The following is a 52,995-nucleotide window of genomic DNA, read 5'->3' as shown; positions in this document are numbered from 1 at the left end:
TCTTGCTATGGTCCATACCGGCCATGCTGCCGTGGTCCATGCCAGCCATCTTGCTGTGGTCCATACCGGCCATGCTGCCGTGATCCATGCCACCCATGCTGCCGTGGTCCATCCCCATATCACTCATGGAGATGAGAGGCCTTGGATCTACAGCCGGCACCGGTGCCTGCAGGCCCTCACGGACAGCCAAGGTACCCCTTGAATAGCCGGTGCGATCCATGGATTGAGCAAAGATGGTGTAAGCCTGCTCGTTTTCAGGCTCGACAATGACATCGTAGGTTTCAGCAACGGCAATCCGGAATTCATCGATCGACACTGGCTTAACGTACTGACCGTCGGCTGCGACAACCGTCATTTTCAAGCCGGGGATCCGCACGTCGAAATAGGTCATCGCCGAGCCATTGATAAAGCGAAGCCGGATTTTCTCCCCTGGCTTGAAGATTCCCGTCCAGTTCCCATTTGGCGCCTGGCCGTTCATGAGGTAGGTGTAGGTGTGCCCGCTCACGTCAGCGAGATCGGTTGGGCTCATCTTCATCTCGGCCCACATCTTTCGATCGGCCACAGCAGCAGACCAACCTTTCTCGCTCACGTCGTCGACGAAGTCGCCAACGGTGCGCTTGTGGAAGTTGTAATAGTCCGACTGTTTTTTGAGCTTGGACATAACCCGCGCCGGGTCTTCGTCGGTCCAATCACTCAGCATGACGACATAGTCACGATCGTAGGTGAAAGGCTCTGGATCCTTGGCATCAATCACCAGCGCACCGTAAACACCGACCTGCTCCTGGAAGCCCGAATGGCTGTGGTACCAGTAGGTGCCGTTCTGGTGGACCTTGAACTTGTACTCGTACATGCCGTCGGGAGCGATGCCATGGAAGCTTAGACCCGGCACGCCGTCCATATTCGCCGGCAGGATGATGCCGTGCCAGTGGATGGACGTGTCCTGCTTCAAGCGGTTGCGAACCCGTAGCGTGACCGTGTCGCCTTCGCGCCAACGGAGTATTGGTCCTGGCAGCGAACCGTTGATGGCCATCGCCGTTCGAGCTGCCCCGGTAATGTTCACCGGGAGCTCCCCGATGTACAGGTCAAAATCGGTGCCGGTCAGTACGTTAGGCTGGCCAGGGCTGGTTACGGCCCAGACCGGCGCGCGCCACATGCCCAGCCCACCCAGTAGTCCGGTAGCAGCCAGGCCTTTGACGAATGAACGTCTCGTGGTTTTGCTTTGCATGCCGTTGCGTCCAATCAGGTAGATCGCTGATATCCAGACTGCGGGATCCGCAGCCATCTGGTTTCAATTGAGCTCCCCCAAGCCTCGTAGACTTTCGCCAAAGCACAAGGATTGCGGGAGGCAATACCCCGAAAGCTGACATAGTTCAGATTCCGGGGTGATTACATTTCTGTAAGCTAAGCTCAGCAGCTCTCGTGGCCGGGGTGCTTTTGGCTTTGGGCGGTAACAGGAGCCTCTGCTTTTTTCTCCTGAGCAACCTGGTAAGCCTGCATGGAAGATGCACGTGCAGCTTCCATCCTGGCGAAGGTGCGATCCGCGCCGCCTTCAGCCAGGGCGAGGCTCGCCATGCCGAAGGTGACTACCATCACAATCGCTTTGATCATGTTCATTTGCGTTTCCTCTAAGGGTCAGTTTCGCCTGATTGGCGCCGTTCACAGTGCTCAAGCTAGCTACCCGGCACTGTCAGCAAGCTGAGCCCGACATTACTTTTCCGTCAGCTTCTGGTTGGGTGCCTTTTTTGCTGCACACTGAAGGGCATCCAAGGGGGCGCAGCAGATGAAATTACTCGTAGCCGAAGATGAGCCAAAAATCGGGGCCTACCTGCAGCAAGGGCTGACGGAGGCAGGCTTTACCGTCGATCGTGTGGTCACAGGGACCGACGCGCTGCAATACGCTTTGAGCGAGGCGTATGACCTGCTGATTCTTGATGTAATGATGCCGGGGCTAGACGGCTGGGAGGTGCTGCGGATGGTACGTGCGGCAGGGAAAGAGGTCCCAGTCTTGTTTTTGACGGCCCGTGATGGCGTGGACGATCGCGTGAAAGGGTTAGAACTCGGGGCTGACGATTACCTGGTCAAACCCTTTGCATTCTCGGAACTGCTAGCGCGTGTGCGCACTTTGCTGCGAAGAGGCAGCAGTGGCTATGCTCAGACCACTATGAAGATGGCTGACCTGGAGGTAGACCTGCTTAAGCGCCGGGCCACCCGAAATGGCAAGCGGATCGACCTCACAGCCAAGGAGTTCTCCTTACTGGAACTACTCATGCGCCGACGCGGCGAGGTACTGCCGAAGTCCCTGATCGCATCGCAGGTGTGGGATATGAACTTCGACAGCGACACTAACGTGATCGAGGTTGCTGTTCGTAGGTTGCGGGCCAAGATTGATGACGATTTCGCCCCCAAGCTCATACATACAGTTCGTGGCATGGGCTATCTGATGGATGTTCCCGAGTAATGCGCGCCCAATCGTCGCTCGTTAAACGCCTTACCCTCATGTTCATGTTCGCGGTCATCGCCGTATTGGTCGTTGCCGGCGTGAGCTTCTACATGCTCAGTCAGCACCATTTCCAGATGCTGGATGAGCAAGCCCTGGCCGAGAAACTCGAATCCACCCGGCACATCCTTTCACTTTCAGCAGCACGTGATGAACTTGAGGATCAGGAGCCTCAACTGCGTGCTTTGTTGGGGGCTCATCAGGACCTTTCTGCGGAGATTCTTGATGCTGACGGTACTGTCCTGTTCTCGGACTCCAAGGCATCCCGCATCCCTGAGCGCTTTAAGCAGGCCTCTTCTGGCGCCGTTTGGGACTGGCAAATCGACTCGCGGAACTTCCGGGGGATTACCTCTCAACTGGCTATAGCGCAGGCGCAGGCGCCGGTAACAGTCATGTTGATGCTGGATGTCACCAGCCATGCCCACTTTTTCAAGACGCTGCAATGGTGGTTCGGCATTGGCTTGGTCATCAGCGCTCTGGTTAGTGCAGGATTGGGGTGGATCGTGGCCAAGAGCGGTCTTCGGCCGGTTGGGCAGATCACCAAGGTGGCGACATCCATGTCTGCCCGGTCCCTTCGCGAGCGAATTCCATTGGAGCCCGTGCCGCTTGAATTGCAGGAGCTGATCCTCTCCTTCAACGGAATGCTTGCACGCCTGGAAGACGCGTTCGTCCGGCTATCAAACTTCTCAGCCGACATCGCACATGAGCTGCGGACTCCGGTAAGTAATCTTCTGACGCATACCGAAGTCGTTCTGACCAAAAAACGCGACCTCGATGCCTACGAAGACAACCTCTACTCCAATCTTGAAGACCTCAAGCGCATGTCGCGCATGATCGATGACATGCTGTTCCTGGCAAAAGCTGATAACGGCTTGATCATCCCCGAGCAGGTTGATATCGATCTGGTCGGGCTAGTGTCCAGACTGATTGAGTACTACCAGCTTGCAGCCGAAGACCGAAGCATTCGGCTTGCCCTTCAAGGCGAAGGTACGATCCGTGGTGACCGGCTAATGATTGACCGGGCGGTTTCCAACATTCTATCCAACGCTTTGCGCTATACCCCCGAAGGCCACGATATCGCCGTCCGGATTGTCGAGGCGGCTGATCAAGTGAACCTGTCCGTCCAGAACAATGGGGCCACGATTGATCCGGAACATATCAACAAAATCTTCGACCGGTTCTATCGCGCTGACCCTGCAAGGCGGGAAGGAAGCCCAAGCAACGCCGGCTTGGGTCTGGCCATAACGCGTTCGATCATCGAGGCTCATGGTGGGCGAATTTGGTGTACCTCCGCTGACGGCGTGACGAGTTTTCACATCGCTCTGCCGCACGCCAAACAATCCACTTCCAAGCCTCAAACGGCTTAATGCTCATTTCATGCGTGTAACCTATACTCGGCCATCATGAACCGGCTCCTACGACTGTTCACCATCCTGCTTCTAATCGCATCGCTTCCTCTCAACGGCATGGCGGGAGTCGACTCAGCCATTGAACCATGCCCCATGCAAACCATGGGGATGGAGATGATGGCGGGGATGGATCACGATTGTTGCCAGGATACTGATCCAGGATCAGCTGCCGACCACTCCAAAGCCTGCAAAGTGGGCCAGGAGTGTAGAACCGCGAGCACAGTTCAGGTCGAAATAATTAACCCCACGCTCACCTATTCTGCGCCTAGGCCAGTAGATACCTATGCGGTGAGCCTCGTAAACAGGGCGCCTCCTGACCCTTGGCGGCCACCCCGCGCCTGATTACCTCTTAAATTCACCCCATCGTCCTGTTTTGCAGCCGGATGATGGCATGCGCTTGCGCGCTGATTTTTTGAGGAATCATTTCCATGACTCCCCCACGTTACCGATTAGGGATGGCATGTCTGGCCGCTCTGATCAGCCTGTTGTCGACGTTACCGGCTCAGGCTACACCGTTGTCTCTGGAGGAAGCGCTTCAACTTGCCGAACGCAATGCCCCCATCCTCCAGGCCAGGCAAGAGCAAATGACGGCCGCTCGACACGCTGTGATCCCAGCAGGCGAGCTGCCTGATCCACGTCTCAACCTAGGAGTGCAGAACCTTCCTGTTGACGGCAGTGATCGTTGGAGCATGAACCGCGATTTCATGACGATGCAGGTTGTCGGCCTCTCCCAGGAAGTACCAAACCGGGACAAGCGGGAGGCACGAGTTGAGACGGCACGAGCGAGCGTTGAGCGAGCCGATGCAGAGGCGGTGTTCGAGCGCTTAAAAGTGCGTGCTGCCACAGCCCAAGCTTGGGTCGCGGCGTACACCGTTCAACGGAAACTGCAGCAGTTTGAGGACTTCTACAAAGAAAACCGTCTGTTGGCCGCAGCAATCCGCGCACGCCTGGCCGGCGGTACCGGCGCGACGGCCGACGCACTTGCTCCTGACCAGGAAGCTGCGCAACTCGATGAGCAAAAAGATGTTCTGCTCACACAGGCCGCTCAGGCACGGGCTGCACTCAAGCGATGGATTGGAGAGGATGCTGATCCGCAAGCTCAAGCATTTCCGCGCTGGCCAGTGAGCGCGCCGGACTATCTACACGCTATACATGCACATCCAGAATTGGCGACCTACAACGCCCTTACGCGGGAAGCACAAGCTCAAGTGCACCAAGCCTTGGCAGAAAAGAAGTCGGACTGGGGGTGGCAGGTGGATTACCAGCGGCGCGGGCCTGAATTCAGCAATATGGTGAGCCTGCAGGTAAGTTTCCAACTGCCCTTGTTCGCTGGCTCACGGCAGGACCCGATGATCGCGGCACGTCGCGCACAAGTCCGGCAACTGGAGGACGAACAGGAAGCGGCATTGCGTGAGCATAAAGCGCAGCTGGAGACAGATCTTGCGGATTACCAGCGATTGCAGCGAGCAGTGCAGCGCAGCCGTGAAACATTGTTACCGCTAGCGGAGGATCGAGTCCGCCTCGCCCTTGCTGACTATCGAGCCGGTAAATCACCCTTAAGTGAGGTTCTCACCGCTCGACGTCAGCGGGTTGAAACACGACTGCAAGACATCGATCTGCAAGGACAGTTGGCCGCGACAGCTGCACGGCTGCACTTCGCGTATGGAGAGGTGCGCGCATGAGAAATTCAACTATCAGCCTTGTGGTATTGGCCGCGTTGGCTATCGGCGGTGGCGTTGGCTATCAGCTAGCAAAGCGTGGGCAGGTGTCCACTGCCTCCCCTGAAACGCTACAGAAGGTGCTGTATTGGTATGACCCGATGTACCCCCAGCAGCACTTTCCAGCACCGGGCAAGTCGCCCTTCATGGACATGCCACTGGTGCCGAAGTACCAGGAAAGCACCGCTGCTGAGGTGAGCCCCGCAGTTCAAGTTTCACAGGGGCTCCAACAAAACCTGGGGGTCCGTCTGGCTACCGTAGCGAAAGGGCAGCTTGCTCGAACCCTCCAGGTGAGCGGCGTGCTTACCTTCGATGAGCGGGATTTTAGCGTTCTGCAGGCTCGTACCGGTGGCTACGTCGAACGCACCTATGGCCGCGCTACAGGCGACGTGGTTGCCAAGGGCGCCCCATTGGCAGATGTGTTGACGCCTGAATGGGCGGGCTTGCAGGAAGAGTACCTGGCGCTTCAGCGATCTGGGGACAATGAATTGCGCGCTGCAGCTCGGCAACGACTACTGCTGGCGGGTATGCCTGCCGATCTTATCAACCGGATTGACCGTACGGGAAGGGTCCAGAATTCGGTAACGCTCTTGGCCCCAACAGCAGGCGTCCTTCAGGCTCTGGAATTGCGGCCAGGCATGACAATGACACCGGGTGCAACGTTGGCGAAGATCAATGGTATCGCGAACGTCTGGCTTGAGGCCGCAGTACCTGAAGCGCAAGCCCAAGGCCTACAGGAAGGACAGGCAGTGCAGGCGAATCTGGCAGCGTTCCCAGGCGAACCTGTTCCCGGCAAGCTGACCGCATTGCTGGCTGATGCGGATCTGCAAAGCCGCACCTTGCGGCTTCGTATAGAACTGCCCAACCCCGGCGGCCGGTTGCGCCCAGGCATGACCGCGCAGGTTTCCCTCCATCCGTCCGGGCAACAGGATGACAGCCTACTGGTGCCAGCCGAGGCGATCATTCGGACGGGGAAACGCGATCTCGTAATGGTGTCAGAAGACGGAGGTCGATTCCGGCCGGTGGAAGTAGTGCTCGGCCAGGAAAGTGCTGGCCAGGTGGTCGTGCTGCGAGGCCTTCAGGCGGGCCAGCGCGTTGTGGCGTCCGGGCAGTTTCTGCTGGACTCCGAAGCGAGCTTGAAAGGTATCGAGGCCGTTACTGCTGGCGATGCTCCACTTGCGCAACCTGTACAGCCGGCTCTACATCAGGCCAATGGGCGCATCGTTCAAATAGAAGGTAATCAGCTGACCATCGCTCATGGACCGTTCGTGACGCTGGGCATGCCTGGTATGACGATGACTTTCCCTGTGGCAGATCCCCGCTTGATTGCCGGACTCAAGGTTGGCGAACGCATCCGGTTTGGAGTGCGCGAGCGCGATGAAGGCATGGTCATCGAGCAAATAACCCAGCAGGAGAACCAGCCATGATCGCGAACCTGATTCGTTGGTCGGTTGGCAACCGCGTCCTGGTCCTGCTGGCAACACTGTTTGCCGTAGCTTGGGGCGTTTTCTCTCTGCGCAGTTTGCCGATCGACGCGTTGCCTGACCTGTCAGATGTGCAGGTGATTATCCGCACCTCCTACCCAGGGCAGGCACCGCAGATCGTGGAAAATCAGGTGACATATCCCCTGACCACCACAATGCTTTCCGTACCCGGAGCCAAGACAGTGCGGGGCTTTTCAGCATTTGGAGACAGCTTCGTATATGTGTTGTTTGAGGACGGCACAGATCTCTATTGGGCGCGGTCCAGGGTGCTCGAATACCTAAGCCAGGTTCAGTCTCGATTACCGGCGTCCGCTAAGCCAGTGCTCGGACCCGATGCCACTGGTGTAGGCTGGATCTACCAGTATGCGCTGGTGGACCGCAGTGGTACCCATGACCTGGCACAGCTGCGCAGCCTTCAGGACTGGTTCCTGCGCTTCGAGTTGAAAACTCTTCCGGACGTTGCCGAAGTGGCGACGATAGGCGGGATGGTCAAGCAGTACCAGGTAGTGCTCGATCCGCTGCGCATGGCCAGCTTGGGAATCACTCAAGTTGAGGTTTCGGACGCCATCGCCAAGGCCAATCAGGAAACCGGTGGCGGCGTGCTCGAACAAGGCGAAGCTGAGTTCATGGTAAGGGCTTCCGGCTATCTGAAGTCACTCGATGATTTCCGAGCCATTCCCCTGCGCCTGGCTGCGAAGGGTATACCCGTAACACTGGGCGATGTAGCCACTGTACAGCTGGGCCCTGAGGCACGTCGCGGCATCGGCGAGCTTGATGGACAGGGCGAAGCGGTGGGCGGCGTAGTAATTCTGCGCAGTGGCAAGAATGCGAAAGATGCCATCGCTCACGTCAAATCCAAGCTTGAATCGCTGGAAAAAAGCCTGCCTGCCGGGGTCGAGCTGGTCACTACCTACGACCGTAGCCAGTTGATCGATCGTGCTGTGGAAAATCTGAGCCAGAAGCTGATTGAAGAGTTCATCGTGGTCGCACTGGTGTGCGCTGCATTTCTTTGGCATCTGCGCTCATCGTTGGTCGCCATCGTCTCGCTTCCGGTTGGTGTCCTCATTGCCCTGATCGTCATGCGCCACCAGGGCATCAACGCCAACATCATGTCGCTTGGGGGCATAGCCATTGCAATCGGTGCGATGGTGGACGCCGCTGTGGTGATGATTGAGAACGCGCACAAACGGGTTGAGGCTTGGCATACGTGGCACCCTGGAAAGTCGTTGCGTGGCGAAGATCATTGGAAAGTGATGACTGAGGCAGCAGTCGAGGTCGGGCCTGCGCTGTTCTTCAGCCTCATGATCATTACGCTGTCCTTCATACCGGTATTCACCTTGCAGGCTCAGGAGGGAAGGCTGTTTGCGCCCCTCGCATTCACCAAGACTTATGCAATGGCAGCAGCAGCGGGCCTTTCGGTTACCCTGGTACCCGTGCTGATGGGGTACTGGATTCGGGGTCGTTTACCGGCAGAAGAGCGCAACCCACTCAATCGAACCCTGATACGGCTCTATCGCCCAGCATTGGAGATCGTTCTACGCCGGCCAAAGCTCACGTTGGCGGGTGCACTGTTGATTTTGCTCAGCAGTGTCTGGCCCCTGAGCCAGCTCGGCGGCGAATTCTTGCCGCCACTGGATGAAGGCGATTTGCTGTACATGCCGACTGCCCTGCCAGGTCTTTCGGCGCAGAAAGCCTCTGAGCTTTTGCAACGTACGGACCGGCTGATCCGAACGGTACCGGAGGTCGCCAGTGTCTTCGGTAAAGCGGGCCGGGCTGAATCAGCGACCGACCCGGCCCCGCTGGAGATGTTCGAGACGACTGTCCGACTTAAACCGAAGGATCAGTGGCGAGCAGGGATGACCACTGAGAAGCTGATCGAAGAGCTGGACCGTACCGTGCAGGTACCTGGGCTAACCAATATCTGGATCCCACCGATTCGAAACCGTATCGACATGCTCGCAACCGGTATCAAAAGCCCGATCGGCGTAAAGGTTGCCGGCAGCAATTTGAATGAGATCGACCGGGTGACTCTGGCTATCGAGAAGGTGGCCAAAACGGTTCCAGGGGTGACTTCCGCCCTCGCCGAGCGATTAACCGGTGGACGCTACATCGATCTGGATATCGACCGCCAATTCGCAGCGCGTTACGGCCTGAACATTGCTGATGTCCAAGCGATTGTTGCCGGCGCCGTTGGGGGCGAAAACATCGGCGAAACCGTAGAAGGCCTGGCGCGATATCCCATCAGTGTTCGGTACCCACGGGAGTGGCGTGACTCTGTTGATGCCCTGCGGCAGCTACCGATTTACACCAGCCAAGGGGGGCGAATCACACTGGGAACCGTGGCACGGGTGCGTATTGCGGACGGTCCACCCATGCTCAAGAGTGAAAACGCGCGCCCCTCGGGCTGGGTGTATATCGACGTGCGGAGACGGGACCTGTCCTCCGTCGTTGCCGACCTGCGCCGGCTAGTCGATCAGCAGGTGAAGCTCGATCCTGGCATAAGCTTGAGCTATTCCGGGCAGTTCGAATACCTGGAGCGCGCCAATGCGCGCTTAGCATGGGTAGTACCGGCGACGCTGGCCATTATTTTCGTCCTTCTCTACCTCACGTTTGGCCGCCTCGGTGAAGCGCTGCTGATCATGGCTACCTTGCCATTTGCGCTAACCGGCGGCGTATGGCTGCTGTACATGATGGGCTACAACCTGTCGGTGGCCACGGGTGTCGGTTTTATCGCCTTGGCTGGGGTCGCAGCAGAGTTTGGAGTCATCATGCTGATCTACCTCAACAATGCCTGGACTGAACGAAACGGCAACGGTACGCAGGGGCAACCTGCGCTTCTGGATGCTATCCGCGAAGGGGCCGTGCAGCGCATCCGCCCCAAAGCCATGACCGTAGCAGTGATCGTCGCAGGCTTGATGCCAATCCTCTGGAGTAGCGGTACCGGCAGCGAAGTCATGAGCCGGATCGCTGTACCCATGGTCGGCGGCATGCTCACCGCGCCTTTGCTCTCACTATTTGTAATCCCTGCGGCTTACTGGCTCGTCAGGCGCCGCGGACTCGCTGTACACGATAACCCCCAAACAGGAGTAACCCGATGAAGAAGCTACTGATCAGCGCTGGCCTGGTGTTCGCCGTTGCGGCGGCGGTGCAGGCCCAAGACATGTATGGCACGGATATGAAGAATATGCCCATGGAAGGCAACGAGACCCAAGGCAGCCAGGCGGCTCCGACTGCATCGGCTGAGGGAACCATCAAAGCTTTGGAACCAGGTAAAGTTACCTTGGCGCATGGACCAGTATCAGCCCTGAAATGGCCGGCAATGACCATGGGCTTCAGCGCTACCGAGCAGCAACTCAAGGGACTCAAGGTAGGCGACAAGGTCAGCTTCGATTTCCGAATGAATGGGGGCACAGCGACGATCGTAGGCATTCGCAAGCAGTGACGGATTGACTTCTAACCCTGCCTATTAGAGCTGATAGGCAGGGTCATTTAGCCAAACTTTGGAAAAAGTGCTGCCGCAATTCCTGACCGCGCCGCCTTCAGCTCTGTGCCTCGGGACGCTAGTTGGTCTTTGCGCTCTGTAGCCGGGATGCATTCAGATCAGAGTAGTAGCTGACGTTTGAGCAGAGATCTTCGTGCATCACGATCTATATGGGTCGAAAGCGGACAGGGCATCGCAAAGTCATCCAACTGCCTGAGTTATCCGAACGCCAACAAGGATTCCACCGAGCTTGTCGACAAGAAAACCCGCGACAACTCAGAGTGTTATCCGAGCAAACAGACTTTGGATACCCTATTCCCGCTAGAAACACTGCCGCTGAAACCCTCCTGGCATGTAGCTCCTTCGTCCTACGCTTCAGCCTCTATGACCCCCACCCAACCTTTCGCGCAGGTGCGGAACGAACCTAGGCGTAACGCGGGTATAAGCTTCGTAGGCAGCGCCAAACTGCTTGTGCATTTCCCGCTCTTCGGAAACCGCCAAACGCCCGTACATCACCAGCAACACCGGGAACATTGCCAGCGTCAGCAGCGTCGGCCACTGAAGGAGAAAGCCCAGAAGAATCAGCACAAATGCCACGTACTGCGGATGTCTGATCCAGCCATAGGGCCCGACCGTTGCAAGTGAACGGCGGCGTTGCGCGTGATATAGCACGTTCCAGGCGGCAGAAAGCAAATAGAAGCCGAAACCCAGGAATAGGTAACTGGCAATGTGCAAAACACTGAAGTGTGGGTTGCCCTGGTCACCGAGCAACGTCGACCACAGATGGCCGGATTCGTGGGAAAGCAGATCGAGGTTGGGGAACCTGGCCTGCAACCAGCCTGACAACAGATAGATCGTCAGGGGGAAGCCATACATTTCCACAAACAGGGCAACGATGAAGGCCGAGAATGCACCGAAGCTCCTCCAGTCTCTCGCCGTTGCCGGCTTGAAGAAACTGAAGGCAAACATGATGAAGATCGCGGAGTTGATGAAAACCAGCGACCAGAGGCCATACGCGCTTTCACCATGATTCATGATGGATCTCCCGGCTTATGGATATCAGCCTTATCGGAGGGGGCCGGTTTGCTCTGGCCCTGGTGATGGTGTCCCCCATGTCCTCGATGCATGAAGACATGCATCAGCGGACAGGCGAGCAACAACAGATAAGGCAGGGCTCCAACGACATGGGCAAGGTGCTCGGTGAGCAGGAAGTAGACGGCGATCCCACCGATTACCACCAGGCCGATTGCATAGCGTGAACGCCAGAAACTGTGTGGTGAGCCGTTTTCATCGAAGTGAGGGTTCATAGCGACTCCTGGGAAAGGAGATGGGTTACTTCGATGCAGCAGATGGCATGCGGTCCATCATCATCTGCATCATCGACTCCATCATGTCCATGCGCTTTTCCATCATCTGGTGGCGGGCGGCCATATCCCCGCCCATGCCGCCATGCATGCCCCCCATTTCAGGCATGCCACCCTCCATGGACTTCATCATGGCCATGCCATTTTTCATCAGCGCCATATGCTCGGCCATCAACGCCTGACGGGCTTCCGGCGTTTTGGCTGCAGCCATCTTTTCGTGCATGGCTTGCATGGCCTTCATTTGCTGGTCCATCGCCGCCATTTGCCCTTTGTCCATTGGCTGAGAAGGCGTCTTCTCGGTAGCCGCCGCGCTTGGCGCATCGGCCGGGTGATGTGTCGAGTGTTCATCGGTGTTTTGCGCCATGGCGCCCACGGACGCTGCGGCCAAACAAAGTCCGATCAGTAAATTTCGAACGTTGTTCATCATCATCTCCTTAGCACTGTTTTAAAGCCGGATGCCTTGGTCTGGGCGCTAGGCCTCACCTGGCACGACAAGCAAATTACTGCGCCGGCGTGAATGCTCATTTTTCGCGTCGTGCTCGGGTTGTACACCGACGGGCTATTATTGGGCACTCGGCGGCTCGAAGCTGATCCCGTTTGGCCCGGCGCCAACCTTATGGGTAGCAACGACCTTTCGGCTGCTCGTATCGATGACAGATACGGTGCCCGCTTCAATATTGCTGACAAACACATAAGCGCCGTCGCTGCTGATGGCCACACCATGGGCACCCTTGCCGGTGGTCACGGTGCCCAGGCTGCTACGCGTCTGGAGATCTACGATGGAGACTCGGTCGTCCGGATTCTGGCCACTGCCCTGATTCGCGACATAGACCTGGCGACCGTCAACGGTGGCCATCATCTGGATTGGCGTGCGGCCGACATCAACCTTGCTGATCACCTTGCGTCTGGCCGTGTCGATGATGCCAAGCTGATTTGTCGCACTGAGCGAGACGAATGCCAGGCGACCGTCAGGGGCAAAGCCGACCTGGACAGGGCCTTTGCCCACGGGAATCTGCGCGGTTTCTTTGAGTGTGACGACATCGATAAGCGATACGCTGTCGCTCTTCATGTTCGCGATATAGAGTGTCCGGCCATCAGGGCTCAAGCGCAGCCCATGGGGATAACGCCCAGTTGGAATACCGGGCAACTCGATTCGCTGCTCAAGGTCAAATACTCGCACCTGGTTGGCAGCGGAATCGGTCACAAAAGCTCGCAGCCCGGTGACGTCGGTGACCACATGAGCCGGGTGATCGCCTGCCGGGAAGCTGAACGGTGGCCTGTCCAGCGCGCTGGTACTGAACACCAGCAACTGCCCACCGGGCTTTTCACCGCTCGAATGCCCCGCATGTCCAGCCACTCCAACAACCAGAAGCAAGCTGCCGTCGGGCGAAACCTGTAGGTTGTGGGGTGCGATCGGCAAGGCGACCGTGCTCACATCACCTGTCGCAAGATTTACCTGGCTAATGGAAGCGGACCGTTCATTGGCCGTGTAGACGTTACCCGTAGGGTTTGCCATGACCAGCCCCAGAGGGATGAGCAGGGATATCCCCAAGGCCATAGAACTAAACCGCTTGGCAGTCATCATTGTGAATGAGCTCCAACGAGGGGCCGGGGTATGTGAGCCAGGCTGGCCTATACATTTACTCAAGATAAACACCAATCGCGAAGCATTTTCTTGATCAGCGTCAACGTCCACAGCTTGACTCGGCACTGGGTGATCGAAGGCCGTCCATTTCTTGGGGAGTATTGCTGGCTATCCCGACCCGGAGTCAGTCGACATCAGGCTGTATATGAAGAAACCGCGCCATGAAACATGGCACGGCGGCTTGCCATCTGAGCGGTAACGAGACTTAGCGACTGACTTTGGTTGGGTAACCAAGCGCCTGGACCAGTGCACCGACGCGTTCCGCCTCGATGTTGCTTTGGACACTCACTGTACCGGCAGCACGATCAACGATCACCTTCGCGTCGCCATCGGCAGCCTGGATGGCCTTGGTGATCTTGTTGACACAACTGCCACATCCCATACCGGAAACTTCCAAAACGAACATAGCGGGCCTCTCATGCTGGTACGGCTTTTCTCGCCGCATTTACAGCTTCAACCTTGACACGATGACAAGGTCAAGGCCCGGTCAAAGGATTTATCTTCGCCCTGAAATCTTGTCCAACTCCTCTGGCGGCGGCCCCTGCTGCATCACAATTGTCCCTTACGATCTTGGCAGAAGATGGCGGACGTCGCAGTTGCCCGATGTCCTCCATCAGGACCAGATTGGCGCCGAACTCGCGGACATACCCGCTAAGGCCAAAGCCCTAGACAGTCAGTCATATGGATCAGGCGTTGAAACGCTGATGGCGGAACTTCCTCTCATAGGTTGCGGTGTGCCCATTTCAGTCTGTGACTACGCGCTTCAGCCGCAGTGCGTTGAATACCACGGAAGCCGAACTTACGCTCATGGCCAATGCCGCAATCATCGGTGACAATAGATGGCCGGTAAGCGGGTAGAACAAACCTGCCGCCAGCGGTATGCCCATAGCGTTGTAGAAGAATGCGAAGCCCAAGTTTTGACGCATGTTCTTCACCGTGGCCACGGATAGTGTTCTGGCCCGCAGGATGCCCATCAGGTCGCCCTTGACCAGCGTCAACTGGGAGCTGTTCATGGCAACATCGGTGCCAGTTCCCATGGCGATCCCGACATCAGCCCGGGCCAGCGCAGGGGCATCGTTGATCCCATCTCCTGCCATGGCAACCCGGCGCTTATCGCCCTGCAGGAGCGCCACCAGTTGCTCCTTGTCCTCGGGTTTCACTTCTCCGTGGACTTCCTCGATGCCGAGTTGTTTCGCGACCGCACGTGCCGTAGTCAGGCCGTCGCCGGTGGCCATGATGACCTTCACATCTTCTGCCTGTAGCCGGGTTACCGCCTCCTTGGAGGTGGGTTTGACCGGATCGGACACCGCTAGCAGGCCAGCGAGCACGCCATCGACGGCCAAGTACATGATACTCATGCCTTCCAGACGCAGCTGCTCGGCGCGGTCTCGCAACGGACTGGTGTCGAGGCCAGCCTCTTCCATCAAGGTCGTGTTGCCAAGCTGCAGCCGTTTGCCGTTCACCTGGCCACGTACACCGATCCCAGAGCCCGACTCAAACGCCTCTGGCTTGGACAAGCTGTGTCCATGCGCTCGCGCATGATCGACAATCGCATGTGCCAGCGGATGCTCGCTGCCTTGGTCCAGGCTGGCGGCAAGGCGCAAGACTTCGGGTGGCATGAACTGCCCGGTACCGACCACGCTATGAAACACTGGCCGGCCCTCGGTGAGGGTCCCGGTCTTGTCGACGATCAGCGTGTCGATCTTGCAGAGGTTCTCGATAGCACTGGCGTCTCGGAAGAGCACGCCACTGCTGGCAGCCTTCCCGGTAGCGACCATGATCGACATGGGAGTGGCTAGGCCGAGCGCGCAGGGGCAGGCAATGATCAGGACCGCGACCGCATTGATCAGGCCGAAGACCCAGCCAGGCTCCGGTCCGAAAAGCCCCCAGCCGAAGAGCGTGACCAGCGCGACCAGAATCACCCCCATGACGAAATAGCCGGCCACGGTGTCCGCCATCCGCTGCATCGGGGCTTTCGAGCGCTGAGCCCGCGCGACCATCTGCACGATTTGCGAGAGCACTGTCTCGGCGCCGACCTTCTGCGCCGCCATCACAAGGCTGCCGTGGGTATTCAGCGTGGCACCGATGAGTGCATCCCCAGCTTTCTTCATCACTGGCACGGGCTCGCCTGTCAGCATGGATTCATCGATAGCACTTTCGCCTTCCAGGACCACCCCGTCGACCGGCACCTTCTCGCCAGGGCGAACGCGCAGGTGGTCGCCCGTATGCACGTGGGTGAGCGGAATATCTTCCTCCTGACCATCGGCCCCGATGCGACGGGCCGTCTTGGGGGCAAGACCCAGGAGCGACTTGATGGCGGCGGAGGTTTGTGAGCGCGCCTTGAGCTCGAGCATTTGGCCGAGCAACGTTAATGAGATGATGACTGCAGCCGCTTCGAAGTAGACACCGATGCGGCCATCCTGCATGAAAGTCGTCGGGAAAACCTGCGGGAACACTGTGGCCGCAACGCTGTATAGGTACGCCGCAGCCGTTCCCAAACCTATCAGGGTCCACATATTCGGGCTGCGATTACGAATCGATGCGACCCCACGCACGAAAAACGGCCAGCCAGCCCATAGTGTCACGGGAGTGGCCAGAATCAACTCCACCCAATTCTGTGTGGCACCATGCAGCAATTGGAGTTGGTGGGCAGTCATGGCCAACACGGTCACGATGACCGTCAGGGGCAAGGTCCACCAGAAGCGGCGGGAGAAGTCCTTGAGTTCCGGGTTCTCGTCTTCCTCAAGCTCCGGTATTACCGGCTCTAGGGCCATGCCACAGATTGGGCAACTGCCCGGCCCACGCTGGCGGATTTGGGGATGCATCGGGCAAGTGTATTCGGCGTCCGCCGCGTTGCTTGGCTGCGGGGCAGCCGAGTGGAGATGGCCCGCGTGTTCTTGGTCCTGGGGAGGGCTAAGATAATGCACAGGCGCTGCGCGGAATTTCGTCAGGCACTTTTCACTGCAGAAGCGGTATGTCCTTCCCTCGTATAGCTCGAAGTAGCGACTATCCGGTGGCACCGTCATACCGCATACCAAATCGCGCTGACTACCATCCGGTTGCTCATGCGGGTGCGAGTGGTCATGGTCATGGTCATGGTCATGCTGGCACGATTCGGTGTGCATGAAGTAGTTCCCTTTGTTGTCCGGTTTGGACGAGTTTTCACCCTTCTGGTGAGAATACCCGCCATGGTTGTGCCCGAAGAGTTGCGTCAGCGGACAGAGCAACAAAATTAAATAACTGTAGTGCCTGTGACAGGTGGCCATAGTGCACGAGCCACATAAAACAGGCCAAATATGGCCAGCATGATCAGTGCAATACCGCCTTTAGTCCGCCAAAAAGGTATTGCCAGATCTGTACCACGGCGATGGGCTCCGTCATGATCAACTCCCAAGCTGGGTGGGAAATATCGGCCGCTGCCGTATTGTCCAGCCTAGACAACATCTCCTTGAACAGCTGTGACGCCAATCAATGCTCCTGTAAGCGTGTCGATTATTGTTGTGGTGTAGCGTCATGGCATAGATCATTTCTGGAGGTTGCTGATCCTGCTGCTGCACCAGTGGTTGCCCTTCGACAATGCGCTGGCTGCCTTGTACCCCGGCGAGGGAGTGCCCAAGCCGCTGGAGGAGTACGACGCCGGCTCCCGGTGGGGAACGCCGTCCATGCTTTCCTGCCTGGACGGCCTATACTTGCTCGACCCCTTCTACCAGGCCTGTCAGGAAGGCCTGCCCAGTGGGCTGTAACGCCTGGAGGAGATCGCTTCTGACCAGTTCCGTCAAAGCGAGTACTTCCTCAGTTACTTCCACGCCAACGCATTGGAAGACGAGGTGCAGTTCGTTCTCCAGTTGCCGGCCAAGGTAGCCTTATGCGATCTAACAGCTCAAGCCCCAGACCTGATACATGCGGTGCGGTACAGCGCTGATCGGGTCACTCTTCGCTGTTCCCCTTCCAGCTTTGCCTTTGCCCACAGCAGACGTCGGAGATGAAACTGCTCGGCGGACTCACAAACCTGCTCCAGTGCTCTCGCACAAGGCTTTGATCTGGCCATCTTTGCTTGAATGGCTGACCCGTGGCAGGGCGTTGGCCGTGTTTTCTTCGTGCGTGTTGAGCCCAAGGCGAGCGCGATCCACCATCCACAGGCCGCTACTGCCGCGCGCCAATTCTATGCCGGCACTACTCGTCAAAAAATAGGTGAGTGCTTACCCGGCAGGCAATGGGCTACTATCGAGCCCTATATCTATCCGAAAGGGTTAGCTCCGTTGCCAGGGAATTGCATGCAGGCCATCGATATTGAAAACGCGATCGTTCTTCCTTGGGGGCTTGGCTCAAGATCGCCCCATGACCTGTTTTCTGTGTGCGCAGAAATCATTAACTGCCCTGGTGACATCGTTTTAGACGCTAGCAACCTCTCGTATATCGATCCGTTAGGGATGGCCACGCTGCGAGCGTTGTTTGAAAACCAGTTGGTCCAGAAGCGAGTTTCGATGCAGTTTTTGAGCAGAGACCTGACCTCCTACCTGGCCAGGATGGATTTTTTCAAGGACATTGATGTAGAGGGTGTAGATCTATCGGGGGTAGGACGTCGAAACGACCGAAGCACCTCGTTGGTGGAAATCACCAAAATCAGCGAACACCATCAAGCAGAGGCTGCAGCCTCTCGCCTCGCTAGAGCTATTACGGGAAGGTTGACTCAATCGGACCCGGATGCCCCAGTCGACGAGCACACGGGACGGAATGAGTTTGACTCCTACCGGGGCCCTCTGGAGTATTCGCTCAAGGAGCTATTGGAAAACTCGCTTACTCACGCCCGCAGAGAGGGACGTGGTGACGCCGCCGTTTGGCTGACCTGTCAGTTTTATCCAAAATTGAACCTTGTACGCATGGCCATCGTCGATAATGGGTGTGGGTTTCTCGCGACACTGAGGAATCACCCTGAGCTTCATGACCGCACGCATTTGCACGCGATCGAGGCGGCACTCAAACCGCGAGTGAGCTGCAACCGGGGTGCGATGGCCCAGATCCTGGGTAGCGAGAACCAAGGTATCGGGTTAACAACTACCGCAAAAATTGCAGACGCGGCGGGCGGTGGTTTGATCATCGTGAGCGGCAATGGCATACATGACACAAAGCGTCGGCAGTCTCAGGAGCTGCATGATGCGCTGTGGAATGGTGTATCGATCGCGTTTAGCTGTACCCGTGAGCTGCTGCCCACCATTTCGATCAGTGACTTGCTGCCGAAGGACGATGCAGGACAGGTTGACGACGATCTCGACCTAGATCTGAATTTCCGCTAGCTCTGGCTTTTTGATAGCTCGAGGGCTAGAGTCGATCATGCAAGGAGCGGTAAATGGGAGATTCAGCGTCAACTGAAACTCTCGGGCTGCAAAAAAGGATTATGCAATACAAGGGGTTACGACATGCAAACTCAAATTCGATTAAGTAGGGATAGTTCTATCCGAACGTACGGAATGCGAGCTTCAGCGATCCCCTACCGTACCGAAATCGAACGCTCGCTCAGCAGTGGTGAGAGCGTTGTCATAGATTTCGCTGGGAACGATGTCACTCAGTCCTTCGTCGACGAGTTGATCGGGGCGCTGATTCTGAAGGAGGGTCGCCAGGTGGTATCGCGCCTTGCCTTTGAAAACTGCACCAACGATGTCAAAGGAATCATTAAATTTGTGGTCCATGATCGAGTTCGACAGCTGCAAAAAATGCCCGCGTGACGGATCCGCATTGAATTTAAGGCCCTCAATATTGAGGGCCTTTTCATTGGTGCCAGGCAAAAGATAGCCGTCTTGAGTGGCCCCCATAGCTCGCCCTGAAAAGCGAATGTCAGGGGACACACCGCAGAAAAGCGTTCTGTAGCGGAGGAATACGTGGAAAACGGAGCTTAGGTTTCCTCATTGAGATGTGTAGAAATCCATCGCGACTCACCTATGCAAAGGCTGCGAAAAGCCTGAATCTACTGGGGTATCGTGGCGTGAGATATGTGCAAAAAAATGTGCACAGCATCTGCGGATTGGAGAGCTGGCTTGGCTCCTTAAGTAAAACCATCAAGCTGCAACGGACCTGCAACTCCTGCGGCTTGAAGCAAAGCGGGTAATACCACCCCTGCAGGCCCAACGAGCATTATCTCTTCCGCCCCGTCCATCCCCACGTCGTCAAGGTTCACATGGATCACGGTTGCCCCGGCCGCCAGAGCCATATCTGGAATACCGGCTGCCGGCATGACTACGCCAGATGTACCCACCGAAATCAGCAAGTCACAGGCTTCCACAAGCCTTACTGCTGAACGCCACGCATCCTCTGGAAGATTCTCTCTGAACCAGACCACCCCAGGGCGCAACCTCCCGTTGCATCGAGTGCACCGCGGAGGCTCGATCATCTGTCCCGCCGGGGGAACCGCCAGTTGATCTGGTGATAACTCTGCTGGCCGGTGGCATCCGAAGCATTTCACGTCCATCAAGCGGCCATGAAGGTGTATCACCGAACTGGAGCCGGCTCGTTCATGCAGATCATCAATATTCTGGGTAACGACAGATACGTTCCAGCCAGCATCAGCTATCCGTGGAATAGATAGATGAGCCAAGTTAGGTTTGGCCTGGCCAACCTGCTGCCGGCGCCAAAGATACCAGCTCTAGACGAGAGCTGGATTTTTGCGAAAGGCGTCCGCTGTTTCGAGACGCTGAGGGTCATGCTTCGCCCAGAGGCCTGTCAGCTTGTCGCGGAAGGTCGGAATTCCGCTGTCAGCAGAGATGCCAGCACCCGTGAAAAAAACGACCCTCTTGGACCTGCGCAAAGCCTCAGCAGCTCTTTGCAAATTGCTCATTGGACACACCTCAGCCCCGCAGCGGGGACTCCCTTGCAGTAAACACGGTAACGGCCGCACATCCCAGCTAAAGCACTCGCGTTTGATCGGAAAACCAAGCGTAGAGCGCAGGGTGCCGCATACTGCTGCTACCGCTCTAGTAAACCTCCAATGGATTTCAGCTACCCGACCTACAGCTATCTCTAGCCCCATCGCGGGAGGTGCATATGACCACTCCCTTTGCTCACATCCAGACCCGACATGAGCCTTCAACCGCCCTGAATAAAAGCAAGGTCGCTTTGGTTGCTACCCTGTCGATTGAAGCCAATTCAGACCGGACGATCGATGCTTACCTTGGTGGCCTGCAGATGTACAACGATCTATTCGAGTGGCGGCTGGATGAATACCCCCAGGAAGCGCTAGATCTCATCATCGACTGCTTTCTCCCCGCAGAGTCGGTGCCTCAATCCATCCTGAAGAGTGGCGTTTCAGCCGGGCTCATCCGCTCCAGGGTCTTCCAAAGCGGAGACTGGATATCAGGCAAGCAATGGCTTCAGCTCGCATCTACCTCCACCCCAGGGGGTGGAGTTGACCCCGACCAGCTACTGGCTGATGGTCAGATCTTCTCGCTTCGACCTGGGAAGGTCGACTTCTTCCCCGCTTATGCTTTGGACGGTAGCAACGGCTATCAACCGATCAGCAGCCTTTGCGACGTATTGTCCGTTCTCTCGACTCGCATGGACGAGTGGTCTATGGCGGCTTGGTTCCAATCAGAAAATTCGTCTCTGGGCGGTATCGCCCCCAAAGCCTTGCTGTCATCCGCCCCAGAATGGGTGCTAGCTGCGGCAAAGAAAAAGCCAAGAGGAAGACGTGTGATTAGATGAACGGCTTCAGATTGCATACCGTGACGCGCCCGATGGATAGTGTCTCAGGGGATCAAAGATGAGCAGTCAACCAGCTCCCCGCAACGATCGTAACTGGCGACCCGTCTTCCATGATTGCTATTCGACGGTGATCAAGGCGGTTGATGCTCGATATGACGTTCGCGGTTATTTGTTATCAGAGTTGGTGAAGCTGTGCCTGAAAAATCGGGCCACAGTTCCGCTAGCCCGGCGAGCCTACTACGAGGGATGCGTTCAGAAGGAAGCCATAGCTTTTCTGGAGCGTTATACCTCCCACTTGCTATTCGGCCCAGGCGGCCGACTCTCGCCGCAGGAATACCGATACGGCGCATATTGATGCTCTCCAAGGCCCAACTCTGGCGTAATCATTTGTCCCAACGTTGGCAGAGGCTTCATGATGAAAATCACTGGTCGTGTAGAAACAGAAGCGGTGGTCGACGTGAGCTGCGACGTATGCGGCTCCTCCACACGTTTGGAAAACGGCAGCCTGCAGTATGGGGTGCTCCAGGCGCACTGGGGCTTTGGTGCACTGCATGACGGAGAGCGCTATGAGGTACACCTATGTGAACCTTGCTTCTTCCAAACCATCGCTTACCTCAAGCAAGAGCGGCGCACAGCCAACATGTTTGAAGGTGATCCGCAGCAGCCCGAGGATGACTTCGGCCTCGCTTCCAGGGATGACTTCTTCCGTGATGGTCATTGATTTGAAAGCCAAACCAGCCATGCTACTTCGGCTTTTTAGGTGAGGACGGGGACTGTGAGTCCACGTATCGATGGAAGGCTAGTGCTAGGTCTTCGTCGGTCGCCTTTGGAAGCGGTTTACGACGAGGCGCTTTGACCGGAGCGTTCTCATCCGGTTGGGTGATCTGCCTCAGTAGGGTGCGCTCAGTCTCGGTAGCCGACGAATCGAAGACCCTTGTCTGTACACGCTGATCACGGTCTGTCCTGTTAAAACTCACCACGTTCGACTTGTATTCAACAGGTAAGTCAAATGGACAGCGCAGGTCCAAATGCCCGCCTTGATTGCCTTTGCTAATGGCCAACAACTGCAGTTCTTCGACCTCTTTCGAGCTGGTGGTATACGCGCTCGATCGGTAAGCCTTGTGGAGGTCGTCGATTTCAATCCGGTTTCTGCCAGCGACTCGGCATTCGATGTAGGCAAGCATGGAGTTTGTAGTGTCACAGCCTCGCGGAGGTGAGCTTGAGCACATTCACAAGGAAGTCATCAAATTCGATTCGGCTTGGTTCGAATCTCTTATCCGGATGCCGGTTGATCATCCTTATCGCAGAATGGATAGAGTGAAGATGGCCCGGGAGGAACTGGGCGATCTGCTGGAGCTGACTCAGGCCTGAGGAGGCCTGCTGTAAACCACTTTTTTTCACTGTAAACCACAGTGGTTTACAGTGAAAAAAGTGGTTTACAACGTAGCTATGACACGCGCCCTGGCCACTCCCCAGGCCAGCGCGCTCCTCATTGGTTCGTTCAGCCGGACGTCGAACACCTGTGCTGCTCGGGGCCTTGCCACGCCGCGGTGTCCTATAATTCATCTTCAGCTGAATGGAGCAAAATGTTGTGAAGCGCACATTCATTGGAATGGTCGAGGCTGGTGAGCCACTGATGAGGCAAGCGCTTGAAGCTATCCGACAGGCCCACGAAGCGGAGGCTGCTGGATTGCCAGACCTTGAGGTACAGCGTCTTCACCTATTGGCAGATTCGCTCTATCAGGCGGTCATTGATTTTCAGCTCCTCAAAGCAGGTAAACCACCGTCGACTATCCAGTGAGGACCTGCCGCTACATGACGAAAAAGATACCAGCTCTTCTCCCCGACCACCCCATGTATACCGACGCAGTGGATGCGATGAAGCAATACCACGAGGCGCAGGCTTCTGGCTCATCTGCCGAAGAGGTTGAGCGCCTGCGTCAAATCGCAGAATCACAATTTCGGGCTGTCAGCGAGTATCAGCTCAACGCTCTGGGATATCAGTCTCGTCGTCCGCACTGAAGGGATAACCGATCCGGAGGTAGCTTCAGAATCCATCAAGCCAAGCGGAAGACTCACGACGCGGTCCGATTGATCAGCGAGACGGTCGGGAGGGTTTGCACACAGCCCCAAAAAAAAAGCAGCTCCCGAGAGCTGCTTTTTTCTTACTCCCCCTTTTTGTGCTTGTGGGGTTTCAGGTCCGGATGGTCCTTCTGCTTTTCAGGGGTGACTCGCTGCCTTTTGTCCGGAGTGCCATCTTCATTGGTGCGCTTTGGGCCTGGCTTGATGCTCATGCAAAACTTCCTTTTCCGCTTGGGTTGTTGAATGCAGCTATGTAATTAGTCCAGCTTCTCTCAGCTGTCAAAGCAGGCTGGTGCAGAACCGCCTGGCCGATGATCCGGTCCACATCGAACATTCAGAGGCCAGAATAAGAGCCTCCGACAAAGGGCTTACAAGGGGCAGTGAAATCCAGCGCTGAGCGATACGAAGACGTCTGGACGTTCATCATGCCGAGCACGGTGTGGAACAGGTTGTCGTGGCTCAGCGGTGACGTGGTTTGAGCTTTCAAACAACCCACGTTGACCTTTTCGCTCTTCGCGAGCGAGTCAGACATCCAAAGTACCAACGGCACCTTTGTTTGCTCGTCAGGAGCCATCGCGTAAGGCAGCCCGTGTAGATAGAGCCCACCCTCCCCCAGCGATTCGCCGTGGTCCGAAACGTACATCAGCGCAGTGTCGAACTTGGTGTTGGCCGCCAGGATATCGATGAGATTTGCAGTCACATAATCGGTGTAGAGGATTGAGTTGTCGTAGGCATTGACCACCTCCTCCTGCTTACATTTGTCGAGCTCGTTGGTCTCGCACACCGGTGCGAATTTCTTGAATTGCGAGGGGTAGCGCTTGTAGTAGGCCGGGCCGTGACTGCCTTTGTAGTGGAGCACCAGGACAGCATCGCCTTCCTGGCGCTTGATGAAGTCTTGCATCTCCGTGAGCAGCACCCCGTCCTTACACTCCTCGCTGGTGCACAGTTGGGAATCCGCGTGAGAGGCAGCCTTGTGGTTGGGAACCCTGTCGCAGACCCCTTTGCACCCCGAGTTGTTGTCAGTCCACATGACACTGATGCCAGCGCGTTGAAGCACGTCGAGCAGCCCTTCTCGGCTCTTGGCCAAGCCATCTTTGTACTGGGCCTTACCCACGTCCAGGAACATGCATGGCAGCGAGACCGCGGTAGCGGTACCGCAGGAGCTCACGTTCGTGAAGCTAATGACATTTCGCTTTTCTAGTTCCGGATTCGTTTCACGGGAGTAGCCGTTGAGGGAGAAGTTGGCGGAGCGAGCGGTCTCTCCTACTGCCAGTACCAGCAGCCTGGGTTTACGAGCCGCACCCTGTCGATTAACTACCGCATCAGTACCAATGGCCGTCAGCGTTTTAGGTGAGGCCAGCTGACGCTTCAGGTACCCATGGCCAGCCGCAAACAAGTTGGTAGGTACCAGAATCAGCCGGATCTCCCGATTGTTGCGCAGCAAGGAGGCATACGACTGGTACTGACTCAACGCGATGCCAGATAAGGTCAACAGAGCGAGCGACAGAGCAATGAACCTGCTGACCAAAGCTTTGGCCCAAGGCTTGCGCCGGAGGGGAACCCGGGCAATCAGGTAGACGGGCAACACCCCAACCATTGCGACCCAAAGACCGAGCTTCCAATTCAGCAGCTCGGTTGCCTCAGCGACGTCGGTCTCCACAACGTTGGTGAACATTGTGTAATCGATCACGATGCCGTAGGCATTCATGAAGTAACTCGCAAAAGACGCGCTGATCAGTACCAGGCACAGTATGGGTTTGGCCAGCCGCCCCCATGACAGCAAGCTCAGAACGGTAAACACCCATGCGAATACTATGACTGGGAGGCTAGCCGCTAGCTGCCAGTTCACTTCATCGGTTTTGAATACCAGCTTCCAGAGCACGTTCCAGAGCTCAGCGTTCGCGAATAGCAGTAACCAAAAAGTCACCAGGCCGATTAGCAAATTAGTACTGATGCCTTTCTGCCGCGCATTGCGAATAGCAAAGATCCATTTGCTTAACAGGGTGTGAACAATGGATTTGGAAGGTGTCATTATCAAACTCTGGAAGCTGCTTATCCATGGCGGTAGCTATGGAGTTAGCGGGAGCTACAAGGCAAACCGTCGACAGATGCTGAGCGATTGCGCAATGTGCGGAGCGTCAGAGGCCTTAGGCCCCTAGGCGTTGGGGACGCTTAGTATGTGTGAGGCATAGGGATAAAAAGAGAAATGAATCTCGCTGAGCGCATTATTTCCGGGACCTGATAACGACACGATGACCTCGGGATTACAATGCTGACAGAAATCCAATTACTGCTGTTTTGATTGTCATTGATCACGCTATGATCAAAATTAGGGGGATACTACCCACCAAAAGCAATGCTCCGCTCAGCTAGATAAATTTAATTTCACAAACAAAACGGTTTCGTTTTGTCGTAGGCTAATTTTGAACTTTCAATTCAACTTACAAGTCTTTCTCGCGAGCAGAATATTATTTTCAACTTTTGCTCGTTAATATGTCACCCATCAATGAGGGGCGAATACCATGAGCTTTTTCAAAAACATCCTGGGCGGGCACCATGGCCGTGGAAACCACGGTGGAGGCAAGCACCACAGCGGGGGACATGGGGCCGAGCAATATGATCGCCATGGCCGGCAGCAGGGCTGCGACGGCGGTAATCAGGTGTATGACGGCGGGCGCCCTCCCACTCCTGCCCCCATCAAAGATCTGCAGGGCTGCAGGCAGTGCCGGACGGCCAACGATCCGTCAGCACGCTTTTGTCTAAACTGCGGAACACCGCTATCGAGTGGTTGCACCGCCTGCGGCTCGCTGCTGAGTGCAGGAGCAAGATTTTGCAGTCACTGTGGCCAAGCGACGCTCTAAGGCTAGGTAGACAGGAAGGCCAACGAGACCACAACCCTGCGCAAGGAGAAATACGTGGGTTCAAATCATGACCATGGCAGCGCTGCAGTACGCGAGGGGCATCAGAAGAAGCTAATCATGGCGCTCGGCTTGACTGGCAGCTTCATGATTGCAGAAGTGATCGGTGCGTGGATTACCGGCAGCCTGGCGCTGCTGTCGGACGCATCTCACATGTTCACAGATACTGCCGCCTTGGCGATCTCACTGATTGCACTTCAGATAGCCAAGCGGCCGGCGGATCAGAAAAGAACCTTCGGCTATGCGCGCCTGGAAATTCTGGCTTCGACGTTCAACGCCGTGCTGCTCTTCCTGGTGGCGATGTACATCTTGTATGAGGCCTACCAGCGCTTCTTCATGCCGGCGGAGATCGCTACCGGAGCGATGATGTGGATCGCAATCGCCGGCCTGATCATCAACCTAATTTCGATGCGCCTTCTGGCATCTGCGAGCAACGAAAGCCTCAACGTCAAAGGAGCCTACCTCGAAGTTTGGAGCGACATGCTCGGCTCGCTTGGCGTAATCATCGCGGCACTTATCATCCGCTTCACCGGCTGGACCTGGGTCGACACGATTGTCGCTGTGGCGATCGGCCTTTGGGTTCTGCCGCGGACGTGGCAGTTGCTTCGCGAAAGCCTGGGGATCCTCATGGAGGGTGTCCCGAGGGGGCTCGACGTTACGGCAATCGAGGCCACCATCCTCGGAGTAGATGGCGTGACGGACGTTCATGACTTGCACGTGTGGGCTGTCAGCAGTGGCAGTAACGTGATGACGTCGCACGTAGTGGTTCGGGATTCTGCAGATGGGGATGCTGTGTTGGCGGCCGTCGTGGATGCTGTCAGCGATGCATTCGAAATCCATCACTGCACCATCCAGATCGAGCGGGCAGCTTTCCACGAGAGCGTTCCCTCACCCTCGCACTGACCGATCGGTAAACACCATGCAAACACATCACCCTCCTGGCTGAGGGTGATGTTGCAAAAAAAATGCGGTGAGGGATGCCGTAAACGGCAGGAGCGCTTCAAGGGGGTTGGTGAATGGCTTCGCCTGCCCTCGTCAACAACCTCCAGAAGGCTCAGCGATGGCCTGGATCATCACGAAGTACCTACTCACTGCCGGTATAGTGATTCTCGTGTCAGAGCTGGCGAAACGCAGCGACAAGCTGGGCGGCTTGGTCGCCGCCCTACCCTTGGTCACGGTCGTGACGTTGGTCTGGCTCTATTTAGAGAACCAGAGCATGGAGAAGATCTCCAACCATGCTTGGTACACGTTCTGGTACGTGCTTCCGACCCTACCGATGTTTATTGCTTTTCCATTGCTGCTACCTAAGCTCGGCTTTTGGCCGACACTGATCAGCAGCATCCTCATCACAATGGCCAGCTTCGGAGGCTTCGCCATACTGCTGCGCCGGTTCGGCATTGAGCTTCTATGATCCGGTGGCCGCAGGGATCATCTTGATGAGTCTTAACGGCTATTAACACACTCGCCCTTCACCAGGTAGCGAACCATGTGCAGTTCGCCTTTCGAGTCTTCGTAGGTCATCATGCTTCTTACATTACCGCAGTACCGCACACTGGGTGATACATACACCAACTTACCAACGTCCAGGTCCATGCCATAGGCGTAGTCTTCTAGTTGAGGCATGGGCTTTTTTACGCGTTGAGCATAATCCGCTGTAGCCTCTCTAGCAGTACGCTCGATGCGTTTATTGATCTCCATACCGCTTTGGGCATTGGCTGTTAGTGATGTAAAGAGCAAAAACACGGCGATCGCTGATACAGTAGTGTTCATAAGAAGTCCCTTAATAAAAAAGCGCCCGTAGGGGGGCGCTAAAATTCACCTACCAAAGGAGCGTATGGTTTACAGGTGAATGCACTGGCGCGAACAACTGCTCGGTGCTCTTGCCAAGCTGCTTTGAAATGAGACAATTTCCAAAGCAGCGATGCCTCTTCCGCTGCCCTTAAACTAGCAAAGGAGGCTAACACCAAGATGATCGGGCAATTACAATTTGGACATGTAATAGATTGTAAGATAATTATTCGAGAGAATATCGAGCCGCCACGTGAACTAATTTGCAGAAAGGCGCTGCGGTTTGCGGCCGTGCATGGGGTCTGCCTGCGTGGCGCCCTCGATCCAAGGCCAGTACCAGTCCTTGCAAGCTAACGACCGAAATGCTGCCTGTCCTGGCCGATTCCACCTGCCAGGCGAATCTGTCATACACCGCCGCAGGCCCCAGAATCCGCTATGCTTAGGGGTGGAGCCTGCATTACTGTCAGAAATCTTGCGGCTACATTACAAATTTGTAGGATTTCGCCGCGGCCAGCTTCTTCGCGTTAAGATTCAAGCGTCCTCAGGTGACCCGGCGTATGGACAGAGGTAGCGACTACCACATGCCATACCCTCAGCCAAACTTTCGAACAGCCTGCAACCATAATCTTGGCGGATTAGGCCAACTCCTTCCTCACACCTTGAGATAAGTTATGCGCGTTCTAGTTGTGGAAGACGAAATTAAAACTGCCGAATATCTTCAGCAGGGCCTATCCGAAAGCGGGTATGTCGTAGATATCGTGCACAACGGTGTAGATGCTCTGCACTTGTTCAACACTAATGTCTATTCGTTGGTCCTCCTGGACGTGAACCTCCCGGGTATCGACGGCTGGGACCTGCTGGAAACCATCCGTAAGACCAGCCGGGTCCGCATCATCATGCTGACCGCCCGCGGACGCATCAATGACAAGCTCAAGGGCTTGGACGGCGGCGCGGATGACTACCTTGTGAAGCCATTCGAATTCCCTGAGCTGCTTGCTCGCATCCGTTCGCTGCAACGCCGTGGTGATGAGTTAGTCGAGAAGAGCTCGCTGAAAATTGCCGATCTGGAACTCGACTCCGTCCGCCATCGCGTCTTCCGCGGTGGCACACGCATCGATCTCACCACCAAGGAATTTGCGCTTCTGCACCTGCTCATGAGCCGAACGGGCGAAGCGCTGACTCGCTCTCAGATCATCTCGTTGGTCTGGGATATGAATTTCGATTGCGACACCAATGTCATCGATGTAGCCATCCGGCGCTTGCGCTCGAAGATCGATGAGCCGTTTGAAACCAAGCTCATTCACACGCTTCGTGGCGTTGGGTACGTTTTTGAGGAACGCGCATGAGGCCATTCAGCCTGGCTGCAAAGCTGGGGTTAAAAGTTGGGTTGATGAGCGCAGCGTTGCTGCTTCTGTTCGCCACCTTTGGCTATCTGATGGTAGGCAAGGCTCTGGAAAGAAATGCCAGAGCAGACCTGGAAGTAAAGATGGCGGGGATGGCTCACAACCTGTCCACCATCCCGGACATCTCCGGCGTCAACGCGGATGCGCATCAGCTTGTCGATTTGGTCATGGGCCACAACAACCTGTATGTGAGCATATTCGATACCTCACAGAATCAGACTCCCCTGCTCTCGATTGGCTCGAAACAGGTCAATCTGGAGGTGCACAAGTTTCAGCCGGCGGCCCAGCCCAAAGAGCACGAATGGCGTGATACGCAGGACCGTCCTCTGCTGAGTGCTTCTCGAATCATGCGTTTGGGCGATGGAACAGAGGTCAGCGTCTATATGACCATGGACCAGTCATCCAGTGAGGCGCTGCTCGATGCGTTGCTGACCTGGGCCTTGATGATGTCCCCCGTCATCCTCGCACTGATCTTGGCCATTGGCTGGTGGACTGTGCGCAGAGGCCTGCTACCACTGACCAAGTTCCTCAAGATCGCCTCGAAAATCTCAACCGAGAGCCTCGACCATCGCCTTCCAACTGATGGGATGCCGGCAGAACTCAAAATGCTCGCCGACGGCATCAACATCATGCTGGCTCGCCTGGATGATGGGGTTCAGCAGCTCTCGCAGTTTTCTGACGACCTTGCTCACGAACTTCGAGCACCGCTTTCCAACCTGATGGGCAAGGCCCAGGTTGCCTTGACCAGAGAACGATCGCTTTCCGAGTACCGGGAGGTTCTGGAGTCGTGCACAGAAGAGCTGGACCGCATGAGCCGCATGGTTTCCGACATGCTGTTCTTGGCCCAGGTCAGTCATCCAGCATCAATGGTGGAGTTCGAATCCGTCTCCTTGGTCGACGAGGTTCAGCGAGTGTGCGAGCTCTTCAGCATTTCAGCAGAAGAAGGCGAGATTCAGCTGCAGATCTCCGGCAGTGATGACGTGGTGCGCGGGAATCGCCTGATGGTTCAACGTGCCGTCTCGAATCTGGTCTCGAACGCGATCCGTTACTGCCCTCGCGGCCGCACGGTCTACGTTAAGGTGCAGCATAGTGCGAGCGGTACGACGTTGAGTGTCGGCAACCCCGGCCGTGGTATTGCCAAGGAACACCACGCGCACTTGTTTGAGCGGTTCTACCGTGTGGACAAGAGCCGAGCACGGAGCGAAGGCGGTACCGGTCTTGGCTTGGCCATTGTGCAGTCGATCATGAGTCTGCACCAGGGATCGGCGAGCGTGGAGGTGACCGAAGAAAACTTCACCTGGTTCCACCTTCACTTTCCGGAAGCCCAGCAAATGCAGCCGGCAATGACCGCCGCTTAAATTGCGCAGACACGATTAGGCCCGTCAATCGACGGGCCTTTTGTTTGCCTCAATGCATCAGTGCCGAAGGACCACAGGGTCCATGGGCGACCGCAGAATCACCGACTTAATAATCTTCTGTTCGTCAGGATTGGCGTTTTTCCACAGGTGTGAGAAGTACTGAGCATTCACTTTCTCTTGAGCACTTACGCTGCCGGCGGCATCGATCAGGCGCATGGTCGAGTAGACACAGATCAGCGCCAGAATGAAGAACGCCGTGGCGACCACCATCACATAACGCTTGGCCAGCACCGGTGCCCGCTTGAGCTCCTGGATAGAGGCGTCCGCCGCCTTTGTCGCTGCTGTAAGCTCCGAGATCAGTGGCTGGATGGCGGTGTCGACTCCGCGGCATGCAGCTGAATACGCTGATGCAGCGGCGCGCAAGGCAACCTCCTCCGCGTTCGACCAAGCCTTCTCCGCCTTTCGCACCTCCTCCTGAATCTGCCGGCCGACAGCGTCCACCTGCTCCACCAGTTCGTTCGACCTCTCCAGAACAGCGCTGGAGGTGCGCGTCTGCGAGGTCAGCTCATCGAGCTGGACAGTGAGTTTTTCAGTGCAGCGGCGAAAGTCACCGATAGCAACTGCCCAGGGCTCTATGTCATTCATGGCTATCTCCTAGGGCGGCCAACAACGCCGCGCTGAATTAACGCGCTAGATATCAAAATTGTAATTTAAGAGAAAATTCGAAGTCGCCCTCGACAGTGCCGAGATAGACATGATCCTTCCAGATTTGAAGATTTAACGCATCCTATCTGCAGCCAAAATTACGGAATTGTAATTATTGACTCACCTTGTCGTTAGCTTCGCGTTCCTAAACTACAAACCAACAAAGGCCGCTAATCAGGTTGGCCTAGTATGAACCGAGGTTCACAATGAAATTTGTCAAATCTATCGCTATTGGCAGCCTGCTGCTGGGTCTCATGGGTACCGCTTACGCTGAAGGCGGCTTCGAGCGAACGAAACAGTTCAACGAGAACTTCCGAACCGAACAGGCTCGCCTATGGAGCGATGACTCTTCGGACCAGAACAAACAACAAGTCGCTCAAGAGCAAAAGAAAGAAAGCAAGGATGGTAAGGAACAAGCCGACAATTAATCGGCGGTTAAATAGGACTTCAAATGACGAAAGAAATCGACAAAAAAGCCAGGGTAAAACCTGGCTTTTTTGTGCTTGGAATTTAGCCTTCGTTCTTGCGAGGCGTTTCCGCATTGCTTTCTCCGGCCAGACCCTCGGCACCTTGTGCGGGGCGTTTCCAATGGCACAGCAGGAGCTGGCTGGCGTTCGCTTCGGTGATCGATGTGCAAGCTAGATCAGCGGGCAGACCATCCTTGCTGTCTCGCAAGCGCCTGGACAGATAGAACGAGCCATCCCGCGGCCACTTGGCAGGATCCTTGATGTTCTCGGACTTCCCGCTGCTGTAAAACTCCGACGAGTATGAGCGGCGGCCAGGATAGATCAGGGGAGCGGAATGAGCAGACTGCACATTGAGCCAGGCTTGAACCACATCCCGCTGATTCTGAGGGCGCTCCTCTAGTACCCCGGCGTAGATGATGCCCGCACCGATGATTGGCAACACCAATGCGCTCGCAGCGGCAGCCCAGGTGGTCTTCGGGCCAACTTCGCTGACCCGTGCAGACAGCAGCAATGCCCACGCTGGCAGCGCGGGTAGCAGGTAGGTCCACAGAATGTTGCCTGCAAATGTGAAGAAGACCGGTGTCGCCAAGGCCCACAGCCAGAGGTAGGCTTTGAAGCGCTGCATCGATCCACGCTTGCGGATCAACAGTGGTAGAAACAAGGCCCATGGCAGTAGCGACAATCCGAGCTGGATCCAGATGCTGCCGTACGGCTTGGCATGAGCACTACCATAGAGGTCCCCTGCCCAGTTACTGACGACGTAGCGGCTCCAGTGCTCACCAACGAAGAAGTACTCCATGAAGCCGGGCGTTTTCATCTCGGCCGCGACATACCATGGCACGGATATACCGAACATGAGTACAAGGCCGCTAATCCAGGGAAGCCTCAGTACCCGTCCCCATTCCTTGTAGATAACGAACCAGGCGAATGCCGGCGCCCCCATAAGCACCAGGGTCAGCGGCCCTTTGGCAAGCAAGCCCAGCCCGAGACCTGCGAACATCAGGTAGGCATCCGCCTTGCTGGCGCACTTCATCCAACGCCAGAAACCGTAGCTGGCCAGCAGAATCGAGAACGACAAAACAGGGTCAGTCAGCACAACACCGCTGGAGACCAGGCCAAGTGTGGTGCTGGAAAAAATAATGGCAGCCCAGATGCCGGCGTTACGAGAAATCTGCTGCGTGCCGAGTTTGATGATGATGAAACAGCTTGCCAGGTGGAGTAGCCACGCTGGGAAGCGCGCAGCGAACTCGTTAACGCCGAAGACCGTCATGCTCGCGGCCTGGGTCCAGAAGGACAACGGAGGCTTGCCCCAGAACGGTACCCCGTAGTCGAACATGGGCGTGATCCAGTCATTCAACTCGACCATCTTGCGAGCCATTTCAGCGTAACGGGCCTCAGATGTGTCCATCAGCGGGTAGATGCCCAGCCCCACCAAACGCAATAGCAAAATCGAACCCAGGACCCACCACAGCGTCCTCTCGTTCTTCAGGTTCAGCATTTCTTACCCTCGATCGAAGCCATCGAAGGGTGGAGTGACACGGGATCTGCCTTGTTGCTGTGCTTCAGGAAATAGAGAGGCCGGCGCTTCACTTCCGCGAGTGTCACGCCCAGGTACTCCCCCACCATGGCGACACCGACGCACATGAATGAAGCCATTCCGACGATCAGGTGATGGATGTCGAAACTGCCTGCCACAAGCGACGCAAGCATGTAGCAGATGCTGGAGACGAAAAGACCGAAACTGATGAGGCTGAAAATGCGCAGTGGTTTGCGAGAGAAGCTGACGATGCTCTCGATGGCCAGATTGAACAGGCCAGCTGCATTCCATTTGGTGCTCCCGGCATGGCGAACAGTGCGATTGTAGGGCAGTTCGATGGTACGAAAGCCTACCCAGCCGATCATGCCTTTGAGAATCCTGGAGCGTTCATCCAGGGCCCGCAGGGCTGCCAGCGGCGCAGGCCCAATCAATCGGAAATCGCTGACATCGGCCGGCATGTCCACCTTCTCCACCAGGCGCTGCATGACCCAGTAGTAAGCCCGGGCACTCATGCGCTTGAACCACGAATCACCGATTCTCAGGTTGCGCTGCATGTTCACCACGTCGTAGCCGCGTTGCCAGTAGTCCACCATGGCCGCGATGAGCTCTGGTGGATCCTGCAGGTCGACATCAATGAAGATCAGCGCACTGCCACGGGCATGGTCTATCCCGGCGCTCAGTGCAGCCTCTTTGCCGAAGTTGCGACTCAGGGACAGGCAACGTACAGATGACCCATCCTGATAGTGGCGAAGAATGTCGGCCGTCCGGTCATTACTGCCGTCGTCGACATAGAGGATTTCGCAGGAGACGGGTAAGCGCTTCACCACGCGGGTGATTCGCTGGTGGAACTCGGGGATGGTTTCCTCTTCCTGGAAGCAAGGGACCACGATGGTTAACAAGGGATCAGGGCGCTCGGGAAAGCGATGTAATGTCTGCATGATTGAATGTCCAAAAACGATGTGCAATGAATCCAAGTGCAGTGAGGCTTAAGGTCACTACGACTTGGGAGATGAGCGGTGACAGATTCGACTTGATGAGGAACCACATACCCACGCCATTGCCGAAGTTTGTGGTTAACGCGACCAGTGCAAACCTGACAGGCTGAAACTTACGAGAGCCATCTGCCACAAAACAGAGCGCCCTATTTCCAATGAAGCTCGCGATTGCGCCAACCATGCCGCCACAGATACTGGCCAGTAACGGAGTAACGAATTCTGTCGTAACCAGCAATAGGAACACCGCATAATGGACTCCCGTTGCTATGAAGCCGATCCCCAGATAACGAATCAGTAAGGTAGTAAGAGGTGGGGTTTGATTTTCCATGCCCAAAGCCTATGGAGGCAAAGGTGAAAAAATAGTGAACTAAATGTAAATGCGTAATTAGCCGAATCTATATATGGTAAGTAACAAGTCGGCGCACTAGGCTAGCACGCTACAATATCAGAGGGATTGCCTGAAAATTACGCTTTCGAAATAAAAGCCTTCCGATAACGCATGCATGACCCGTGGATTACAATGTTGACAAGATAAGGAAACACCGGGTGGCATTGAGATAGATTCCCCGAATTAAGGGGGACCTAATGGTTACACAAAATGAAACATATACAAGCAGCGTTGTTCCTTACAGCCCTGACATATTGGATGATTTGCCAATTGATGATCAGCTGGCCGTAGAGTTTTTCGCAACAGCACGTTGTGCCAGTTTCAAACAGGCTGCCCGAGGGCTCAATGTGCCAGTGGTAGGCCTGCGGAAACGCTTGGAGAAACTGGAAGAGCACATTGGTGCTCCCGTGTTTGTCTACAAACACAACAAGCTTGCCCTGACCCGCACAGGCGAGAGGGTCAGCCATTACCTGTGCCAGCTCTTCGGCCCAGACGGCCTTGGCAAGTCCGGTGAAAAGGAAGTCCCCAGGCTTACCATCGCGATCACAGAGCCAGTGCTGAACGACATCGTAAACCGCGATCTAGTCGCCTACGTGCGTGATCATGCCGAAATGCAGCTGGAAATCCATTCAGAATGCACAACGCAGATGCTTTCTGAGTGTGAAGTCGATGTGGGTATCGCTTTGGTGAGCCCAGATGATAAAGGCGCGCTTGATCGCCATCCTACGTATAGGTTTGAAAGGCTTGGCCGGATTGGGCACGCCCTGTTCATTTCCAGCCGCTATTCAAGAAGCGTCACCCTTCCAGTGGAGAGCTTGGATTTGCACAACTTCATGCTCGTTGTCCCTTGGGATGAAGAGATCTTGGCGGGCTCACGAAAGTGGGCATCGATAATGGCTGAGCATCAGGGCGGTACCACTCGGGTCAAGAGCTACAACCTATCACGAGGCCTTGTCGTTGGCGGTGCGTGTATTGGAGTGCTGCCCGACTACAGCCGAAAACTGGAGAGAAATATCCTACCCGTGCCGGGTTTCCTGGACGACCTGGAGGAGAAAGATGTCTATCTTGTTATCAAAACGAAGCTTGTCCGCAATCCGCAGGTTTTGGAAATTCGAAGATTGATCAAGAAGAGCTTCTTTGATAAGAAGGACTGGCTTGTTCGGTAACAGTTTTGTTAGGTTTCAAACTCCTCCGTTAACACTACAGAAACACAACTGTCATATTCGCTTGCAACCTAGTCAGAGTGCTTAGAACAAAGGCATCTTGTTACAGCGGGTGACAACCGTGGCCTGCTCCCATCTGCAAGATAAATTTAGGCCGGCGCAGGGCGAAATATAACGTCGGTAGCTAAGCACTTAACATACGAGAGGCAAGCAATGATCCGTTCTTCGAACATGCGGGAAAAGCTGTTGGCTGCCGCAATAATAGGCACATTTTCCTCGCAAGCATTCTCCGGAACAGTAACCACTGACGGAGCTGACATCGTTCTGAAGACCAAGGGCGGTCTTGAAGTATCGACTTCTGACAAGGAATTCAGTTTCAAACTGGGCGGCCGAGTTCAGGCCGACTACGGCCGTTTCGATGGTGTCTTCACCAAGAATGGCGATACCGCTGACGCAGGCTACTTCCGTCGCGCCTACCTTGAGCTCGGTGGCGTGCTGTACCGCGACTGGAAGTATCAGCTCAACTACGACCTTTCCCGCAACACGGGCAACGACTCCGACGGCTACTTCGACGAAGCCAGCCTGACCTACACGGGTTTCAAGCCGGTGCAACTGCGCTTTGGCCGTTTCTACACCGACTTCGGTCTTGAGAAAGCCACCAGTTCGAAGTGGACCACCGCCATGGAGCGGAACCTCTCGTACGACCTGGCGGACTGGATCAACGACAACGCCGGCATGGGTGTTCAAGCCACCAGCACCATCGCTGACATGGCTTATGTTTCCGGTAGCGTTTTCAGCGAAACCAATAACAACTCGGATGGCGACAGCACCAAGCGCTACAACGTACGTGGCGTGTTCGCACCGCTGCACAGTGATGGCAACGTCCTGCACGTCGGTGCTCAGTACGCTTACCGCGACCTCAAAAACAGTGCGGTCGATACCCGGATTCGTTCGCGTCTGGGCGTCCGCGGTGTAGATACCAATGGCGGCGGCGATGCCGGCACCAACGGCAACCGCATGCTGTTTGGCGGTGCTGCTGCACAAGATGGCCTGTGGAAGGACGACTCGGTCTGGGGTCTCGAAGGTGCCTGGGCCACCGGCCCGTTCTCGGTTCAAGCGGAATACCTTCGCCGCAAGCTGAAAGCTGACCAGGCCAACAACGACATGAAGGCCTCCGGTTACTACGCCCAGATGGCTTACACCCTGACCGGCGAGCCGCGTATCTACAAGCTCGATGGTGCCAAGTTCGACACTATCAAACCAGAGAACAAGGAACTGGGGGCCTGGGAAGTCTTCTACCGCTTTGACGATATCAAGGTCGAAGACGGCAACCTGGTCACCGCGGCGGACCAATCGAACGAGCGCAAGGCCAAGAGCCACACGGTGGGTGTGAACTGGTACGTCAACGAGGCGGTGAAAGTCAGTGCCAACTACATCAACGTGCGCACCGACAACAACGAGAACACCGTGGGCGACGACAGCGGCAATGCCATCGTGACCCGCCTGCAATACGTCTTCTGATCCCTCTCATCAGTCTGACGTGAGAAAGCCGGAAGCGCTCAACGTGCTTCCGGCTTTCCTGTTTCTGGAGGTGATCAAGCATGGAGCGCCCTCCTCCTACCTGCTTTCGCTTACCGATGACCGCTCTTGCCAAAGCTCGGCGAATCTGATGTGATTGCCGCGTCGGGCTTTGCATGGTGGCCGTGCAAGCAAATCAAACCTGACTCCTATTCATGATTGAACCTGATTCGACGTCCAGCTTCGCGTCTAACGGCCCTACAAGCGCAGCTACCCCAACGTCGCTCATTAGGGGATAGTCATGTCTGCAAAAAAGCTGCTTCAACCTCTCGCTGCTCAGCTGCACGCCTCGTTCTCGGCTTCTGGCCGCCCGTACTCTCATCTGCACCTCCACCAGCTGTTCCACGCGGCCATCGGCTCCGTTGCACCGCAAGTTGCCATCCAAGACAAGCTGCCAATTCAGGTCTGTCGTGACAACGAGACACGGCAGTACAACCTCTACGCGGCGGTCGAGCGGGCGAAAACGTGCTTAGGATTGACCGATCTTCAAGCAGTCGGTGTGGCTGAAGAAGTCATTGAGGTGCTACGAACTGCGGGAATCGGCGTGAACCAGGTTCGCCTGCTCCTTGACCCCTCCTTCAGCTCGAAGACTCGCAAAAAGGCCTTCAAGGCTCTCTGCAAGAACCTGGATCTGAACGAGCTAGGCGATCGCTTCGTCCCCAAGACTGCCACGTTGGCCATCGCTGCTGGTATTGCGCCGCCTCCCAAAATGTCGTGGAAGGATCGCTTCGCCCTGGCTGCAAATTCCCCCATGCGGGGGCCAAGCGAGCTCATCAGCATGGTCAACCGGGATGAGTGTTATCTGTGGGTATTCCCACCGACTGACCATCATGCGACGGCTCCAGCGACGCATGACCGTTTCTTTGGTGAAAAGACCCACCCGAGCGCAGAAATGGGCATGGGGTTCAGCATCATCGATTCCGGCTGGACCCGCCCCAAGTACCCGCTATCCAGGCAGTCACAAGAGACCTTCATCCAGTATTCGCTTTCTGCGCCGATGTGGTCCTGGCGCGCACAAAGTGACACCTGGCGCCTGGGAAACATCCTGCGTTCAAGAATCCTTGACGGGGCTCCTTGGCATAACGAGCCTCTGAGTGACGTGCTTCCGAGCGGCCTTAAATCCCTGCCCCGGATCTATGGGTGCGAAACCTGCCGAACGCTGTTCATTGAGAATCACAGCGACTACCCGGATGTACCCACTCAGTGCCAATGCGGTGAGGCGAGCAGCACGGGTGACCAAAACGAGTCATCTGCTCTCAATAGCTGATTTTCCTTACGGTGGCGGGCTGAGCCCCCCGTTAGGGATTGGCTATGGGAGCGGGATTCGCTCACCCCAAACCTGAAGGCGCCGCCACCTAACCGAGCGATATGAGCTGAATGCTCGCGGAGTAGATATGCAAAAGAGTAAAAACAAACAGGACACCCTGGCGGCGATCAATGCGCTTGTCGAGATTGCGTATGATCAGGGATTTGCGGACGGACACGGAGTCGGCAATCAAGTCGGTTTCGTAGCCGGTGTCATGAGCCTCAAAGCTGCATTGGCCTGCGGCTTACGGCATGGCTCACCTGAGTGCGGAAAGGCCCTTGAAAGCCTCAAGCGCATCGGGATCGACGAGTGAGAGAAAAGTACGGGTCGTGCGCTGATCGCGCACGACCCGTACTTCTACTTCAGGTCATTTCCCTGCTTAGCTTCATGATTGAAGCTCAGGGATCAGGTGCTTCTGCGGTAGGCCAACAGGCGCAAGGCGTTGAAGACGACCAACAGTGTGGAGCCCTCATGGATCGCAACAGCGGCACCAATGCTCAAGCCCATGATGGTGGACGGAACCAGGATGGCCACAATCCCCAAGCTGACGAACAGATTCTGGTGGATGATCGATCGCGTGTGACGGCTCAGCCCCACCGCAAATGGGAGTTGCCTGATGTCGTCAGCCATAAGCGCGATATCAGCCGTTTCCAGGGCAACATCAGATCCAGCAGCCCCCATTGCGATACCAACGCTCGAACTGGCCATGGCAGGGGCATCATTGACGCCGTCACCCACCATGGCCACCTTGGCGCTAAGGCGCAGGTTTTTGATGGCCTTGACCTTGTCTTCCGGCATCAGGTCTCCCCACGCTTCATCTAAGCCAACTTGTTTGGCTACAGCCTCTGCAACGCGGTTGTGGTCTCCAGAAATCATGACCATGCGTTCGATGCCCATCTCTCTAAGCTTCTGGAGTGCCTCTTTGGCCCCCTCCCGGGGTGTGTCCAATAGCCCGATAGCGCCCAGATCCTTGTCAGCACGCCGTACCACCATGGTGGTACGGCCTGACTGACGTAGACGCTCCGCAGCCTCCAGGGCTGCCTTGCTGAGTGCGGGAATACCATTGGTACCGAACATCTCGACCTTGCCAATCCAGACGAACTGCCCATCAAGCTCAGCACGCACGCCGCGGCCAATCATGTTGCTCATGTTCTTGGCTTGGAATCGGCGCCGTGTGCCAATCATCTCTTCACCGTCACGCACAATTGCCGCAGCCAGCGGATGGTCGCTCATCGACTCCACAGCGATGGCGACGTTTAGCAGATCCTCGATCTGCGTGCCGCCTATGGGTATTACATCGGTGATACGTGGGCGCCCTTCGGTCAGGGTACCGGTCTTGTCGAATGCCATGGCATTCAATGATCCAAGCTCTTCAAGTGGCGCACCGCCCTTGATCAGCACGCCACCTCGGGCTGCCCTGGCGATGCCAGAGAGAATGGCGCTTGGTGTAGCGATCGCGAGCGCGCAGGGGCTGGCTGCAACCAGTACGGCCATCGCCCGGTAGAACGAGTCACGGAACGGCTCGTCAAGGAAAATGCCGGCAAATAGCAGCCCGACTACCAGCAGTAAAACCAACGGGACGAATATGCGTTGGAAGCGGTCCGTGAATCGCTGGGTCGGTGACTTCCTGACTTCGGCTTCACTGACCATCTTGATGACCCGCGCCAAGGTACTCTCCGTAGAGCGCCGTGTTACCTCAACCTCGATGAGCGTTTCGCCATTGATGGTACCGGCGAAGACTTTCGAGGCTGCATCCACTGCATCTGGCTTGCTGCGTGCGAGTTCGGCATCAGGAACAGGTTGCTTGTCCACGGGGACGCTCTCACCGGTTACTGGCGCCTGGTTGATACTTGAGGAGCCTACGACTACAAAACCATCGGCCGGCAGGCGGTCATTGGGGCGCACGATGACAACGTCACCGGGAACCAGCAGCTCCACGGGCATCTCCACCGTGCCATTTGCTCTGCGTACGATCGCGGTGGCTGGTGCGAGCTTGGACAGTGCCTCAATCGCTTTCTTGGCCCGCCCCATCGCGTAGCTTTCAAGGGAATGCCCCAGACTGAACAGGAACAGCAGCAGAGCCCCCTCCGCCCAGGCGCCGATGCTCGCGGCACCGACTGCGGCGAGAAGCATCAGCGAGTCGATCTCGAAGCGTTTCTGACGGATGTTGGTAACCGCTTCCTTAGTGGTGAACCATCCACCGAACACGTAGGCCGACACGTACAGAATCAGAGGCAGACGATCAATCAGGCCAAGTTTTCCTGCGAGAGCTCCGGCACCCAGGAGAGCACCACAGATCAGCGCGAAAATCAGCTCTGTGTTCATTCCAAAAATGCCGCCATGCTCATGGCTATGACCTTCATGCCCGGCTTGGTCATCAGGGCGTTCAAGCAAACTCTTCATAACTCGTCCCTTCTGGGGTCAAGGCTTCCAATTGCCCTCTGCAGTTGGGGAGCCGTCTCTGTTGGTTGGCTAAGATCTATTGCACGGTTTGCCCGAGCCCAGGCGTTAACATTTCGAAGCTATGGGGTATCGGGCGTAATAAAAAATGCCAGGCACTGCCTGGCATTTATGAATTCTCTAATTGTTCTGTTCAAATCGTTTACTACTTGTTGTTGATGCATTGCGAATACATCGAGTAACGAACAGTCTTGAGCGTGCCCTGGGAGTCCTCGAAGGTCATCAACCGTGGATAGACCTGGCAGGTACGGGGGTCCTGCGACTGACGTACGAATTTCGCAACGTCTATCTTCATGCCATATTTGTAATCCTGAATCTCTGGCATTGGCTTGCCATTTTTCTCCGCGTACTTGGCCACTGCGGTCTGGTGTTCCTTGGTGTATTGAAGCTGCTTGCTCTCGGAGAAAGTGTTGGCCTGCGAAGCCACCGAGAAAACAACAAGTGCAGCAGCGATAATTAGCTTTTTCATAAAACCCTCTCAATTTCAAAACTTCTCGGGCGTAACCTTAGCAATGCATAGGCATCACCGGCATGACGAGAAACTTACAATTTTGAAAGGTAAGTGCATCTACTTCACTTTAAACAAAAAAGCCCACAACACGTGTTGTGGGCTTCTCTTTAGCGGAGGCTGTTAGCTAACCACTTCGGCCTCGTCGCCGTCTTCATCCTTGCGGTGTGCCCAGTGATACAGGGCAGGCAGTACCAGCAAGGTCAGTGCGGTGGAGGACAGGATCCCGCCAATCACCACCGTCGCCAATGGCCGCTGAACTTCGGCACCGGTGCCGGTGGCCAAAGCCATCGGGATGAAGCCCAGGGACGCTACCAAGGCTGTCATCAGAACAGGTCGCAGACGGGTCAATGCACCTTCATCGACTGCCTGTCTGAGCGTTCGTCCCTCCTCCCTTAGCCCGCGGATGAAGGCAATCATCACCAGGCCGTTCAGTACTGCAACGCCGGACAGTGCAATGAAGCCGACACCTGCCGAGATCGACAGTGGGATGTCCCGCAGCCACAACGCCACAACACCACCGGTGAGTGCGAATGGAATACCGGTGAAGACCAGCATGCCGTCCTTCAGGTTGTTGAACATCAGGAACAACAAGGTCATGACCAGCAGCAAGGCGACTGGAACAACGATCTGCAGGCGTTTGGCAGCCGACTGCAGCTGCTCGAACTGGCCCCCCCAAGTCGTCCAGTAGCCCGCAGGGATTTGCACCTTCTTGTCCAGCGATGCGGTCGCCTCCTCAACGAAGGACCCCAGATCGCGGCCTCGAACGTTGGCGCTGACGATAACCAGACGTTTGCCGTTCTCGCGGCTGATTTGGTTCGGGCCCAGTTGCAGGTCCAGATTGGCGACCTGGGACAGCGGGATGAAGCCGATCTGATTGGCACCCTGTGCCGCATTGGCAGGTACCGGGATCAGCAAGCTGGACATACCCGCTACGTCGGTGCGAACGGTCTCTGGTAGGCGTACTACCATGTCGAACCGACGGTCGCCCTCATACAGCGTGCCGGCCTGACGGCCACCCACGGCGATAGCGATCGAGTTCTGAACATCCGCGATGTTCAGGCCGTAGCGTGCTGCTTTTTCGCGGTCAATGTTGATGGTCAGCACCGGCAGGCCGGATGTCTGCTCAACTTTCACTTCCGATGAGCCCGGGACCGCTTTGAGCGCTGCCGCGATCTTGTTGGCGGTGTTGTTGAGCACGTCCATGTCATCGCCGAAGACTTTCACAGCGACGTCACTACGCACGCCCGAAATCAGCTCGTTGAAACGCAGTTGGATTGGCTGCGACAACTCGTAGTTGCTTCCTGGAACACCCGCTGCGGCCTTCTGCACTTCAGCAATCAGCTCATCACGAGGCTTCTTCGGGTTAGGCCACTGATCCTGAGGCTTGAGCATGATGTAGGCGTCAGAGGCGTTCGGCGGCATCGGGTCAGATGCAATTTCTGCGGTACCCGAGCGTGCGAACATCCGCTCAACTTCAGGCACCTGCGCAATCACCGCTTTCTCCAGACGCTGCTGCATCTCGACAGATTGAGTGAGGCTCGTTCCAGGCACACGCATGGCCTGCATCGCAAAGTCACCCTCACTGAGGCTTGGGATGAACTCGCTACCCATACGACTTGCCAGCAAACCACTGAGCACGACCAAGGCTACTGCGGCCGAGAAAGCGATGTTCCGATGTCCCAGCACCCATTGCAGAACCGGTTCATAGCGCAGTCGAGCTGTGCGCATGACCACGCCTTCCTCTTCCTTCACCTTGCCAGTGACGAACATGGCAATAGCTGCAGGAACAAAGGTAACGGACAGGACCATTGCACCCAGCAGCGCCATCACAACGGTGAAGGCCATCGGGTGGAACATTTTGCCTTCGACGCCGGTGAGGGCGAAGATCGGCAGGTACACCACCATGATGATCAGCTGACCGAAGATCAGCGGCCGGCGAGCTTCTCGCGCCGCGGCAAAGACCTCGTGGAAGCGTTCGGTTTTGGTGAGCATGCGGCCATGCTTATGTTGCGCATGAGCCAGTCGACGGATCGCGTTTTCTACAATAACCACGGCACCGTCGACGATGATGCCGAAGTCGAGTGCCCCCAAACTCATTAAGTTGGCACTGACCTTGTTGTTGAACATGCCTGTGAAGGTGAACAGCATGGACAGCGGAATCACCATCGCGGTGATCAGAGCCGCACGGATGTTGCCGAGGAACAGGAACAGAATGGCGATAACCAGGATCGCGCCTTCCACCAGGTTCTTCTTCACCGTCGCGATGGCTTTTTCAACCAGGTTGGTACGGTCGTAAACAGTCACAGCCACCACGCCCTTTGGCAGGGTGCGGTTGATGTCCGCCAATTTGGCGGCGACAGCTTGAGATACGGTGCGGCTGTTTTCACCAATCAGCATGAACACGGTACCGAGCACGACTTCGCGGCCGTTCTCAGTAGCAGCACCTGTACGGAGCTCTTTACCGATGCTGACGTCAGCAACGCTGCTGATGCGAATCGGTGCACCATCCACACTGGTGATCACGATGTTGGCGATGTCTTCGATATTGCCTACCTGACCCGGTGCACGGATGAGCAACTGTTCACCATTACGCTCGATGTAGCCGGCACCGACGTTGGCGTTGTTACTTTCCAACGCTGCGACCAGGTCATTGAGTGTCAGCTTGTAGGTAGCCAGGCGCTTTGGATCCGGCGCAACCAGGAACTGCTTGGCATAACCGCCGATGGTATTGATCTCGGCCACACCCGGGACGTTACGCAGCTGAGGCTTGATGATCCAGTCCTGGATCACGCGCAGGTCGGTCGGGGTGTACGGCGTACCGTCCTCTTTGACCGCGCCATCTTCGGCTTCAACAGTCCACAGGAAGATCTCGCCGAGGCCGGTAGATACCGGACCCATGACGGCCTCTACACCTTCTGGCAGCTGTTCCTTCGCAACCTGCAGCCGCTCGTTGATCAACTGGCGGGCAAAGAAGATGTCAGTGCCATCCTTGAAGATCACGGTGACCTGAGACAGGCCAGAGCGAGACAGGGAACGGGTCTGCTGAAGGCCCGGGAGACCGGCCATGGCCGTTTCAACTGGAAACGTGATCCGTTGTTCGGTTTCCAAGGGCGAGTAACCAGGCGCTGCAGTGTTGATCTGCACCTGGACGTTGGTGATATCGGGTACCGCATCGATGGGCAGCTTTTGATAGCTGTAGATACCGATACCCGCCATGATCAGAACGGCGATCATTACTACGATGCGCTGCTCGATGGCGAATCTGATGATACGTTCAAACATGAGAAATCATCCTGTCAGTTCGCATCAGTGACCGTGTTCGGCAGAAGCTTTGCCGAGCTCGGACTTGAGTGTGAAGCTGCCACTGGTTGCTACCTGGGCGCCGGCTTCAATACCGTCGATGATTTCCACGTACCCATTGTCGCGGCGACCCAGTTTTACCGGGCGGGTGTCAAAGCCATCTGGGGTGCGTACGAATACCGAAGGTTTGTCTTCAACGGTCTGCACAGCGTGCTCAGGGACCGCTACGGCAACTCGATCGGTCTGGGAGGTGACCGCAATGTTTACGAACAGGCCTGGACGCCAGGCGCCGTTGGGGTTGGTCAAGGTGACGCGGACAGTAGCTGCACGGTTTTGCTCGCCCAGCAGGCTGCCGACATAACCCACCTTCCCTTCGACCTCGACGTTCATGTCAGGCGAAGAGACTTTCACTGCACGGCCAGTCGTGACCTTGCCCAGATCTGTCGGCGGAACTGCGAAGGTCGCCCAGACCTGATTCAGGTCGGAAAGGATGAAGGCGTTGGTCGCCTCGCTGACGACTTCGCCGACGGTCAGGTGTTTCTCCACTACCACGGCGTCGAAGGGAGCGCGGAGCTCGTAACGATTACCGCCAACGGAGTTAACCGAGGCACCGATTGCGCCGACCTTCTGCTTGGCGTTGGCCAAGGAGATCTCCGCTTCTTGCAGCGCTTGGCGTGCTTGGAGGTAGTCTTGCTCTGCAGAGATCTTGTCCTGCCACAGTTGCTTCTCACGTTCGAAGGTCACACGCGCCAGTTCGACGCGACGCTGTGCGGCCTGTTGTTCGCTGCGCAGGTCAGAGATCTGCTGGCTGGCGATTACCGCGAGGACTTGCCCTTTCTTGACCGTCTCGCCCAGGTTGGCCTGGACAGCCTCAACAACGCCAGGAACACGAGGAACCACGTGGGCAGTACGATCTTCGTCGAAGCGAATTTCGCCAGGGAAGCTCACGACGGTACCGAGGTCACGAGGCGCTGCAGCTTCCAGGGCAACACCAGCGGCCTTGATCTGTTCAGCGCTGAGCGTCAGCTTGCCCTCTTCTTCACCGCCCTCTTCGCTGTGGCCTTCTTCACCATGGCCCTCATCACCTTCCTCTTTGGCGGCAGATGCGGCTTTCTTTTCGTCGCCATGGCCATCGTTAGCGCCATGCTCGGCAGTACTGGCGGCCTGCTGTCCGGAACTGTTGTTCCAGGCAAGGCTGCCAAATCCGAGGGCTGCCACAGCGGCTACCGCGAGGGCGATCTTGCGTTTGTTATCCATTGCTACTCCTGCTGATCGTAGGCACCGGCTTGTTCAAGGCTGTGTGCCGAAGAAAATGTTTGGCCCGTTCAGCGAGTGCCGGCGGTTGAGCCGACTTCGCCATAAACCCTTTCCACCTGCGCACGCGCATTGGTCGCCGCTGCCAACGATTCGAGGTATTGGCCACGAGCGACGATCAAGGTGCGCTGGGCATCCAGCACTTCGATGAAACCGAATTTGCCCATCTCGAAGCCGCGGGTTGCGGTCTCTACGGCTTGTTGGGCTGAAGGCAGAATGGTCTTGTCGTAGGACTCGACCTCCTGCATGGCGGTGGACCATTGGTTCAACGCGGTTTGGGTTTCGGTGCGCAGGCGCAGCTCAACAGCATTGCGCTGGTCCCGGGCCTGATCTGCACGACGAGAAGCGGAAAGAATGTTGCCCTGGTTACGATCGAACAGCGGCAAAGGCATAGACAGGCCCACAGTGTTGACCCGCTCGCGCACAGAGCGGTCGTACTGGCTACCTACACTGACAGTAAGGTTCGGGATACGCTGAGCTTTCTCTGAGCCGAGCGAGGCATCGCTCTTGTCTATCTGCACCACGGCCTGACGCATTTCTGCTGTTTGGTCGAGCTTAGCCAGCAGATCTTCAGTGCGAGGTGGCAAGCCCGGGGAGAGGGTTGGCGATTCGAGTCGATCAAACACGGTGACTGAGCTCCCGGTAATTTGAGCGAGCTGTTGGTAAGCGGTCGCTTTTTCCGTTTCTGCACGTCGAACTTGCAGCTGGGCTTCGGCCAGTTGCACTTGAGCGCGGGTCGCCTCCACTGGGGACGACTTACCTGCGCGAACACGGCCATCGACGATGCGAAGACCGCGCTCAGTCAGTTCGAGAGATTGCTTGGCCAGGTCGAGACCTGTCTGGGCCCGCAACGCGGCGTAAAAGGCTTGGACGACATCTGCACGCAGGCCGTTAACGCGACGGTCTAACTCAAGCTGTGCGGCGGTCTGCCCGTATGTGGCGACGTCAACACGAGCCCCCCGCTTACCGCCCAGCTCAAGGGTCTGGCTGAGAGAGACAGTCGTCTGGCTGGTGTTACGACGGGTGTCTTCCACGTCATACGAGATTGTGGGGTTGGGGATAAGCCCGGCCTGCTTGCGAGCACCATCAGCGATCCCAATTTCTTGCCTGGCCGCGGCCAGGTCTGGGTTGGCATCCATGGCCGTCGAAAGCGCCTGGGGCAAGCTGATGCTTTGGGCAAGGGCTGCAGGCGCCATCAACCCAGAGATGACTGCACAGAGTGCAGCGATCTTCCAGGGCGAGACGGGGGTCTTGGGTAAGACATTGCGGTTATACCGGGGCACTTTGATGGTCCTCGTGCACAAACTTCGATAAAGCTTGGCGAGAACGCCGAAACAGCTGCCAAGCCCCACTTGATTAGGTGATGGCACTCTAATGAGCGGTAGCTATCAGAGGGGTGGCTAGAAAATTACAATTCCGTAAGAATGTCCTGTAATGCCCGAAAATACTGGGAAACCAAACCCGACACGATGATTTCGTTACAAGCAACGGAGATGGCAAACACGCGGTGCGAAGGCCCGAACAACAGGTAGATGACGAAATTGTAATTTTCCTATCACCCCCCCGTTATCTTCGGCCTGCAAATATGAGCTCGCGCTACGCTAGGCGCGCCGCCTGGTCAGAACAATTAACGACACCCGCGCCGGTAAACATAATAAAAACTGCCGTGAATCAAAGGAGCATCGGATGAAAATCAAAGTACCACTGTATTTGGCGGCAGTTTCTGCGCTGTCTGGAAGCTATGCTATTTCGGCACAGGCAGAAGACAAGCCAGAAGGCTTCATTGAAGGCAGCAGCCTTACAGTGCTGAACCGTAACTTCTACTTCAACCGTGATAACCGCGACAGCACTGCCCCCACTTATAACAGTGGCAAGGGCAACACCAACGGCTACTCCGAAGCCTGGGCGCACGCGATCATCAGCAAATTCAACTCTGGGTTTACCCAGGGAACAGTTGGCTTTGGCGTTGATGCCTTCGCCATGATCGGCCTCAAGCTCGACACCGGTGATGGGCGCAACGGCGGCCGTAGCTCCTTCGACGTGCTACCCGTTGATAACAAGGGCGAAGCTCGCGACGAATACACCAAGGTCGGCGGCGCAGCCAAAGTCCGCTTGTTCGATACCATCGTGAAAGTAGGTGATGTTTTCCCATCGACTCCGGTCGTTGCATCCGGCGACTCTCGCCTGCTGCCAGAAAGCTTCCGCGGCGTGACCGTTGAGAACACCAGCATCCAAGGCCTCACCCTGCAGGGTGGTCGTCTGCATGCGATGAGCCAGCCGCTCTCAAGCAACCTGAACGACAACTTCGTGACGTTCTACGGCGGCCCGGTCAACTCGCCATGGATCGGTTACGGTGGCGGTGACTACTCGATCAACGACAACTGGACTGTGAGCGTCTACGCCAGCCAGCTGAAAGACGTCTGGAATCAGTACTACGCCGGCACCAGCGTGGTTTACCCGCTGAGCGACGATCTGGCGCTGATCGGTGGCTTCAACTACTACAAAGCCGTAGATGAAGGTAAGAAGCGCCTGGGTGAATTCGACAACAACATCTGGAGTGCCAAGGTCGGCGTGCGTTACGGTGCCCATACCCTAGCCCTGTCGCACCAGCGCAACAACGGCGACGACGATTTTGACTACCTGCGTCAGTCGGACTCGATTTTCGTCGACAACTCCATCCAGTACAGCGACTTCAACTCGCCGAAAGAGCGTTCCTGGATGCTGCGCTATGACCTGAACTTCACCAGCTACGGCATTCCAGGCCTGACGTTCATGACCCGCTACGCCAGAGGCTCGGGCGCGGATTACTCGAACGCTAACCAGTTCTACATGCGCACTGATGACAACGGCAACCCGCTCGACAATCAGAAGCGTTGGGAGCGTGACGTCGAAGTCAAATACGTTGTCCAAACCGGTCCAGCAAAAGATCTGTCCTTCCGGTTGCGCCAGGCAACCACACGTGCCACTGCATTCGAATCGGATCTGGATGAAACCCGTGTGATCATTGAGTACCCGCTTTCGATTCTGTAATTCGCTAACTGGACCAGTTATTCATTAACTGGTCCTATTAGTAAAACGAGCATTACGAATTCACCTTGAGTGGCTTAAGTGCTCCTTTGGTAAAAGGTGGATATTTGGCGCCCATTGGGCGCCTTTTTTTGCCTAAAATTCAAGTAGGCGTTCGATTGTACGCATCGCATGCCGGTGAAGTTCATGACTACACCAATGACCAGTCTCTTCAATGTGAGCGACCTCGCCGTCATCTGAGCGGAACGAAGCCAGCACAAAGAAGAAAATAACCCAATACTTCATAAGGTCAAATCACCTGCTGGAGAGAGGGCCCGCAACTGTCAAACCCAAACCGCGACAAGATATACCGCCAGACTATCAACTGTATTACCTAGAAATTACAAATCCGTCATTTGAGCCCCGGCACGCTCATTTTGATTTACCATCCCTTTCAATAATGCCGGCGCGCGTGCGCGGTTAATTGCTCAGTGATATCGAGACAAAATCCCATGCGAATTCTGGTAATTGAGGATGAAGTAAAAACTGCGGAGTATGTGCGTCAAGGTCTGACGGAATGTGGCTATGTCGTAGATTGCGTCCACACCGGGTCAGATGGATTATTCTTGGCTAAGCAGCACGAATATGAGCTGATTATCCTGGATATAAATCTGCCAGAGATGGACGGTTGGCAGGTCCTTGAGTTGTTGCGTCGTAAAAACTGCCCTTCCCGTATCATGATGCTGACGGCGAGAAGCCGGCTGGCGGATAAGGTCCGGGGGCTGGAGAACGGAGCAGATGACTACCTGATCAAGCCATTTGAGTTCCCTGAGCTGCTGGCCCGGGTTCGCGCCTTGATGCGCAGGTCAGATCACCCTGCATCCGTAGAGGTCATTCGCGTCGCTGACCTGGAGCTTGATCAGAGCCGGCACAGGGCATTCAGGGACGGTCAGCGCATTGACCTGACCACGAAAGAATTCGCGTTACTGCATTACCTGATGCGTAATACCGGTGTGGTGCTGAGCCGCACCCAAATTATTTCGCAGGTTTGGGATATGAATTTTGACTGCGACACAAACGTTGTAGAGGTGTCGATTCGAAGACTCAGAGCCAAGATAGATGACCCTTTCGAGACCAAACTGATACATACGCTTCGGGGCGTAGGGTATGTGCTTGAAAAACGATAGTTGCCAAGCTCTCTAGTACCGAAAATCCGCTACATGCTCCCGTCGCTTGCGAACTTGAGGTTTCTGTTTACGATCCGCGGCGCTGATTCCTCACTCAACAAATGAGGTAGGCTGTACATGAGGTATAGCATTGATTATCAGCAGGTTTCGCAAGGACAATCCGATGCCAGCATTGATGCCTGTCCAGCTGACATTGTCTTCAACAGCGACCATGGCCTAGCTCTTATCCCGTGCGTTGGCGATGTTATCAACCTCCCCTCTACGGCGGTCAAAGAAGGGGTTTGCGGCATCGTTAGATCAAGGATTTTCAATTATCTCAGAGGTCCTGAAGAGCTGTACTGTCACGTCAATATTCTCGTTGAGGAGGCGGACATCAATTTCGAAAGTCTCATCTCGGAATACATGCGCAATCAGTCACGTGCTCGCTCGCCTTCTTCATAAAGTCGAAGGCGGGCCAGTCCATTAATGGTTGTGTATGGGTGAGGGTTCAGCAGAGCGAGCGCCTACTGAGCACCAGAGATGAATAGTCACAGCCTAGTGGTTTAACGCGGTACTGCTGGTGTACGCAGGGCCGGACTCATTGTTTTTTGAATGGCGCATTGCAGCACATAGAAATATAAAACCCCGGAAGCAAATACGATTGCGGACAGATAAGCAAACTCAGAGTCTAAAACCCCGGAAACCATATACAATTTAATCGTGATAGAACCCATAATAATTCCGGTACAGTACATGACGCCTGTGAACTGATTGCCCAAAAAACTCAGTATGCCGCTGAAGGCATTGTTCGCACTCAACAGCATTGCTTTCAGTATCGTCCAGCCGAGAACTGGCAGAAAAGCCTTGATCATGAAGGCGAATAACATCGACGATGCAAACAGTTTTATCGGGGTTTCTGCCCACGGCTTGATGGTGCCGTCTACTTCAACGCCGGTATACAAGATGATATTCAGAATAATCGCCATAAGGGTGCATATGCCGAGGCGTATCATTTCCCGCTTAAGCGGGGCCATCATTATCACTGCGTGAATCTTGTTTCCAAAGTATCGTTTTAGTCCTTGGATCGACATTTTTCTTCCTATGCTCTCGGGTATGACGCTGTTGTAGCGTTGTATGACGGTCATGCTTTTACCCGAAGAGAGGTGACGCTTCAACGGTCCTGAATTGCGCAGGGGATCTCATGTCCTTCCCCTGGCTGGGTAGCTTGCTGAGAAATTCTCATCTACCTGCGTGGCAACGATGCGGCCACCCCGCCGCCGTCAGAGCTCTGGAGGACTGGCTGCTGTCAGCAACTCATCGAGTGACGGAACCTTAGCGTTTGCACTGAGGACGAGTGTTCTGGATCGGAGTATGGATACATCAAAGAAAGATTCGCACTCGACTCTTCCGTTTACTTCTCTCCAGTGGGTGACTTCTGGTATCAACTCATTAGGCACCGGGTATAGTGCCATAGGGTTATGGAATACCTCCACTTCAGCAGACCACGGCTCGTAGCCATATTGCGGCCAGAGCTGACCGTAGTCGCTGGACGCTACATCCAACAGAAATGGGATACCTCGTGATGCTCCCGGAGAACGGTCGAAAAACTCACCAAACCGCAAGTATCGGTACCCGTCTAGATGAGCTCCACCTGAGATCGGCACTCGGCTGAGCTTTGGCACTGTGCAGGCATTGGTGAAAATGACCGCTGAAAGATGGGCATTTTCCATTAGCGTAAATAGGCCGTTGGGGCGCCCTGATAGCAGAGATGTCTCTTCCTCCACAGTTATCAGGTGCGTACCACGATGCGCAGATGAGTGAACTGCAAAGCCATAGAGATAGCTGATGAGCGACTCCCTGCTCCACAGCATTGAACTGGGCGCATGGAAATCGGCTAAGGCCAGAATGAGCGGCTTACCCTCCACGTGCGGTAGGGATTCGTAACGCTTGTCCAATTTGTTTTGGATGGTCCTCGCAAACCTTTCTGCAGCCGCTCCTAAGAAACGCTCATGTCGGTCAGCGGGTGGGGGGGACCGGCGAGGCGCCAAAATGCTCATACCGCTCTTCCGGGTTGGCTGTCACTGCTTCAACCCAGGCCTCATCTCCCAGCCTATTCTCGATGTGAAAATCGGGTGATTCTTTAGGCTGGGTGACCAAGAGTCCCTGTTCACGAAAAATTGATCTTGCCCAGCAGCCGTGGACACGGGTTTAAGCACACATCCTGGCCTCGAAGGCCTCTGGGCTGATGTGCCCCAGCGTG

General features: G+C 56.0%; 47 protein-coding genes and 2 pseudogenes. 27 read left to right on the top strand and 22 right to left on the bottom strand.

Going from position 1 to position 52,995, the window contains the following annotated elements:
* Together F6X59_RS12755 and F6X59_RS12750 are read right to left on the bottom strand one after the other, a co-directional pair.
* A partial coding sequence (locus F6X59_RS12755; protein ID WP_152956536.1) for a copper resistance system multicopper oxidase occupies nucleotides 1-1,225 on the bottom strand: 1,225 nt, incomplete at its 3' end.
* Between the two features lie 182 nt (nucleotides 1,226-1,407).
* Nucleotides 1,408-1,614: a co-regulatory protein PtrA N-terminal domain-containing protein gene (locus F6X59_RS12750; RefSeq protein ID WP_011953085.1), complete on the bottom strand. Its 207-nt coding sequence runs from the start codon at nucleotides 1,612-1,614 to the stop codon at nucleotides 1,408-1,410.
* A gap of 166 nt (nucleotides 1,615-1,780) precedes the next feature.
* Between F6X59_RS12750 and F6X59_RS12745 the strand changes: the two genes are divergently transcribed.
* From F6X59_RS12745 to F6X59_RS12720, 6 genes are all read left to right on the top strand, one after another.
* Nucleotides 1,781-2,458 carry a heavy metal response regulator transcription factor gene (locus F6X59_RS12745; RefSeq protein ID WP_011953086.1) on the top strand — a complete coding sequence of 226 codons (678 nt, stop codon included), beginning with the start codon at nucleotides 1,781-1,783 and terminating at the stop codon, nucleotides 2,456-2,458.
* Nucleotides 2,458-3,864, top strand: a complete 1,407-nt coding sequence (locus tag F6X59_RS12740) for a heavy metal sensor histidine kinase (RefSeq protein ID WP_011953087.1) — start codon at nucleotides 2,458-2,460, stop codon at nucleotides 3,862-3,864. Before F6X59_RS12745 ends, F6X59_RS12740 begins: the two co-directional genes overlap by 1 nt.
* A gap of 470 nt (nucleotides 3,865-4,334) precedes the next feature.
* Nucleotides 4,335-5,588: a TolC family protein gene (locus F6X59_RS12735; protein WP_011953089.1), complete on the top strand. Its 1,254-nt coding sequence runs from the start codon at nucleotides 4,335-4,337 to the stop codon at nucleotides 5,586-5,588.
* Nucleotides 5,585-7,051: an efflux RND transporter periplasmic adaptor subunit gene (locus F6X59_RS12730; protein WP_011953090.1), complete on the top strand. Its 1,467-nt coding sequence runs from the start codon at nucleotides 5,585-5,587 to the stop codon at nucleotides 7,049-7,051. Before F6X59_RS12735 ends, F6X59_RS12730 begins: the two co-directional genes overlap by 4 nt.
* On the top strand, nucleotides 7,048-10,206 hold the full coding sequence (locus tag F6X59_RS12725; protein WP_011953091.1) for an efflux RND transporter permease subunit: 3,159 nt from the start codon (nucleotides 7,048-7,050) through the stop codon (nucleotides 10,204-10,206). Before F6X59_RS12730 ends, F6X59_RS12725 begins: the two co-directional genes overlap by 4 nt.
* Nucleotides 10,203-10,550, top strand: coding sequence for a copper-binding protein (locus F6X59_RS12720; protein WP_011953092.1), 348 nt, complete (start codon nucleotides 10,203-10,205; stop codon nucleotides 10,548-10,550). Before F6X59_RS12725 ends, F6X59_RS12720 begins: the two co-directional genes overlap by 4 nt.
* A 414-nt stretch (nucleotides 10,551-10,964) precedes the next feature.
* Here F6X59_RS12720 and F6X59_RS12715 read toward each other — a convergent pair whose 3' ends face one another.
* The 6 genes from F6X59_RS12715 to F6X59_RS12690 form a co-directional block, all read right to left on the bottom strand.
* Nucleotides 10,965-11,624 carry an isoprenylcysteine carboxylmethyltransferase family protein gene (locus tag F6X59_RS12715; RefSeq protein ID WP_011953093.1) on the bottom strand — a complete coding sequence of 220 codons (660 nt, stop codon included), beginning with the start codon at nucleotides 11,622-11,624 and terminating at the stop codon, nucleotides 10,965-10,967.
* On the bottom strand, nucleotides 11,621-11,896 hold the full coding sequence (locus tag F6X59_RS12710; protein WP_011953094.1) for a DUF2933 domain-containing protein: 276 nt from the start codon (nucleotides 11,894-11,896) through the stop codon (nucleotides 11,621-11,623). Before F6X59_RS12710 ends, F6X59_RS12715 begins: the two co-directional genes overlap by 4 nt.
* A 25-nt stretch (nucleotides 11,897-11,921) precedes the next feature.
* Nucleotides 11,922-12,377 (bottom strand): hypothetical protein, encoded by a 456-nt coding sequence (locus F6X59_RS12705; protein ID WP_011953095.1) that lies wholly within the window; start codon nucleotides 12,375-12,377, stop codon nucleotides 11,922-11,924.
* 138 nt (nucleotides 12,378-12,515) lie between these two features.
* On the bottom strand, nucleotides 12,516-13,538 hold the full coding sequence (locus F6X59_RS12700) for a cytochrome D1 domain-containing protein (RefSeq protein ID WP_011953096.1): 1,023 nt from the start codon (nucleotides 13,536-13,538) through the stop codon (nucleotides 12,516-12,518).
* Nucleotides 13,539-13,803: 265 nt separating this feature from the next.
* The gene (locus F6X59_RS12695) at nucleotides 13,804-14,004 is read right to left on the bottom strand and encodes a heavy-metal-associated domain-containing protein (protein ID WP_004575963.1); all 201 of its coding nucleotides are present in this window, start codon (nucleotides 14,002-14,004) and stop codon (nucleotides 13,804-13,806) included.
* Nucleotides 14,005-14,341: 337 nt separating this feature from the next.
* A complete protein-coding gene (locus F6X59_RS12690) occupies nucleotides 14,342-16,864 on the bottom strand; it encodes a heavy metal translocating P-type ATPase (protein WP_135198622.1) in 2,523 nt (840 codons plus the stop codon).
* Nucleotides 16,865-17,113: 249 nt separating this feature from the next.
* Between F6X59_RS12690 and F6X59_RS28680 the strand changes: the two are divergent.
* The 3 genes and pseudogenes from F6X59_RS28680 to F6X59_RS28945 all read left to right on the top strand — a co-directional run.
* Nucleotides 17,114-17,449: pseudogene (locus F6X59_RS28680) on the top strand (helix-turn-helix transcriptional regulator); the annotation flags it as partial.
* A 423-nt stretch (nucleotides 17,450-17,872) separates the two neighbouring features.
* Nucleotides 17,873-18,892, top strand: coding sequence for an ATP-binding protein (locus tag F6X59_RS12685; protein WP_015268415.1), 1,020 nt, complete (start codon nucleotides 17,873-17,875; stop codon nucleotides 18,890-18,892).
* 123 nt (nucleotides 18,893-19,015) lie between these two features.
* A complete protein-coding gene (locus F6X59_RS28945) occupies nucleotides 19,016-19,321 on the top strand; it encodes an STAS-like domain-containing protein (RefSeq protein WP_080516231.1) in 306 nt (101 codons plus the stop codon).
* A gap of 317 nt (nucleotides 19,322-19,638) precedes the next feature.
* Here the strand turns inward: F6X59_RS28945 and F6X59_RS12675 are convergent.
* Nucleotides 19,639-20,427 (bottom strand): annotated as a pseudogene (locus F6X59_RS12675) (NAD-dependent deacetylase).
* Nucleotides 20,428-20,633: 206 nt separating this feature from the next.
* On the opposite strand from F6X59_RS12675, the gene F6X59_RS12670 reads away from it, so the two are divergent.
* From F6X59_RS12670 to F6X59_RS12650, 5 genes are all read left to right on the top strand, one after another.
* Nucleotides 20,634-21,290 carry a hypothetical protein gene (locus F6X59_RS12670; RefSeq protein WP_012312014.1) on the top strand — a complete coding sequence of 219 codons (657 nt, stop codon included), beginning with the start codon at nucleotides 20,634-20,636 and terminating at the stop codon, nucleotides 21,288-21,290.
* A 412-nt stretch (nucleotides 21,291-21,702) separates the two neighbouring features.
* Complete coding sequence (locus tag F6X59_RS12665; RefSeq protein WP_012312015.1) at nucleotides 21,703-22,011, top strand: hypothetical protein; 309 nt, start codon at nucleotides 21,703-21,705, stop codon at nucleotides 22,009-22,011.
* A 461-nt stretch (nucleotides 22,012-22,472) separates the two neighbouring features.
* Nucleotides 22,473-22,661, top strand: a complete 189-nt coding sequence (locus F6X59_RS12660; RefSeq protein WP_015268417.1) for a hypothetical protein — start codon at nucleotides 22,473-22,475, stop codon at nucleotides 22,659-22,661.
* A gap of 205 nt (nucleotides 22,662-22,866) precedes the next feature.
* Nucleotides 22,867-23,091: a hypothetical protein gene (locus F6X59_RS12655; RefSeq protein ID WP_011953103.1), complete on the top strand. Its 225-nt coding sequence runs from the start codon at nucleotides 22,867-22,869 to the stop codon at nucleotides 23,089-23,091.
* A gap of 14 nt (nucleotides 23,092-23,105) precedes the next feature.
* Nucleotides 23,106-23,312 (top strand): hypothetical protein, encoded by a 207-nt coding sequence (locus F6X59_RS12650; RefSeq protein WP_011953104.1) that lies wholly within the window; start codon nucleotides 23,106-23,108, stop codon nucleotides 23,310-23,312.
* Between the two features lie 143 nt (nucleotides 23,313-23,455).
* Here F6X59_RS12650 and F6X59_RS28665 read toward each other — a convergent pair whose 3' ends face one another.
* Nucleotides 23,456-23,584 (bottom strand): hypothetical protein, encoded by a 129-nt coding sequence (locus tag F6X59_RS28665; RefSeq protein ID WP_003253468.1) that lies wholly within the window; start codon nucleotides 23,582-23,584, stop codon nucleotides 23,456-23,458.
* 122 nt (nucleotides 23,585-23,706) lie between these two features.
* On the bottom strand, nucleotides 23,707-25,404 hold the full coding sequence (locus F6X59_RS12645) for a phosphoethanolamine transferase (RefSeq protein ID WP_003298414.1): 1,698 nt from the start codon (nucleotides 25,402-25,404) through the stop codon (nucleotides 23,707-23,709).
* Nucleotides 25,405-25,894: 490 nt separating this feature from the next.
* Here F6X59_RS12645 and F6X59_RS12640 point away from each other — a divergent pair, with 490 nt between their 5' ends.
* The 3 genes from F6X59_RS12640 to F6X59_RS12630 all read left to right on the top strand — a co-directional run bounded on the left by F6X59_RS12640 (nucleotide 25,895) and on the right by F6X59_RS12630 (nucleotide 27,701).
* Entirely contained in the window at nucleotides 25,895-26,233 is a 339-nt protein-coding gene (locus F6X59_RS12640; protein WP_071890582.1) for a zinc ribbon domain-containing protein, read from the top strand.
* 54 nt (nucleotides 26,234-26,287) lie between these two features.
* Complete coding sequence (locus tag F6X59_RS12635; protein ID WP_010951438.1) at nucleotides 26,288-27,193, top strand: cation diffusion facilitator family transporter; 906 nt, start codon at nucleotides 26,288-26,290, stop codon at nucleotides 27,191-27,193.
* A 157-nt stretch (nucleotides 27,194-27,350) separates the two neighbouring features.
* On the top strand, nucleotides 27,351-27,701 hold the full coding sequence (locus F6X59_RS12630; RefSeq protein WP_011953105.1) for a DUF3147 family protein: 351 nt from the start codon (nucleotides 27,351-27,353) through the stop codon (nucleotides 27,699-27,701).
* A gap of 32 nt (nucleotides 27,702-27,733) precedes the next feature.
* On the opposite strand, the gene F6X59_RS12625 is transcribed toward F6X59_RS12630, so the two are convergent.
* The gene (locus F6X59_RS12625; protein WP_011953106.1) at nucleotides 27,734-28,060 is read right to left on the bottom strand and encodes a DUF2790 domain-containing protein; all 327 of its coding nucleotides are present in this window, start codon (nucleotides 28,058-28,060) and stop codon (nucleotides 27,734-27,736) included.
* 689 nt (nucleotides 28,061-28,749) lie between these two features.
* Between F6X59_RS12625 and F6X59_RS12620 the strand changes: the two genes are divergently transcribed.
* Entirely contained in the window at nucleotides 28,750-29,424 is a 675-nt protein-coding gene (locus tag F6X59_RS12620) for a heavy metal response regulator transcription factor (RefSeq protein WP_015268421.1), read from the top strand.
* The gene (locus F6X59_RS12615) at nucleotides 29,421-30,839 is read left to right on the top strand and encodes a heavy metal sensor histidine kinase (protein ID WP_011953107.1); all 1,419 of its coding nucleotides are present in this window, start codon (nucleotides 29,421-29,423) and stop codon (nucleotides 30,837-30,839) included. The genes F6X59_RS12620 and F6X59_RS12615 overlap by 4 nt, the downstream gene beginning before the upstream one ends.
* 57 nt (nucleotides 30,840-30,896) lie before the next feature.
* Here the strand turns inward: F6X59_RS12615 and F6X59_RS12610 are convergent, their stop codons facing one another.
* Complete coding sequence (locus F6X59_RS12610) at nucleotides 30,897-31,484, bottom strand: hypothetical protein (protein ID WP_010951442.1); 588 nt, start codon at nucleotides 31,482-31,484, stop codon at nucleotides 30,897-30,899.
* Between the two features lie 266 nt (nucleotides 31,485-31,750).
* Between F6X59_RS12610 and F6X59_RS12605 the strand changes: the two genes are divergently transcribed.
* A complete protein-coding gene (locus F6X59_RS12605) occupies nucleotides 31,751-31,972 on the top strand; it encodes a hypothetical protein (protein ID WP_010951443.1) in 222 nt (73 codons plus the stop codon).
* 82 nt (nucleotides 31,973-32,054) lie between these two features.
* Here F6X59_RS12605 and F6X59_RS12600 read toward each other — a convergent pair whose 3' ends face one another.
* From F6X59_RS12600 to F6X59_RS12590, 3 genes are read right to left on the bottom strand one after another with little or no spacing between them, the layout of a single operon-like run.
* Nucleotides 32,055-33,509 (bottom strand): phospholipid carrier-dependent glycosyltransferase, encoded by a 1,455-nt coding sequence (locus F6X59_RS12600; RefSeq protein ID WP_010951444.1) that lies wholly within the window; start codon nucleotides 33,507-33,509, stop codon nucleotides 32,055-32,057.
* A complete protein-coding gene (locus F6X59_RS12595; protein ID WP_010951445.1) occupies nucleotides 33,503-34,486 on the bottom strand; it encodes a glycosyltransferase family 2 protein in 984 nt (327 codons plus the stop codon). The genes F6X59_RS12600 and F6X59_RS12595 overlap by 7 nt, the downstream gene beginning before the upstream one ends.
* On the bottom strand, nucleotides 34,452-34,871 hold the full coding sequence (locus tag F6X59_RS12590; RefSeq protein ID WP_010951446.1) for a GtrA family protein: 420 nt from the start codon (nucleotides 34,869-34,871) through the stop codon (nucleotides 34,452-34,454). Before F6X59_RS12590 ends, F6X59_RS12595 begins: the two co-directional genes overlap by 35 nt.
* A gap of 257 nt (nucleotides 34,872-35,128) precedes the next feature.
* On the opposite strand from F6X59_RS12590, the gene F6X59_RS12585 reads away from it, so the two are divergent.
* The 4 genes from F6X59_RS12585 (at nucleotide 35,129) to F6X59_RS12570 (ending at nucleotide 39,291) form a co-directional block, all read left to right on the top strand.
* Complete coding sequence (locus F6X59_RS12585) at nucleotides 35,129-36,097, top strand: LysR family transcriptional regulator (protein ID WP_011953108.1); 969 nt, start codon at nucleotides 35,129-35,131, stop codon at nucleotides 36,095-36,097.
* A 210-nt stretch (nucleotides 36,098-36,307) separates the two neighbouring features.
* Nucleotides 36,308-37,615: an OprO/OprP family phosphate-selective porin gene (locus F6X59_RS12580; protein WP_009395904.1), complete on the top strand. Its 1,308-nt coding sequence runs from the start codon at nucleotides 36,308-36,310 to the stop codon at nucleotides 37,613-37,615.
* A 298-nt stretch (nucleotides 37,616-37,913) separates the two neighbouring features.
* Nucleotides 37,914-38,939 carry a hypothetical protein gene (locus tag F6X59_RS12575; protein ID WP_011953109.1) on the top strand — a complete coding sequence of 342 codons (1,026 nt, stop codon included), beginning with the start codon at nucleotides 37,914-37,916 and terminating at the stop codon, nucleotides 38,937-38,939.
* A 127-nt stretch (nucleotides 38,940-39,066) separates the two neighbouring features.
* The gene (locus tag F6X59_RS12570) at nucleotides 39,067-39,291 is read left to right on the top strand and encodes a hypothetical protein (RefSeq protein WP_010951451.1); all 225 of its coding nucleotides are present in this window, start codon (nucleotides 39,067-39,069) and stop codon (nucleotides 39,289-39,291) included.
* A 92-nt stretch (nucleotides 39,292-39,383) separates the two neighbouring features.
* Here the strand turns inward: F6X59_RS12570 and F6X59_RS12565 are convergent, their stop codons facing one another.
* The 5 genes from F6X59_RS12565 to F6X59_RS12545 form a co-directional block, all read right to left on the bottom strand.
* Nucleotides 39,384-41,381 (bottom strand): heavy metal translocating P-type ATPase, encoded by a 1,998-nt coding sequence (locus F6X59_RS12565; RefSeq protein ID WP_010951452.1) that lies wholly within the window; start codon nucleotides 41,379-41,381, stop codon nucleotides 39,384-39,386.
* Between the two features lie 202 nt (nucleotides 41,382-41,583).
* Nucleotides 41,584-41,907, bottom strand: a complete 324-nt coding sequence (locus F6X59_RS12560; RefSeq protein ID WP_003253432.1) for a DUF2790 domain-containing protein — start codon at nucleotides 41,905-41,907, stop codon at nucleotides 41,584-41,586.
* Between the two features lie 162 nt (nucleotides 41,908-42,069).
* The gene (locus tag F6X59_RS12555; RefSeq protein WP_010951454.1) at nucleotides 42,070-45,231 is read right to left on the bottom strand and encodes a CusA/CzcA family heavy metal efflux RND transporter; all 3,162 of its coding nucleotides are present in this window, start codon (nucleotides 45,229-45,231) and stop codon (nucleotides 42,070-42,072) included.
* Between the two features lie 24 nt (nucleotides 45,232-45,255).
* The gene (locus F6X59_RS12550) at nucleotides 45,256-46,506 is read right to left on the bottom strand and encodes an efflux RND transporter periplasmic adaptor subunit (protein ID WP_010951455.1); all 1,251 of its coding nucleotides are present in this window, start codon (nucleotides 46,504-46,506) and stop codon (nucleotides 45,256-45,258) included.
* Between the two features lie 68 nt (nucleotides 46,507-46,574).
* Nucleotides 46,575-47,846 (bottom strand): TolC family protein, encoded by a 1,272-nt coding sequence (locus F6X59_RS12545; RefSeq protein ID WP_010951456.1) that lies wholly within the window; start codon nucleotides 47,844-47,846, stop codon nucleotides 46,575-46,577.
* A gap of 403 nt (nucleotides 47,847-48,249) precedes the next feature.
* Between F6X59_RS12545 and F6X59_RS12540 the strand changes: the two genes are divergently transcribed.
* The 3 genes from F6X59_RS12540 (at nucleotide 48,250) to F6X59_RS12530 (ending at nucleotide 51,197) form a co-directional block, all read left to right on the top strand.
* Nucleotides 48,250-49,593 carry an OprD family porin gene (locus F6X59_RS12540; protein WP_019818113.1) on the top strand — a complete coding sequence of 448 codons (1,344 nt, stop codon included), beginning with the start codon at nucleotides 48,250-48,252 and terminating at the stop codon, nucleotides 49,591-49,593.
* A 488-nt stretch (nucleotides 49,594-50,081) separates the two neighbouring features.
* Nucleotides 50,082-50,756: a heavy metal response regulator transcription factor gene (locus tag F6X59_RS12535; RefSeq protein ID WP_003253420.1), complete on the top strand. Its 675-nt coding sequence runs from the start codon at nucleotides 50,082-50,084 to the stop codon at nucleotides 50,754-50,756.
* Between the two features lie 117 nt (nucleotides 50,757-50,873).
* The gene (locus F6X59_RS12530; RefSeq protein ID WP_010951457.1) at nucleotides 50,874-51,197 is read left to right on the top strand and encodes a hypothetical protein; all 324 of its coding nucleotides are present in this window, start codon (nucleotides 50,874-50,876) and stop codon (nucleotides 51,195-51,197) included.
* 101 nt (nucleotides 51,198-51,298) lie between these two features.
* Here the strand turns inward: F6X59_RS12530 and F6X59_RS12525 are convergent, their stop codons facing one another.
* On the bottom strand, nucleotides 51,299-51,826 hold the full coding sequence (locus F6X59_RS12525) for a hypothetical protein (RefSeq protein WP_012269855.1): 528 nt from the start codon (nucleotides 51,824-51,826) through the stop codon (nucleotides 51,299-51,301).
* Nucleotides 51,827-52,995: the final 1,169 nt, after the last annotated feature.

Origin of the sequence: Pseudomonas sp. MN1F, from assembly GCF_009391885.1 — a bacterium.
GTDB lineage: Bacteria > Pseudomonadota > Gammaproteobacteria > Pseudomonadales > Pseudomonadaceae > Aquipseudomonas.
This window is presented reverse-complemented; position numbering and strand designations above follow the sequence as displayed.

Bases quoted from the DNA above. Each gene is read 5' to 3' on its own strand.
- F6X59_RS12750 (WP_011953085.1), bottom strand. From the start codon at position 1,614: ATGAACATGATCAAAGCGATTGTGATGGTAGTCACCTTCGGCATGGCG.
- F6X59_RS12745 (WP_011953086.1), top strand. From the start codon at position 1,781: ATGAAATTACTCGTAGCCGAAGATGAGCCAAAAATCGGGGCCTACCTG.
- F6X59_RS12740 (WP_011953087.1), top strand. From the start codon at position 2,458: ATGCGCGCCCAATCGTCGCTCGTTAAACGCCTTACCCTCATGTTCATG.
- F6X59_RS12735 (WP_011953089.1), top strand. From the start codon at position 4,335: ATGACTCCCCCACGTTACCGATTAGGGATGGCATGTCTGGCCGCTCTG.
- F6X59_RS12730 (WP_011953090.1), top strand. From the start codon at position 5,585: ATGAGAAATTCAACTATCAGCCTTGTGGTATTGGCCGCGTTGGCTATC.
- F6X59_RS12725 (WP_011953091.1), top strand. From the start codon at position 7,048: ATGATCGCGAACCTGATTCGTTGGTCGGTTGGCAACCGCGTCCTGGTC.
- F6X59_RS12720 (WP_011953092.1), top strand. From the start codon at position 10,203: ATGAAGAAGCTACTGATCAGCGCTGGCCTGGTGTTCGCCGTTGCGGCG.
- F6X59_RS12715 (WP_011953093.1), bottom strand. From the start codon at position 11,624: ATGAATCATGGTGAAAGCGCGTATGGCCTCTGGTCGCTGGTTTTCATC.
- F6X59_RS12710 (WP_011953094.1), bottom strand. From the start codon at position 11,896: ATGAACCCTCACTTCGATGAAAACGGCTCACCACACAGTTTCTGGCGT.
- F6X59_RS12705 (WP_011953095.1), bottom strand. From the start codon at position 12,377: ATGAACAACGTTCGAAATTTACTGATCGGACTTTGTTTGGCCGCAGCG.
- F6X59_RS12700 (WP_011953096.1), bottom strand. From the start codon at position 13,538: ATGATGACTGCCAAGCGGTTTAGTTCTATGGCCTTGGGGATATCCCTG.
- F6X59_RS12695 (WP_004575963.1), bottom strand. From the start codon at position 14,004: ATGTTCGTTTTGGAAGTTTCCGGTATGGGATGTGGCAGTTGTGTCAAC.
- F6X59_RS12690 (WP_135198622.1), bottom strand. From the start codon at position 16,864: ATGGCCACCTGTCACAGGCACTACAGTTATTTAATTTTGTTGCTCTGT.
- F6X59_RS12685 (WP_015268415.1), top strand. From the start codon at position 17,873: ATGCAGGCCATCGATATTGAAAACGCGATCGTTCTTCCTTGGGGGCTT.
- F6X59_RS28945 (WP_080516231.1), top strand. From the start codon at position 19,016: ATGCAAACTCAAATTCGATTAAGTAGGGATAGTTCTATCCGAACGTAC.
- F6X59_RS12670 (WP_012312014.1), top strand. From the start codon at position 20,634: ATGACCACTCCCTTTGCTCACATCCAGACCCGACATGAGCCTTCAACC.
- F6X59_RS12665 (WP_012312015.1), top strand. From the start codon at position 21,703: ATGATGAAAATCACTGGTCGTGTAGAAACAGAAGCGGTGGTCGACGTG.
- F6X59_RS12660 (WP_015268417.1), top strand. From the start codon at position 22,473: ATGGAGTTTGTAGTGTCACAGCCTCGCGGAGGTGAGCTTGAGCACATT.
- F6X59_RS12655 (WP_011953103.1), top strand. From the start codon at position 22,867: ATGGAGCAAAATGTTGTGAAGCGCACATTCATTGGAATGGTCGAGGCT.
- F6X59_RS12650 (WP_011953104.1), top strand. From the start codon at position 23,106: ATGACGAAAAAGATACCAGCTCTTCTCCCCGACCACCCCATGTATACC.
- F6X59_RS28665 (WP_003253468.1), bottom strand. From the start codon at position 23,584: ATGAGCATCAAGCCAGGCCCAAAGCGCACCAATGAAGATGGCACTCCG.
- F6X59_RS12645 (WP_003298414.1), bottom strand. From the start codon at position 25,404: ATGACACCTTCCAAATCCATTGTTCACACCCTGTTAAGCAAATGGATC.
- F6X59_RS12640 (WP_071890582.1), top strand. From the start codon at position 25,895: ATGAGCTTTTTCAAAAACATCCTGGGCGGGCACCATGGCCGTGGAAAC.
- F6X59_RS12630 (WP_011953105.1), top strand. From the start codon at position 27,351: ATGGCCTGGATCATCACGAAGTACCTACTCACTGCCGGTATAGTGATT.
- F6X59_RS12625 (WP_011953106.1), bottom strand. From the start codon at position 28,060: ATGAACACTACTGTATCAGCGATCGCCGTGTTTTTGCTCTTTACATCA.
- F6X59_RS12620 (WP_015268421.1), top strand. From the start codon at position 28,750: ATGCGCGTTCTAGTTGTGGAAGACGAAATTAAAACTGCCGAATATCTT.
- F6X59_RS12615 (WP_011953107.1), top strand. From the start codon at position 29,421: ATGAGGCCATTCAGCCTGGCTGCAAAGCTGGGGTTAAAAGTTGGGTTG.
- F6X59_RS12610 (WP_010951442.1), bottom strand. From the start codon at position 31,484: ATGAATGACATAGAGCCCTGGGCAGTTGCTATCGGTGACTTTCGCCGC.
- F6X59_RS12605 (WP_010951443.1), top strand. From the start codon at position 31,751: ATGAAATTTGTCAAATCTATCGCTATTGGCAGCCTGCTGCTGGGTCTC.
- F6X59_RS12600 (WP_010951444.1), bottom strand. From the start codon at position 33,509: ATGCTGAACCTGAAGAACGAGAGGACGCTGTGGTGGGTCCTGGGTTCG.
- F6X59_RS12595 (WP_010951445.1), bottom strand. From the start codon at position 34,486: ATGCAGACATTACATCGCTTTCCCGAGCGCCCTGATCCCTTGTTAACC.
- F6X59_RS12590 (WP_010951446.1), bottom strand. From the start codon at position 34,871: ATGGAAAATCAAACCCCACCTCTTACTACCTTACTGATTCGTTATCTG.
- F6X59_RS12585 (WP_011953108.1), top strand. From the start codon at position 35,129: ATGGTTACACAAAATGAAACATATACAAGCAGCGTTGTTCCTTACAGC.
- F6X59_RS12580 (WP_009395904.1), top strand. From the start codon at position 36,308: ATGATCCGTTCTTCGAACATGCGGGAAAAGCTGTTGGCTGCCGCAATA.
- F6X59_RS12575 (WP_011953109.1), top strand. From the start codon at position 37,914: ATGTCTGCAAAAAAGCTGCTTCAACCTCTCGCTGCTCAGCTGCACGCC.
- F6X59_RS12570 (WP_010951451.1), top strand. From the start codon at position 39,067: ATGCAAAAGAGTAAAAACAAACAGGACACCCTGGCGGCGATCAATGCG.
- F6X59_RS12565 (WP_010951452.1), bottom strand. From the start codon at position 41,381: ATGAAGAGTTTGCTTGAACGCCCTGATGACCAAGCCGGGCATGAAGGT.
- F6X59_RS12560 (WP_003253432.1), bottom strand. From the start codon at position 41,907: ATGAAAAAGCTAATTATCGCTGCTGCACTTGTTGTTTTCTCGGTGGCT.
- F6X59_RS12555 (WP_010951454.1), bottom strand. From the start codon at position 45,231: ATGTTTGAACGTATCATCAGATTCGCCATCGAGCAGCGCATCGTAGTA.
- F6X59_RS12550 (WP_010951455.1), bottom strand. From the start codon at position 46,506: ATGGATAACAAACGCAAGATCGCCCTCGCGGTAGCCGCTGTGGCAGCC.
- F6X59_RS12540 (WP_019818113.1), top strand. From the start codon at position 48,250: ATGAAAATCAAAGTACCACTGTATTTGGCGGCAGTTTCTGCGCTGTCT.
- F6X59_RS12535 (WP_003253420.1), top strand. From the start codon at position 50,082: ATGCGAATTCTGGTAATTGAGGATGAAGTAAAAACTGCGGAGTATGTG.
- F6X59_RS12530 (WP_010951457.1), top strand. From the start codon at position 50,874: ATGAGGTATAGCATTGATTATCAGCAGGTTTCGCAAGGACAATCCGAT.
- F6X59_RS12525 (WP_012269855.1), bottom strand. From the start codon at position 51,826: ATGTCGATCCAAGGACTAAAACGATACTTTGGAAACAAGATTCACGCA.